This is a genomic window from Pseudomonas sp. DNDY-54 (assembly GCF_019880365.1).
GTDB lineage: Bacteria > Pseudomonadota > Gammaproteobacteria > Pseudomonadales > Pseudomonadaceae > Stutzerimonas > Stutzerimonas stutzeri_P.
On record NZ_CP082271.1, the window covers coordinates 1820003 to 1876810 of the forward strand.

Annotated in this window: 49 protein-coding genes, 3 tRNA genes and 3 rRNA genes (2 of these 55 only partly in view); 25 read left to right on the forward strand and 30 right to left on the reverse strand. The window is 56.9% G+C overall.

The window, feature by feature from the left end:
- From K4O48_RS08580 to K4O48_RS08595, 4 genes are all read left to right on the forward strand, one after another.
- Nucleotides 1-501: the 3' portion of a carbohydrate ABC transporter permease gene (locus K4O48_RS08580; RefSeq protein WP_222911598.1), read on the forward strand. The gene continues 345 nt to the left of window position 1, outside the view; the window shows 501 of its 846 coding nt (coding positions 346-846); the start codon falls outside the window, past its left edge; it ends in the stop codon at nt 499-501.
- A 9-nt stretch (nt 502-510) separates the two neighbouring features.
- Entirely contained in the window at nt 511-1668 is a 1158-nt protein-coding gene (locus K4O48_RS08585; RefSeq protein WP_222911599.1) for an ABC transporter ATP-binding protein, read from the forward strand.
- 226 nt (nt 1669-1894) lie between these two features.
- Nucleotides 1895-3118, forward strand: a complete 1224-nt coding sequence (locus K4O48_RS08590) for a maltoporin (protein WP_222911600.1) — start codon at nt 1895-1897, stop codon at nt 3116-3118.
- Nucleotides 3119-3205: 87 nt separating this feature from the next.
- Nucleotides 3206-3397, forward strand: a complete 192-nt coding sequence (locus tag K4O48_RS08595) for a DUF1289 domain-containing protein (RefSeq protein ID WP_222911601.1) — start codon at nt 3206-3208, stop codon at nt 3395-3397.
- Here K4O48_RS08595 and K4O48_RS08600 read toward each other — a convergent pair whose 3' ends face one another.
- A complete protein-coding gene (locus K4O48_RS08600) occupies nt 3398-4252 on the reverse strand; it encodes a MurR/RpiR family transcriptional regulator (RefSeq protein ID WP_222911602.1) in 855 nt (284 codons plus the stop codon).
- Nucleotides 4253-4413: 161 nt separating this feature from the next.
- Here K4O48_RS08600 and zwf point away from each other — a divergent pair, with 161 nt between their 5' ends.
- The 4 genes from zwf (at nt 4414) to rluB (ending at nt 8562) form a co-directional block, all read left to right on the forward strand.
- Nucleotides 4414-5883, forward strand: a complete 1470-nt coding sequence (gene zwf, locus K4O48_RS08605) for a glucose-6-phosphate dehydrogenase (RefSeq protein ID WP_222911603.1) — start codon at nt 4414-4416, stop codon at nt 5881-5883.
- Entirely contained in the window at nt 5870-6583 is a 714-nt protein-coding gene (gene pgl / locus K4O48_RS08610; RefSeq protein WP_222911604.1) for a 6-phosphogluconolactonase, read from the forward strand. Before zwf ends, pgl begins: the two co-directional genes overlap by 14 nt.
- Nucleotides 6584-6602: 19 nt before the next feature.
- Nucleotides 6603-7259 (forward strand): bifunctional 4-hydroxy-2-oxoglutarate aldolase/2-dehydro-3-deoxy-phosphogluconate aldolase, encoded by a 657-nt coding sequence (locus tag K4O48_RS08615; protein ID WP_222911605.1) that lies wholly within the window; start codon nt 6603-6605, stop codon nt 7257-7259.
- Between the two features lie 163 nt (nt 7260-7422).
- Nucleotides 7423-8562 carry a 23S rRNA pseudouridine(2605) synthase RluB gene (rluB, locus tag K4O48_RS08620; RefSeq protein ID WP_222911606.1) on the forward strand — a complete coding sequence of 380 codons (1140 nt, stop codon included), beginning with the start codon at nt 7423-7425 and terminating at the stop codon, nt 8560-8562.
- Nucleotides 8563-8636: 74 nt separating this feature from the next.
- Here the strand turns inward: rluB and K4O48_RS08625 are convergent, their stop codons facing one another.
- From K4O48_RS08625 to K4O48_RS08645, 5 genes are all read right to left on the reverse strand, one after another.
- Nucleotides 8637-9569: a GGDEF domain-containing protein gene (locus K4O48_RS08625; RefSeq protein ID WP_222911607.1), complete on the reverse strand. Its 933-nt coding sequence runs from the start codon at nt 9567-9569 to the stop codon at nt 8637-8639.
- Nucleotides 9570-9776: 207 nt separating this feature from the next.
- A complete protein-coding gene (locus K4O48_RS08630; protein WP_222911608.1) occupies nt 9777-10517 on the reverse strand; it encodes a YciK family oxidoreductase in 741 nt (246 codons plus the stop codon).
- A gap of 71 nt (nt 10518-10588) precedes the next feature.
- A complete protein-coding gene (gene mupP, locus K4O48_RS08635; RefSeq protein ID WP_222911609.1) occupies nt 10589-11260 on the reverse strand; it encodes an N-acetylmuramic acid 6-phosphate phosphatase MupP in 672 nt (223 codons plus the stop codon).
- Nucleotides 11260-11958 carry a bifunctional 2-polyprenyl-6-hydroxyphenol methylase/3-demethylubiquinol 3-O-methyltransferase UbiG gene (gene ubiG / locus K4O48_RS08640; protein WP_222911610.1) on the reverse strand — a complete coding sequence of 233 codons (699 nt, stop codon included), beginning with the start codon at nt 11956-11958 and terminating at the stop codon, nt 11260-11262. Before ubiG ends, mupP begins: the two co-directional genes overlap by 1 nt.
- 142 nt (nt 11959-12100) lie before the next feature.
- A complete protein-coding gene (locus K4O48_RS08645) occupies nt 12101-13432 on the reverse strand; it encodes a TRZ/ATZ family hydrolase (protein WP_222911611.1) in 1332 nt (443 codons plus the stop codon).
- Nucleotides 13433-14116: 684 nt separating this feature from the next.
- Here K4O48_RS08645 and K4O48_RS08650 point away from each other — a divergent pair.
- From K4O48_RS08650 to K4O48_RS08680, 7 genes are all read left to right on the forward strand, one after another.
- Nucleotides 14117-15653, forward strand: a 16S ribosomal RNA gene (locus tag K4O48_RS08650).
- A gap of 91 nt (nt 15654-15744) precedes the next feature.
- Nucleotides 15745-15821 (forward strand) — tRNA-Ile (locus tag K4O48_RS08655).
- 30 nt (nt 15822-15851) lie between these two features.
- A tRNA-Ala gene (locus tag K4O48_RS08660) sits at nt 15852-15927 on the forward strand.
- Between the two features lie 252 nt (nt 15928-16179).
- Nucleotides 16180-19070: ribosomal RNA gene (locus K4O48_RS08665) — 23S ribosomal RNA — on the forward strand.
- 154 nt (nt 19071-19224) lie between these two features.
- Nucleotides 19225-19340: ribosomal RNA gene (gene rrf, locus K4O48_RS08670) — 5S ribosomal RNA — on the forward strand.
- Together the 16S, 23S and 5S rRNA genes with 2 tRNA genes alongside form the textbook arrangement of a ribosomal RNA operon.
- A gap of 361 nt (nt 19341-19701) precedes the next feature.
- A complete protein-coding gene (locus K4O48_RS08675) occupies nt 19702-21018 on the forward strand; it encodes a Na+/H+ antiporter family protein (RefSeq protein WP_222911612.1) in 1317 nt (438 codons plus the stop codon).
- Between the two features lie 122 nt (nt 21019-21140).
- On the forward strand, nt 21141-22199 hold the full coding sequence (locus K4O48_RS08680) for an AI-2E family transporter (RefSeq protein WP_222912044.1): 1059 nt from the start codon (nt 21141-21143) through the stop codon (nt 22197-22199).
- A 33-nt stretch (nt 22200-22232) separates the two neighbouring features.
- On the opposite strand, the gene K4O48_RS08685 is transcribed toward K4O48_RS08680, so the two are convergent.
- From K4O48_RS08685 to K4O48_RS08735, 11 genes are all read right to left on the reverse strand, one after another.
- Nucleotides 22233-24218, reverse strand: a complete 1986-nt coding sequence (locus tag K4O48_RS08685; RefSeq protein WP_222911613.1) for a PhoX family protein — start codon at nt 24216-24218, stop codon at nt 22233-22235.
- A 180-nt stretch (nt 24219-24398) separates the two neighbouring features.
- Complete coding sequence (locus K4O48_RS08690; RefSeq protein ID WP_222911614.1) at nt 24399-25994, reverse strand: isocitrate lyase; 1596 nt, start codon at nt 25992-25994, stop codon at nt 24399-24401.
- Between the two features lie 501 nt (nt 25995-26495).
- Nucleotides 26496-27302: a secretin N-terminal domain-containing protein gene (locus tag K4O48_RS08695; RefSeq protein ID WP_222911615.1), complete on the reverse strand. Its 807-nt coding sequence runs from the start codon at nt 27300-27302 to the stop codon at nt 26496-26498.
- Complete coding sequence (locus K4O48_RS08700; protein WP_222911616.1) at nt 27299-27928, reverse strand: histone acetyltransferase HPA2; 630 nt, start codon at nt 27926-27928, stop codon at nt 27299-27301. The genes K4O48_RS08695 and K4O48_RS08700 overlap by 4 nt, the downstream gene beginning before the upstream one ends.
- 7 nt (nt 27929-27935) lie before the next feature.
- Nucleotides 27936-28364, reverse strand: coding sequence for a GNAT family N-acetyltransferase (locus tag K4O48_RS08705; protein ID WP_222911617.1), 429 nt, complete (start codon nt 28362-28364; stop codon nt 27936-27938).
- Nucleotides 28354-29523, reverse strand: a complete 1170-nt coding sequence (locus K4O48_RS08710; RefSeq protein ID WP_222911618.1) for a cupin domain-containing protein — start codon at nt 29521-29523, stop codon at nt 28354-28356. Before K4O48_RS08710 ends, K4O48_RS08705 begins: the two co-directional genes overlap by 11 nt.
- A gap of 76 nt (nt 29524-29599) precedes the next feature.
- Nucleotides 29600-30970 carry an adenylosuccinate lyase gene (purB, locus tag K4O48_RS08715; protein ID WP_222911619.1) on the reverse strand — a complete coding sequence of 457 codons (1371 nt, stop codon included), beginning with the start codon at nt 30968-30970 and terminating at the stop codon, nt 29600-29602.
- A gap of 112 nt (nt 30971-31082) precedes the next feature.
- On the reverse strand, nt 31083-31706 hold the full coding sequence (gene hflD / locus K4O48_RS08720) for a high frequency lysogenization protein HflD (protein WP_222911620.1): 624 nt from the start codon (nt 31704-31706) through the stop codon (nt 31083-31085).
- Entirely contained in the window at nt 31703-32833 is a 1131-nt protein-coding gene (gene mnmA, locus K4O48_RS08725) for a tRNA 2-thiouridine(34) synthase MnmA (protein ID WP_222911621.1), read from the reverse strand. The genes hflD and mnmA overlap by 4 nt, the downstream gene beginning before the upstream one ends.
- Nucleotides 32834-32903: 70 nt before the next feature.
- A complete protein-coding gene (locus K4O48_RS08730; RefSeq protein WP_222911622.1) occupies nt 32904-33344 on the reverse strand; it encodes an NUDIX hydrolase in 441 nt (146 codons plus the stop codon).
- 116 nt (nt 33345-33460) lie between these two features.
- Nucleotides 33461-35686, reverse strand: coding sequence for an NADP-dependent isocitrate dehydrogenase (locus tag K4O48_RS08735; RefSeq protein WP_222911623.1), 2226 nt, complete (start codon nt 35684-35686; stop codon nt 33461-33463).
- Nucleotides 35687-36054: 368 nt separating this feature from the next.
- Between K4O48_RS08735 and icd the strand changes: the two genes are divergently transcribed.
- Complete coding sequence (icd, locus tag K4O48_RS08740) at nt 36055-37311, forward strand: NADP-dependent isocitrate dehydrogenase (protein WP_222911624.1); 1257 nt, start codon at nt 36055-36057, stop codon at nt 37309-37311.
- 56 nt (nt 37312-37367) lie between these two features.
- Here icd and cspD read toward each other — a convergent pair whose 3' ends face one another.
- Nucleotides 37368-37625, reverse strand: a complete 258-nt coding sequence (cspD, locus tag K4O48_RS08745) for a cold shock domain-containing protein CspD (RefSeq protein ID WP_222911625.1) — start codon at nt 37623-37625, stop codon at nt 37368-37370.
- A 213-nt stretch (nt 37626-37838) separates the two neighbouring features.
- Between cspD and clpS the strand changes: the two genes are divergently transcribed.
- Together clpS and clpA are read left to right on the forward strand one after the other, a co-directional pair.
- Nucleotides 37839-38201: an ATP-dependent Clp protease adapter ClpS gene (clpS, locus tag K4O48_RS08750; protein ID WP_222911626.1), complete on the forward strand. Its 363-nt coding sequence runs from the start codon at nt 37839-37841 to the stop codon at nt 38199-38201.
- Nucleotides 38202-38230: 29 nt separating this feature from the next.
- The gene (clpA, locus tag K4O48_RS08755) at nt 38231-40498 is read left to right on the forward strand and encodes an ATP-dependent Clp protease ATP-binding subunit ClpA (RefSeq protein WP_222911627.1); all 2268 of its coding nucleotides are present in this window, start codon (nt 38231-38233) and stop codon (nt 40496-40498) included.
- 184 nt (nt 40499-40682) lie between these two features.
- Here clpA and infA read toward each other — a convergent pair whose 3' ends face one another.
- The 4 genes from infA to trxB all read right to left on the reverse strand — a co-directional run bounded on the left by infA (nt 40683) and on the right by trxB (nt 43432).
- Nucleotides 40683-40901 carry a translation initiation factor IF-1 gene (gene infA / locus K4O48_RS08760; protein ID WP_002553999.1) on the reverse strand — a complete coding sequence of 73 codons (219 nt, stop codon included), beginning with the start codon at nt 40899-40901 and terminating at the stop codon, nt 40683-40685.
- Between the two features lie 98 nt (nt 40902-40999).
- Entirely contained in the window at nt 41000-41707 is a 708-nt protein-coding gene (locus K4O48_RS08765; RefSeq protein ID WP_222911628.1) for an arginyltransferase, read from the reverse strand.
- 52 nt (nt 41708-41759) lie between these two features.
- Nucleotides 41760-42440 carry a leucyl/phenylalanyl-tRNA--protein transferase gene (aat, locus tag K4O48_RS08770; protein WP_222911629.1) on the reverse strand — a complete coding sequence of 227 codons (681 nt, stop codon included), beginning with the start codon at nt 42438-42440 and terminating at the stop codon, nt 41760-41762.
- A 44-nt stretch (nt 42441-42484) separates the two neighbouring features.
- Nucleotides 42485-43432, reverse strand: a complete 948-nt coding sequence (gene trxB, locus K4O48_RS08775; RefSeq protein ID WP_222911630.1) for a thioredoxin-disulfide reductase — start codon at nt 43430-43432, stop codon at nt 42485-42487.
- A 214-nt stretch (nt 43433-43646) separates the two neighbouring features.
- On the opposite strand from trxB, the gene ftsK reads away from it, so the two are divergent.
- From ftsK to cysG, 6 genes are all read left to right on the forward strand, one after another.
- Entirely contained in the window at nt 43647-46052 is a 2406-nt protein-coding gene (gene ftsK, locus K4O48_RS08780) for a DNA translocase FtsK (protein WP_222911631.1), read from the forward strand.
- A 15-nt stretch (nt 46053-46067) separates the two neighbouring features.
- Entirely contained in the window at nt 46068-46694 is a 627-nt protein-coding gene (gene lolA / locus K4O48_RS08785) for an outer membrane lipoprotein chaperone LolA (RefSeq protein ID WP_222911632.1), read from the forward strand.
- Between the two features lie 73 nt (nt 46695-46767).
- Nucleotides 46768-48093 carry a replication-associated recombination protein A gene (locus tag K4O48_RS08790; RefSeq protein WP_222911633.1) on the forward strand — a complete coding sequence of 442 codons (1326 nt, stop codon included), beginning with the start codon at nt 46768-46770 and terminating at the stop codon, nt 48091-48093.
- Nucleotides 48090-48464, forward strand: a complete 375-nt coding sequence (gene crcB, locus K4O48_RS08795) for a fluoride efflux transporter CrcB (RefSeq protein WP_222911634.1) — start codon at nt 48090-48092, stop codon at nt 48462-48464. Before K4O48_RS08790 ends, crcB begins: the two co-directional genes overlap by 4 nt.
- Before the next feature lie 72 nt (nt 48465-48536).
- The gene (gene serS / locus K4O48_RS08800) at nt 48537-49817 is read left to right on the forward strand and encodes a serine--tRNA ligase (RefSeq protein ID WP_222911635.1); all 1281 of its coding nucleotides are present in this window, start codon (nt 48537-48539) and stop codon (nt 49815-49817) included.
- Between the two features lie 160 nt (nt 49818-49977).
- Nucleotides 49978-51375 (forward strand): siroheme synthase CysG, encoded by a 1398-nt coding sequence (gene cysG, locus K4O48_RS08805; protein WP_222911636.1) that lies wholly within the window; start codon nt 49978-49980, stop codon nt 51373-51375.
- Between the two features lie 30 nt (nt 51376-51405).
- Here cysG and K4O48_RS08810 read toward each other — a convergent pair whose 3' ends face one another.
- The 7 genes from K4O48_RS08810 to K4O48_RS08840 all read right to left on the reverse strand — a co-directional run bounded on the left by K4O48_RS08810 (nt 51406) and on the right by K4O48_RS08840 (nt 55606).
- Nucleotides 51406-52404: a glutathione S-transferase family protein gene (locus K4O48_RS08810; RefSeq protein ID WP_222911637.1), complete on the reverse strand. Its 999-nt coding sequence runs from the start codon at nt 52402-52404 to the stop codon at nt 51406-51408.
- A gap of 83 nt (nt 52405-52487) precedes the next feature.
- Nucleotides 52488-53468: a glycosyl transferase family protein gene (locus tag K4O48_RS08815; RefSeq protein ID WP_222911638.1), complete on the reverse strand. Its 981-nt coding sequence runs from the start codon at nt 53466-53468 to the stop codon at nt 52488-52490.
- Nucleotides 53465-53800: a TusE/DsrC/DsvC family sulfur relay protein gene (locus K4O48_RS08820; protein WP_222911639.1), complete on the reverse strand. Its 336-nt coding sequence runs from the start codon at nt 53798-53800 to the stop codon at nt 53465-53467. Before K4O48_RS08820 ends, K4O48_RS08815 begins: the two co-directional genes overlap by 4 nt.
- Nucleotides 53797-54099 (reverse strand): sulfurtransferase complex subunit TusB, encoded by a 303-nt coding sequence (gene tusB / locus K4O48_RS08825; protein WP_222911640.1) that lies wholly within the window; start codon nt 54097-54099, stop codon nt 53797-53799. The genes K4O48_RS08820 and tusB overlap by 4 nt, the downstream gene beginning before the upstream one ends.
- Nucleotides 54099-54458 carry a sulfurtransferase complex subunit TusC gene (gene tusC / locus K4O48_RS08830; protein ID WP_222911641.1) on the reverse strand — a complete coding sequence of 120 codons (360 nt, stop codon included), beginning with the start codon at nt 54456-54458 and terminating at the stop codon, nt 54099-54101. The genes tusB and tusC overlap by 1 nt, the downstream gene beginning before the upstream one ends.
- A complete protein-coding gene (tusD, locus tag K4O48_RS08835) occupies nt 54458-54850 on the reverse strand; it encodes a sulfurtransferase complex subunit TusD (RefSeq protein WP_222911642.1) in 393 nt (130 codons plus the stop codon). The genes tusC and tusD overlap by 1 nt, the downstream gene beginning before the upstream one ends.
- Before the next feature lie 87 nt (nt 54851-54937).
- Nucleotides 54938-55606 (reverse strand): Bax inhibitor-1/YccA family protein, encoded by a 669-nt coding sequence (locus tag K4O48_RS08840; RefSeq protein WP_122163970.1) that lies wholly within the window; start codon nt 55604-55606, stop codon nt 54938-54940.
- A gap of 128 nt (nt 55607-55734) precedes the next feature.
- Here K4O48_RS08840 and K4O48_RS08845 point away from each other — a divergent pair.
- Nucleotides 55735-55824 (forward strand) — tRNA-Ser (locus K4O48_RS08845).
- A gap of 123 nt (nt 55825-55947) precedes the next feature.
- On the opposite strand, the gene K4O48_RS08850 is transcribed toward K4O48_RS08845, so the two are convergent.
- A protein-coding gene (locus K4O48_RS08850) for a peptide ABC transporter ATP-binding protein (RefSeq protein WP_222911643.1) crosses the window boundary here: on the reverse strand, nt 55948-56808 show its 3' portion. The gene runs 135 nt beyond the window's last position; the window shows 861 of its 996 coding nt (coding positions 136-996); the start codon falls outside the window, past its right edge — the gene reads right to left on this strand; it ends in the stop codon at nt 55948-55950.

The window sequence follows — 56808 nt, forward strand, 5'->3', positions numbered from 1 at the left end:
TTTGGCTGCTTTTTGCCGTTCCAAGTGATCCTGTTGCCTGCGTCCTTCACCCTCGGCCAATTGGGGCTGGCCAACACGACGCCAGGGCTGGTCCTGGTGCATCTGGTCTATGGGCTGGCCTTCACCACACTGTTTTTCCGCAACTTCTACGTCAGTGTGCCCGACGCGTTGATCAGGGCGGCGAGGCTGGACGGCGCAGGCTTTTTCACGATCTTCGGCCGAATCCTGCTGCCGATGTCGATCCCGACAATCATGGTCTGCCTGATCTGGCAGTTCACCCAGATATGGAACGACTTTCTTTTCGGTGTGGTGTTTGCCAGCGGCGATACACAGCCGATCACCGTGGCGCTGAACAATCTGGTCAACACCAGCACCGGGGCCAAGGAATACAACGTGGATATGGCAGCGGCGATGATCGCCGGGCTGCCAACGCTGGTGGTGTACATCCTCGCCGGCAAGTATTTCCTGCGCGGCCTCACGGCCGGCGCGGTCAAGGGTTAGGAGAACGACATGGCTGCACTTGAACTTTGTAATGTCCGCAAAAGCTACCCCGGTAGCACGTCTGAAACACTCAAGGATATCGATCTGAAGATCGACGACGGTGAGTTTCTGATCCTGGTTGGGCCGTCCGGCTGCGGCAAGTCCACGCTGATGAACTGCATCGCCGGGCTGGAGGAAATCACTGGCGGCGAGATCCGCGTCGACGGGGCGGATATCAGCGCTGCGAGTCCGAAGGACCGGGATATCGCAATGGTGTTTCAGTCCTATGCGTTGTACCCGACGATGACCGTGCAGGAAAACATTGCCTTTGGTTTGAAGATGCGCAAGGTGCCGGCGGCAAAAATTGAAGAGGAAGTGTCGCGGGTCGCGAAGCTGCTGCAAATCGAGCACCTACTGGGCCGAAAACCCTCCCAGCTTTCCGGTGGCCAGCAGCAGCGCGTGGCCATGGGCCGGGCATTGGCACGGCGGCCGAAGATTTACTTGTTCGACGAGCCGCTATCGAACCTCGATGCCAAGCTGCGGGTTGAGATGCGCACCGAAATCAAGCTGATGCACCAGCGACTGAAAACCACGACGGTGTACGTCACGCACGATCAAATCGAGGCGATGACGCTTGGCGACAAGGTGGCTGTGATGAAGGACGGCATCGTCCAGCAGTTTGGTACGCCAAAAGAGATCTACAACAACCCCGCCAACTTATTCGTCGCGAGCTTTATCGGCTCTCCACCGATGAATTTCATCCCGCTGCGGCTGAGCCGTGACGCCGCCGGCTGGCATGCGCTGCTGGAGAGCGGTCAGGACCGTTGCGAATTGCCGCTTGATCTCGTGAACGGTCAATCGTTGGAAGGCCGAGAGGTGATTCTGGGGATCCGTCCCGAGCAGATCAGTGTGGGTACCGAAGCCGGCCTGCCGTCGCTGCGAGCCGAAGTCCAAGTCATCGAGCCGACCGGTCCTGATACCATGATTTTCGTTAGCCTCAACCAGATAAAAGTGTGCTGCCGCTTGGCCCCGGATGCCGCACCGAATCCCGGTACGAGCCTGACGCTTCAGTTCGAGCCGGACAAGGTACTGCTGTTCGATGCGCAGACGGGTGAGCGTTTGGGTGTGGCGTCCGGTAATGGGTCGACCGGGCGTAACGGCACCATCACTCGGTTGGTCGCGCGCTGAATGTAATGAACTGAAGTGAAAAAAGGCTCGGTTCCGGTATGTCTGCGTACCGGCGCCGCGCCGCTCGGGATGGTATTGATATCCCGCCTTTACAGCAGCCGTGGCGAATACCCGGGCTGTTAAAAGTCGAACCGCAGCTGGCACGAAGCAGGGTTGCGGATCGGAGGAGAGCCATCGCGGCTCAATCCAAAAGCAGTAACAACAATAAGAGCTAATTGGAGCGGATATGAAGAAAACGACACGCTTGGGTCTAGCAGTCTCGCTGGCCAGCCTCGCCATGCCGTTTGCTGCCCAGGCCCTGGACTTCAACGGGTATGTGCGCAGCGGTATCGGTGAATCGAGCAGTAGCGAATCGCAGACCTGTTTTCAGCTGCCGGGCGCACCGTCCAAGTTTCGACTGGGGAACGAGTGCGAGCAATACGCTGAGCTGGGGTTACGTCAGGACCTGTTTACGCTGGCTGACGGCTCGGTGCTCAGCGTTGAAGGTATGGCGGCGCTGTACAACGAGTACGACCACACACCGAAGTTTACTGGCGACCACGGCTTTGCGCGGCTGGTGCAGGCGTATGCCGAATGGAGCAAGGTGCCGGCGTTGAACAACGGCTCGTTATGGGCGGGGCGACGTTTCTACAAGCGGAATGACATTCATATATCTGACTTCTACTACTGGAATCAGAGCGCTACCGGCGCCGGCATCGAGGACGTCGAAATCGGTGGGCTGAAATACAGCTATGCCTTCTCCCGCAAGGACAGCGTCTTCCAGGAGGACTACACCAATCGTCACGACTTCAACGTAGGCGGCATCGACACTAATCCCGGTGGCGAGCTGCTGTTAGGGGTCAGCTATATCGACGACCCAGACCGTGGCGACTCCAATAGCGGTTGGGCCGTTACCGCGCAGCATGAGCAGACGGGGTTCCTCGGTGGTAGTAACACTATCGCCATTCAATATGGCGAAGGCCCGGGAACAGGACTTGGCTATACGGGTGATGTGTCCCTTGATGACAGCGCCAAAAGCTGGCGGATCGTTGAGTTCTTTGATTGGCAGGTAACACCGCGTTTCGGCGGGCAATTCCAGGCCGTGTATCAGAAAGACAAGCGTCAAGATGGCGGCGATCAGGATTGGATTTCAGTAGGGGTGCGTCCGGTTTACGCATTTACCGAGCAGTTCAAGCTGGTCGCCGAACTTGGCCATGACCAGATCGACGCCGAAGCCGGTACGCGCAAACTGACCAAATTTACCGTTGCACCCACTTGGTCACCAGCCGGGCCGGAGTTCTGGACGCGCCCCGAGTTTCGCCTGTATTACACCTATGCCCAGTGGAACGACGCTGCTCAGGAAGCGGCCAACCTGATGGCGGCGGGCAGCGCGTTGTCGGAAACCGGCGCCTTTGGTAGCGCCCAGCATGGGTCCAACTTTGGCGTCCAGGTCGAGTACTGGTGGGACTGATCGAACCGATAGGCTAAATCGCTTAGAACCTCCCGGCAGCGAGGGCCTCTACTTAGCGGTAGAGTCCCAGCTGAACCGGAGGTGATTTTGGGCGACAAGGCGAAAAATCCATGCGTCAGTATCTGCAAGCTCAAGGACGACATCTGTATTGGCTGTGGTCGCAGCCGGGACGAAATGAAGGCTTGGAAGGGCCTGAAGAATAAGGAACGCAAGGCGGTCAACGAAGTGGCCGCCGAGCGGCTCAAGGCGCTTGGCAAGACGAAGAAGAAAAAGAAGTGATCAGTTCTCCTCGGCGGGGTACCGGGTCGCCATGAGGCTTTCTTTGATCTTGCGTAAGTGCGGCTGAAAATCAACGCCCCGTCTGAGGGTTACGCCTGCAGCGAGCACATCAAGCACGGTCAGCTGAATTATCCGGGATGTCATGGGCATGTAGATGTCGGTGTCTTCCGGCAAGGGGATGTCCAGGCTTAGCGTGCAAACCCTTGCCAGCGGTGAGTCAGCTGCTGTCAGGCCCAGTACCGAAGCCCCGTTATCCCGCGCCACCGTTGCCGCTTCCACCAACTCTCGCGTGCGTCCGGTGTAGGAAATGATGACGAATAGATCCCCGGTATGAGCAACGGATGCCAGCATTCGCTGCATTAGCACATCGCTATGAGCGGTAACCGGAAGATTGAAACGGAAGAATTTGTGTTGTGCATCCAGGGCGACTGATGCCGACGCACCGAGGCCGAAGAAGTGGATCTGGCGCGCCTGGATCATGAGGTCTACGGCATGACTGATCACATTCGGGTCGATTGCCTGACAGGCGCTGTCGAGCGAAGCAATGGCGCTGCCGAATATTTTCCGCGTGTAGGCCTCGGGGCCGTCATCGGCTTCTACCGCACGGCTGACATAAGCCGCGCCACTGGCGAGGCTCTGCGCCAGCTGAATCTTCAGTACCGGATAGCCTGCTGCGCCAAATGAGCGGCAGAAGCGATTGACCGTCGGCTCACTGACTTTCGCCGCCTGCGCCAGCGCAGCGATGCTATAGCGCGTCGCTTGCTGCGGATCGCTCAGTATCACTTCGGCGACTTTCTTTTCTGCTTTGTTCAGCTCGTCGAGCCGATTTTTAATCTGTTCCAAGAGATTTTTCATGCGATCCCTGTCTCTTCTTTCAAGGGCTGTGTCCGCGGTGGATGTTGAGCAGCCCACGTTGAGCGCAAAAAATCTACCGATGTTGTTTTAATAACAACATTATGTGCTTAAACTGCGGAAACCGATCTATAACGCAGCCTAATTTGGTTAGTACAAAAAATATGCCTGCTATAACCGTTGATGCGACAACCTTTGCTTTGTTCGGCGCCCTAGGCGATCTGGCGCTGCGCAAGCTGTTTCCCGCACTGTACCAGCTAGACCGAGCGGGGCTTCTCCATAGCGATACGCGAATAGTGGCGCTTTCGCGAGATAAAGGAGAGCCCTCCGCGCATCTTGACCGGATCGACCAAGCGTTGCGTCGGTATACCCCCGCTGCGCAGCTGGATGAAGCGGTGCTCGCCCGTTTTCAGGCGCGGTTGGATTATCTGACCATGGATTTTCGCAACGCGCAGGACTATGCGGCGTTGACCGCAATGGTGTCGCCTGACGTCCCGCTGATCGCGTATTTCGCCACGCCTGCTTCTGTTTACGGCTCCATTTGTGAGCATCTTGCGGCGGCTGGGCTGGCCGGTCAGACGCGCGTCGTCTTGGAAAAGCCGATCGGCCACGATCTGGAGTCTTCACGCCTCGTCAATGATGCGGTTGCGCAATTTTTCCCCGAGACGCGGATTTACCGGATCGATCATTACCTTGGCAAGGAAACGGTTCAGAACCTGATTGCACTGCGCTTCGCCAACAGTCTGTTCGAAACGCAATGGAATCAGCACCACATCTCACACGTTGAGATAACCGTTGCCGAAACCGTCGGTATCGAGGGCCGTTGGGGGTATTTCGATCAGGCCGGGCAGTTGCGCGACATGATCCAGAATCACCTGCTGCAGCTGTTGTGTCTGATTGCAATGGATCCCCCAAGTGATCTGACGGCCGATAGCATCCGTGACGAGAAGGTCAAGGTGCTCAAGGCATTGGCACCCATCACGCCAGAGCAATTGAGCCAGCGGGTAGTGCGCGGCCAGTATGTCTCCGGTTCGGTTGGCGGTAAGACGGTCCCGGGATACCTGGAAGAAGAGAATTCCAACGCACAGAGCAGCACCGAAACCTTCGTCGCGCTACGTGCCGACATCTGCAATTGGCGTTGGTCGGGCGTGCCGTTCTACCTACGGACCGGCAAACGAATGGGCGAAAAGGTTTCGCAGATTGTCATTCACTTCAAGGAACCACCGTTCTATATCTTTGCACCCGAGCAGCGATCGCTGATCAGCAATCGGCTGATCATCCGCTTGCAGCCGGACGAGGGCATCTCGCTGCAGGTGATGACCAAAGAACAGGGGCTCGATAAGGGCATGCATCTTCGCAGCGGGCCGCTGCAGCTTAACTTCTCGGAAACCTATAAGAGCTCACGCATTCCAGATGCTTATGAGCGGTTGCTACTTGAAGTCATGCAAGGCAATCAGAATCTGTTCGTACGCAAGGACGAGATTGAATACGCCTGGAAGTGGTGCGACCAGCTGATCGATGGCTGGTCACGGCTAGGCGACGCACCGAAAGCCTATCCCGCCGGTTCGTGGGGCCCAGTGGCATCCATCGCTTTGATTACACGTGACGGGAGGTCCTGGTATGGCGATCTCTGATGTACAGCTTCCGGCTGACGTCGAATCCCATGAATTTTCGCATGCTCGGCAAATGGCTCAGGCGCTAGCCGAGCGGGTGGCTCGTGCGCTTGAGGTTGCAATAACCGAACAAGGCGGGGCGAGTTTGGTGGTCTCTGGGGGGCGCAGCCCGATCGCTTTCTTCGAAGCGCTTTCGACGTGTGAGCTTGACTGGTCGCGCGTTCAGATCAGTCTGGCGGATGAACGCTGGGTGGACGTGAGCGATCCAGATAGTAACGAAGGACTGTTACGCCGCCACCTGCTACAGAACGCGGCGGCCGACGCACAGCTGATTGGGCTCTCAGTGCCGGCAGAATCGCTTGAGCAGGCCGCGCGGCTGGCGAGTCAAAAGCTCGCGAGCCTCGGACAACCTATCGATGTGCTGGTGCTCGGCATGGGGGGGGATGGTCATACCGCGTCGCTGTTTCCTGGCAGCCCGTTGCTTGCGCAAGGATTGGACCCGGACACAAGCGAGCGCTGCTTACCCATGCTGGCGCCAGTGAAACCGCAACAGCGCATCTCCATGACCTACCCGCTCCTGGCCTCCGCACGGCTCCAGCTGCTGGCCATTCAAGGCGCGGATAAGCTCAAGACCATGGAGCAGGCGCTGTCGGTAGAGCCGATGCAGATGCCCATTCGCGCATTTCTACATTCTCCTTTGGAAATCTATTGGTGCCCCTGAGGCTCGAGGATCTTTGACCATGAATATGGATCAGAAAAACGCGCAGATCGAAAAGATCTGCACTGAAGCGCGCATCCTTCCGGTAATCACCATTGGAAGCGAAGAGCAAATCCTGCCGCTGGCCGATGCGCTATCGGCAGGTGGGCTTAACGCGCTTGAAATTACTCTGCGTTCGGCTCACGGCCTGACTGCAATTCGTCGCCTTCGGCAGGAGCGACCGGACCTCTGCGTGGGCGCTGGGACAGTGCTGGATAAGCGGATGATGGATGAAGTCGAGGCGGCCGGGGCGCAGTTCATTGTTTCCCCTGGGGCAACCGACGAACTGCTGCAGGCCGGCGTGAACTGTTCTGTTCCGCTGCTGGCCGGCATCAGCAATGCGTCAGATATCATGCGCGGCTATGCGCTTGGCTATCGTCGCTTCAAGCTATTCCCAGCTGAAGTCTGCGGCGGTGTCGCTGCGATCAAGGCGCTCGGCGGCCCCTTTGCTGACGTGCGGTTCTGCCCAACCGGGGGCGTCAATGCCAGCAATGCGGCTCAGTATCTGGCGCTTCCCAATGTGATGTGTGTTGGTGGCACCTGGATGATAGACGGCACGGCGCTCAAAAGCGGTGATTGGGGCAGCATCCAGCAAGCGACAGCCGATGCACTCGCAGCGCTAAATCAGCGCGAACGATAGAACGTGCCGTGCACTACGGTTCGGGCTGCTACCCTGCAACAAAGTCGTTCTTGGTTGTTGCAGCACCTCGAATAAAACGGGAGCGGCGATAGTGCGTTGGTAGACCGGCCCGCGTATAGTGCGCGGCCTTTCAATCGGAACTGCCACACCGGGAGGTGCCCAGATGACCGAACACGAAGATTCAACCCCTCATGTCGCCCACGGCGAGAAGCTGCAGAAGGTTTTGGCCCGTATTGGCCTTGCTTCACGTCGCGACGTGGAAAATTGGATTGCTGCTGGCCGGGTCAAGGTAAATGGCGCCGTCGCAACCCTGGGCCAGCGCGTCGACTTGCACGATGCGATTGCGGTGGACGGGCGACTGTTAAAGCGCGAAGAAGCGGCTGAAGTGGTTCGTCGAGTCCTGATCTACAACAAGCCGGATGGTGAAATCTGTACCCGCGATGATCCTGAAGGTCGCCCGACTGTATTTGACCGTTTGCCGCGCCCGAAAGAGGGTCGCTGGATCAACATCGGTCGGCTTGATATCAATACCACCGGACTGTTGTTGTTCACTACGGATGGCGAGCTGGCCAACCGTCTGATGCATCCCTCATATGAGATGGACCGCGAATACGCCGTGCGTGTGCGCGGAGAAGTCGATGATGAAATGATCGAACGGCTTAAAACGGGCGTCATGCTCGAAGACGGTCCAGCACGTTTCACTGATATACAGCAAGCGCCTGGCGGTGAAGGCTTCAACCACTGGTATCACTGCGTAGTGATGGAAGGCCGTAACCGGGAAGTACGTCGTCTGTGGGAATCTCAGGGCTTGGTCGTCAGCCGGCTGAAGCGCGTGCGGTTCGGGCCGGTGTTCATGACATCGGATTTGCCGATGGGCCGCTGGCGTGAGATGTCCCAGAGCGAAGTCGACATCCTCAGTGAGGAGGTTGGTCTCAAGCCGGTAGCGCTGCCGGGCATGAAAGCTAAGGCCAAAGATAAGCTTGACCGCATGCAGCGCAAGGTCGCCAAGCCTATCGGGCGGGGTGAGCGTCGTCCGAGAGTGTTACGCTCCACTCGCGATGCTGATGTGCCTAGTAGCGGCAACAAAGGCGGGCGTTCCAAGGTCGATCAACCTTCGCGTAAGCCGCGTGAAGCGGATGAACGTAGCAAGCCAAGCCGTGGTACCCCGGTGGCTGAGAGACCTAGCTCGGTCGGCCGCAATCGCGGCAAGCCATCGTCATCACCTGCAAAGCGCGGTGGGCCGCCGGCATCCGAGGGGCAGCGTCCCGGCTTCGGTCGTGGTGACCGCTCCAAACGGCCCTGATGGACGGGCGTTAAAGAAAAGGGCGAGGCCGTAATGGCTTCGCCCTTTTTTATTGGCCAGTCAGTGGTTACGGCCTATACCGAGGCGGCTTGCATGCGGTTGCGGCCTTCGCGTTTAGCTTGGTATAGCGCCTGGTCTACGCGTCGTAAAAGATCCTCTTGGGATTCGCATTGTTTATAGGTCCCGTAACCAAGACTGGCCGACAATCGAACCTGCTTGTCCCCGACCAGGAGCCGTAAATTCTGGATGGCGGCCCTGATGCGCTCGGCCACGACTGCTGCCGCCTCTGTGCTGGTATTCGATAGGACCAGAATGAACTCTTCGCCGCCAAATCGAAAAACCATATCCACATTGCGCAGCTGCTCTTTAAGCAGCAAGGCGGTCGCTTTAAGAGCGGCATCGCCGGCCTGGTGTCCATGGGAGTCATTCAGATTCTTGAAATGGTCCATGTCCAGCATGACGATTGACATGGGCTGTCCGTGGCGCCTGGTTAGCTCGGTCTCACGCGCCAAACTCTGTTCAAGAGCCACCCGATTCCCTACGCCAGTTAACGGGTCTTTGAGTGAGGCTTGAACAGCGCGCCGGTAGAGAAGGGCATTCCTTACGGGGAACAGCAAACTACCGATAAGGTCTTCAAGCTGTCCGAAGGCGACATCAGAGAATCGGTCATGACTGAATAGGATAAGTTCGCCAAGGCAGTCAGCCTGGTGGGAGAGAGGATGGCTCAGAGCAAACCCCTCGGCTTCTCCTATCGTGAGCTGAAAGTCGGTATCGCTGTGGCGGTAGGTTAGGCCGCTCACGGGAACTAGGCCGCGGATTTCGTTCAAGAAGAAACCCAGTAGTCGATCGATCTCCAAGCTGGTTTGCAAACGCGCCGACAGATCGCGTTGCACCTCTGAAAGACTGCGCTGGAGGGCCGCCATTGGCTTGCCGGTCCCGGTTTCCATGCGCCGGAGGCGGGCGGTTTCGATATCGACTGTGGTGTTGTCCTGCTTGTCTGGCAGCATGGAGATAACCCTCTATACGCAATCTGCGCTGATAGGGGCTCTTAAGCGATTTTTATGCCAAACTAAAAAAACCTTAAGTATCAAGCTTTTATGAGACCTGGTTCCTTGCTCCGGCTTGGGTTTGCCAGCGAAACGGCAGTTTGATGCCATTTTGACATGCCTGGCGTGCTGCGGCCGCCAGGAAACAGTCACTTACGATGCGTCGATCTACTGGGCGTCCATTGCTTGTCCGTTGATCCCTTTGCTGTCTGGACCCATGAGGTAGAGGTAGATCGGCATAATCTCTGCGGGTAGCGGGTTGAGGGCAGGATTTTCACCAGGATAAGCCTTTGCGCGCATATCGGTACGCGTCGCGCCCGGATTGATACTGTTACTGCGTACGGACCCGCTACCATCAAGTTCGTCCGCCAACACCTGCATCAGTCCTTCGGTTGCAAACTTCGAGACTGCATACCCGCCCCAGTAGGCGCGTCCTTTTCGCCCAACGCTGCTCGATGTGAAGATGACCGAGGCGTCCTCCGACAACTTAAGTAGTGGCAGCAGCGTACTGGTGAGCATAAAAGCGGCGTTAACGTTCACTTGCATGACCCGCATGAAGTTGTCGCCAGAGAGTTGCTCGATAGGGGTTCGCGGACCCACGATGCTTGCGTTGTGTAGCAACCCATCCAGACGCCCGAATTCGCGTTCGATAGTTGCTGCGAGCTCATCGCACTGATGAGGTAATGCCGTCTCGAGGTTGAGCGGAATTACCACTGGTTGCGGCCAGCCGGCGGCTTCGACTTCGTCATACACTCTGTTGAGGTTGTCCTCATTCTTGCCCAGAAGCAGTACGGTTGCACCATGGGCCGCATACGCCTTAGCGGCGGCTTCGCCGATCCCTCGGCCTGCCCCAGTGACCATGATGACCCGATTTTTGAGCAGATCGGGGCTGGCTGAGTACTCGTACATCTGATGCCTCACATGCAAAGTGTGGGCGATTGCCCACCGATTGTTTCGAAAGAAGGTTCTGAGATGATCTGTCAGCTGTTCCAGATCGTGCGGTCAAGCACTGCGCGCAACTCAAGGGGGTGATTAACCACGACATCCGCGCCCCAAGTATCTGGGTCGTCATCAGGATGTATGTACCCATAACGCACAGCCGCCGTGCGGCTGCCTGCTGCCCGTCCGGACTCGATGTCGCGCAAGTCATCGCCGACAAACAGCACGCGCGACGGGTCTAAATCCAGTTGATTACACGCAAGCAACATTGGCTCGGGATCTGGTTTGCTTTTGCTGACGTGGTCGGGGCAGACCAGCACGGCCGAGCGTGACGATAGGCCAAGCTGATGCATGATGGGCTCGGCAAAGCGCAACGGCTTGTTAGTGACCACGCCCCAGATCAGGTTGGATTTTTCAATCTCGACCAAGAGCTCTGTCATACCGTCATATAACCGGCTTTCCACCGCGCAATGGTCCTGATAGCGGGCCAGAAACTCCAAGCGCAACGCTTCGAATTCGTCGGAGAGCGGATCGACATCGAAGGCGCTGAGTACCATCGCCCGAGCGCCTCCCGATACGACATCGCGGACTTGTTGGTCCGGAACGCGATCGAGGCGACGTGCGAGACGCATGGCCTGAGCCACGGCGATGAAATCCGGAGCGGTATCGAGAAGCGTACCGTCCATGTCAAATAGCACTGCGCGAAGGCGCATCAGGCCTCCCGAAGCGTCTGGATCATATAGTTCACGTCGACATCAGACGACAGCTTGTAATGTTTGGTTAGCGGATTGTAAGTCAGGCCGATGATGTTCTGGACCGCAAGCCCAACCTCGCGGCTCCAGGCGCCGAGCTCTGAAGGGCGGATAAACTTGCGATAGTCATGAGTGCCGCGCGGCAATAGTTGCAGCACATACTCAGCGCCAACGATGGCGAACGCGTAGGCCTTTGGGTTGCGGTTGATTGTCGAGAAGAAGACCTGGCCGCCTGGCTTTACCATCTTGTAGCAAGCGCGAATGACCGAGGCGGGATCGGGAACGTGTTCGAGCATCTCCAGACACGTGACCACATCGAACTGTTCTGGCATTTCTTCAGCCAGCGCCTCGGCGGTTATCTGCCGATAATCGACATATAGCCCCGACTCGAGCAAATGCAGGCGAGCGACTGCCAATGGGGCTTCGCCCATGTCAATGCCGGTAACCGTAGCGCCACGCTGAGCCATGGCCTCACTGAGAATTCCGCCGCCGCACCCTACGTCGAGCACCTTCTTGCCAGCGAGTGGAGCATGTTCGTCAATCCAGTTGACTCGGAGTGGATTGATCTCATGCAGGGGCTTGAATTCGCTCTCTCGGTCCCACCAGCGGTGGGCGAGGGCTTCGAATTTTGCGATTTCGGCGTGGTCGACGTTGCTCATGGTGTGTTCCGTTTGAAAGCTTGAGGGAGAAGCTCAACATGCACAACGCGCATGGTGCCAGCTTCCTTCAGGCGAGGGCGCTCCAGTGAAGCGCTTCGTATACGTCAGTTTGTCGCAGCGCGATGACTTAAGGACGCCCTGCTCATTGCTTATAGCCGATCTTATCTCCCCACTCCCTCGCGGTGACAACGAGCCGCTCTTCGTCCATGCGGGACAAGCGGCGATCATTGAGCAGCTGCTTGCCGCCCACCCACACATGCCGCACGCAGTCCCGGCCGCTCGAGTATATAAGCTGCGAGACAGGGTCGTAGATGGGCTGTTGCGCAAGGCGTGATAAATCAAACGCGACCATGTCGGCAAGTTTCCCGACCTCCAACGATCCCGTCTGATCCTCCAACCCTAAGGCGCGAGCGCCGTTGAGGGTAGCCATGCGTAGAGCGCGGTGGGCGCTGAGTGCGGTTGCCGAGCCGGCAACAGCTTTAGCAAGAAGGGCGGCAGTGCGAGTCTCGCCCAGCAGGTCGAGGTCGTTGTTGCTTGCTGCGCCGTCTGTCCCTATGGCGATGTTGACACCTGCCTCCCACAGACGCTCTACCGGGCAGAAACCGCTTGCGAGTTTCAGGTTGGATTCAGGGCAATGAATAACGCTGCAGTTGTGTTCTACCAGTAGGGAAATGTCTTCATCACTTACCTGTGTCATATGCACCGCTTGGAAGCGGGGGCCTAGCAGTTGCAGACGGGCCAGGCGAGCCAATGGACGTTCGCCATACTTGCTAAGCGCTTCCTCGACCTCGTGTGCTGTTTCATGGACGTGCATATGAATGCCGATATCCATCTCCGCGACGAGCGTACGAATGCTTTCCAGCTTGTCGTCTGCAACTGAATAGGGAGCGTGAGGGCCGAAGGCGATGCTAAGACGCGGGTGGTGTTTGAGGTCATCAAACAGCGCTACGCCTTTACGAAGCGCCTCATCGGCGTCGCGTGCTCCCGGGATCGGAAAATCCATCACCGGAATTGTTATCTGAGCCCGGATGCCATGCTTATGTACAAGCTGGCTAACGACCTCGGGAAAGAAGTACATGTCCGAGAAACAGGTGATTCCGCTTTGTAGCTGCTCTGCTATAGCCAGCTCGCTGCCAGCCTGCACGAAGGCTTCATCGACCCATCTGCTTTCCGCGGGCCATATGTGCTCACGTAACCACGTCGTCAGTGGCAAATCATCGGCTAATCCACGGAACAAGGTCATCGCGGCATGGCCATGTGCATTGACGAGGCCTGGAGCTAATAGCATCCCCGTTAGATCCAGTGTCTCCCGCGCATTGTATTGATCTGCTTCCGAGCGAGGAGCTATCAATACAATGCGCCCTGCGCGAACGCCTAATGCGTGATCGCGTAGAACGATACCGGCCGGCTCGATTGGGACGAGCCAGGTGGGAAGTAAGAGTAGGTCGAGTGGATCATTGATCGTCTGCGACATGTTAAGCATGGCCTAGGTGGAGAGGCGCAGTGTAAAGCCTGTTGAGCGGGGTTTGAAGAAAGCAAGAAGAAACGCTGAGATCAATACCTGGATAGGGCTGGCAAATTACTTCAAGAAAAACCGAAACCAACCATTGACGTGACGTTCTGAGCCCCTATAATGCGCACCTTCTCCGGCGCAGGCCTTTAGCGAAACCTCTTGTAAATCAAGAAGTTAGCGAAACTAAAGGCTTGCACGGGTGGCGAATTCGAGTAGAATGCGCCGGGCTGACAGGGTGGCGGTTTCGCGCTGTTGGTGGCTTCGGTCAGGTTGATCGGAGGTGGTTGACAGCGGTTTTGGACGCTGTATGATTCGCCTCCCGCTGACGAGAGACGCTAGGTTGATCGCAAGCGCAAGCGGTTGAGAAGAAAGAAAAACTTCTTCAAAAACAGCTTGACGAGACACAAGGCTGCTGTAGAATGCGCGGCCTCGGTTGAGACGAAAGACTTGATCGAAACGCTCTTTAACAACTGAATCAAGCAATTCGTGTGGGTGCTTGTGAGGTAAGACTGGTAGTCAGCAAGATTATCAGCATCACAATGTACTCAACGAGAAATCATTGAGTGCTCTTCTTGAGGGTGACCTTTGGAAGAGATTGCGATTGCTGAGCCAAGTTTAGGGTTTTGTCAAAACCCATGCAGTATTGAACTGAAGAGTTTGATCATGGCTCAGATTGAACGCTGGCGGCAGGCCTAACACATGCAAGTCGAGCGGATGAAGAGAGCTTGCTCTCTGATTCAGCGGCGGACGGGTGAGTAATGCCTAGGAATCTGCCTGATAGTGGGGGACAACGTTTCGAAAGGAACGCTAATACCGCATACGTCCTACGGGAGAAAGCAGGGGACCTTCGGGCCTTGCGCTATCAGATGAGCCTAGGTCGGATTAGCTAGTTGGTGAGGTAATGGCTCACCAAGGCGACGATCCGTAACTGGTCTGAGAGGATGATCAGTCACACTGGAACTGAGACACGGTCCAGACTCCTACGGGAGGCAGCAGTGGGGAATATTGGACAATGGGCGAAAGCCTGATCCAGCCATGCCGCGTGTGTGAAGAAGGTCTTCGGATTGTAAAGCACTTTAAGTTGGGAGGAAGGGCATTAACCTAATACGTTAGTGTTTTGACGTTACCGACAGAATAAGCACCGGCTAACTTCGTGCCAGCAGCCGCGGTAATACGAAGGGTGCAAGCGTTAATCGGAATTACTGGGCGTAAAGCGCGCGTAGGTGGTTTGTTAAGTTGGATGTGAAAGCCCCGGGCTCAACCTGGGAACTGCATCCAAAACTGGCAAGCTAGAGTATGGCAGAGGGTGGTGGAATTTCCTGTGTAGCGGTGAAATGCGTAGATATAGGAAGGAACACCAGTGGCGAAGGCGACCACCTGGGCTAATACTGACACTGAGGTGCGAAAGCGTGGGGAGCAAACAGGATTAGATACCCTGGTAGTCCACGCCGTAAACGATGTCGACTAGCCGTTGGGATCCTTGAGATCTTAGTGGCGCAGCTAACGCATTAAGTCGACCGCCTGGGGAGTACGGCCGCAAGGTTAAAACTCAAATGAATTGACGGGGGCCCGCACAAGCGGTGGAGCATGTGGTTTAATTCGAAGCAACGCGAAGAACCTTACCAGGCCTTGACATGCAGAGAACTTTCCAGAGATGGATTGGTGCCTTCGGGAACTCTGACACAGGTGCTGCATGGCTGTCGTCAGCTCGTGTCGTGAGATGTTGGGTTAAGTCCCGTAACGAGCGCAACCCTTGTCCTTAGTTACCAGCACGTTATGGTGGGCACTCTAAGGAGACTGCCGGTGACAAACCGGAGGAAGGTGGGGATGACGTCAAGTCATCATGGCCCTTACGGCCTGGGCTACACACGTGCTACAATGGTCGGTACAAAGGGTTGCCAAGCCGCGAGGTGGAGCTAATCCCATAAAACCGATCGTAGTCCGGATCGCAGTCTGCAACTCGACTGCGTGAAGTCGGAATCGCTAGTAATCGTGAATCAGAATGTCACGGTGAATACGTTCCCGGGCCTTGTACACACCGCCCGTCACACCATGGGAGTGGGTTGCTCCAGAAGTAGCTAGTCTAACCTTCGGGAGGACGGTTACCACGGAGTGATTCATGACTGGGGTGAAGTCGTAACAAGGTAGCCGTAGGGGAACCTGCGGCTGGATCACCTCCTTAATCGAAGACTTCAGCTTCTTCATAAGTTCCCACACGAATTGCTTGATTCACTAGCGAAAAGCGATTGGGTTTCGACCCGAGAGAGACGATTGGGTCTGTAGCTCAGTTGGTTAGAGCGCACCCCTGATAAGGGTGAGGTCGGCAGTTCGAATCTGCCCAGACCCACCAATTGTCATGGGATGTGGCCGATCTGTAGATGGGGCCATAGCTCAGCTGGGAGAGCGCCTGCTTTGCACGCAGGAGGTCAGCGGTTCGATCCCGCTTGGCTCCACCATTAACTCGATAATCGCTGAAAGCACAGAAATGAATGTATTCCTTAGGGAGTGTATTGATTTCTGGTCTTTGCGCCAGTAACTGTTCTTTAAAAATTTGGGTATGTGATAGAAGTAGATTTGAGTGGTCACTTTCACTGGTGATTATTCAAGTCAAGGTAAAATTTGCGAGATGCTCGAGAGAGCAAAATGCGGATTTTCGGCGAATGTCGTCTTCACGTTATAGACAGTAACCAGATTGCTTGGGGTTATATGGTCAAGTGAAGAAGCGCATACGGTGGATGCCTTGGCAGTCAGAGGCGATGAAAGACGTGGTAGCCTGCGAAAAGCTTCGGGGAGTCGGCAAACAGACTGTGATCCGGAGATGTCTGAATGGGGGAACCCAGCCATCATAAGATGGTTATCACACACTGAATACATAGGTGTGTGAGGCGAACCAGGGGAACTGAAACATCTAAGTACCCTGAGGAAAAGAAATCAACCGAGATTCCCTTAGTAGTGGCGAGCGAACGGGGACTAGCCCTTAAGCTTCTTTGATTTTAGCGGAACGCTCTGGAAAGTGCGGCCATAGTGGGTGATAGCCCTGTACGCGAAAAGGTCTTAGAAGTGAAATCGAGTAGGACGGAGCACGAGAAACTTTGTCTGAATATGGGGGGACCATCCTCCAAGGCTAAATACTACTGACTGACCGATAGTGAACTAGTACCGTGAGGGAAAGGCGAAAAGAACCCCGGAGAGGGGAGTGAAATAGATCCTGAAACCGTATGCGTACAAGCAGTGGGAGCCTACTTTGTTAGGTGACTGCGTACCTTTTGTATAATGGGTCAGCGACTTATTTTCAGTGGCGAGCTTAACCGAATAGGGGAGGCGTAGCGAAAGCGAGTCTTAATAGGGCGTCTAGTCGCTGGGAATAGACCCGAAACCGGGCGATCTATCCATGGGCAGGTTGAAGGTTGGGTAACACTAACTGGAGGACCGAACCGACTACCGTTGAAAAGTTAGCGGATGACCTGTGGATCGGAGTGAAAGGCTAATCAAGCTCGGAGATAGCTGGTTCTCCTCGAAAGCTATTTAGGTAGCGCCTCGTGTATCACTGCTGGGGGTAGAGCACTGTTTCGGCTAGGGGGTCATCCCGACTTACCAAACCGATGCAAACTCCGAATACCAGCAAGTGTCAGCACGGGAGACACACGGCGGGTGCTAACGTCCGTCGTGAAAAGGGAAACAACCCAGACCGTCAGCTAAGGTCCCAAAATCCTGGTTAAGTGGGAAACGATGTGGGAAGGCTCAGACAGCTAGGAGGTTGGCTTAGAAGCAGCCACCCTTTAAAGAAAGCGTAATAGCTCACTAGTCGAGTCGGCCTGCGCGGAAGATGTAACGGGGCTCAAACCAGGTACCGAAGCTACGGGTTCATCGTAAGATGAGCGGTAGAGGAGCGTTCTGTAAGCCTGTGAAGGTGAGTTGAGAAGCTTGCTGGAGGTATCAGAAGTGCGAATGCTGACATGAGTAACGACAATGGGAGTGAAAAACTCCCACGCCGAAAGACCAAGGGTTCCTGCGCAACGTTAATCGACGCAGGGTGAGTCGGTCCCTAAGGCGAGGCTGAAGAGCGTAGTCGATGGGAAACGGGTTAATATTCCCGTACTTCTAGTTACTGCGATGGGGGGACGGAGAAGGCTAGGCCAGCTTGGCGTTGGTTGTCCAAGTTTAAGGTGGTAGGCAGAGATCTTAGGTAAATCCGGGATCTTAATGCCGAGAACTGATGACGATCCTTCTTTTAGAAGGAGAAGTGGTTGATGCCATGCTTCCAGGAAAAGCCTCTAAGCTTCAGGTAACTAGGAACCGTACCCCAAACCGACACAGGTGGTTGGGTAGAGAATACCAAGGCGCTTGAGAGAACTCGGGTGAAGGAACTAGGCAAAATGGCACCGTAACTTCGGGAGAAGGTGCGCCGGTGAGGGTGAAGGGTTTACCCCGTAAGCTCATGCCGGTCGAAGATACCAGGCCGCTGCGACTGTTTATTAAAAACACAGCACTCTGCAAACACGAAAGTGGACGTATAGGGTGTGACGCCTGCCCGGTGCCGGAAGGTTAATTGATGGGGTTAGCGCAAGCGAAGCTCTTGATCGAAGCCCCGGTAAACGGCGGCCGTAACTATAACGGTCCTAAGGTAGCGAAATTCCTTGTCGGGTAAGTTCCGACCTGCACGAATGGCGTAACGATGGCGGCGCTGTCTCCACCCGAGACTCAGTGAAATTGAAATCGCTGTGAAGATGCAGTGTATCCGCGGCTAGACGGAAAGACCCCGTGAACCTTTACTATAGCTTTGCACTGGACTTTGAATTTGCTTGTGTAGGATAGGTGGGAGGCTTTGAAGCGTGGACGCCAGTTCGCGTGGAGCCAACCTTGAAATACCACCCTGGCAACTTTGAGGTTCTAACTCTGGTCCGTTATCCGGATCGAGGACAGTGTATGGTGGGTAGTTTGACTGGGGCGGTCTCCTCCTAAAGAGTAACGGAGGAGTACGAAGGTGCGCTCAGACCGGTCGGAAATCGGTCGTAGAGTATAAAGGCAAAAGCGCGCTTGACTGCGAGACAGACACGTCGAGCAGGTACGAAAGTAGGTCTTAGTGATCCGGTGGTTCTGTATGGAAGGGCCATCGCTCAACGGATAAAAGGTACTCCGGGGATAACAGGCTGATACCGCCCAAGAGTTCATATCGACGGCGGTGTTTGGCACCTCGATGTCGGCTCATCACATCCTGGGGCTGAAGCCGGTCCCAAGGGTATGGCTGTTCGCCATTTAAAGTGGTACGCGAGCTGGGTTTAGAACGTCGTGAGACAGTTCGGTCCCTATCTGCCGTGGACGTTTGAGATTTGAGAGGGGCTGCTCCTAGTACGAGAGGACCGGAGTGGACGAACCTCTGGTGTTCCGGTTGTCACGCCAGTGGCATTGCCGGGTAGCTATGTTCGGAAGAGATAACCGCTGAAAGCATCTAAGCGGGAAACTTGCCTCAAGATGAGATCTCACTGGAGCCTTGAGCTCCCTGAAGGGCCGTCGAAGACTACGACGTTGATAGGTTGGGTGTGTAAGCGCTGTGAGGCGTTGAGCTAACCAATACTAATTGCCCGTGAGGCTTGACCATATAACACCCAAACAATTTGATGTTTGTGTGTCAGACGGTTGAAGTCGACAAACAAACCGAAAAGACGCATCGCTCGCAAGCGACAGCAATACCGAAACACCATCACATACCCAATTAGGGGAAGCGACTCAACACCGACTCCCCAACCGAATTGCTTGACGACCATAGAGCGTTGGAACCACCTGATCCCATCCCGAACTCAGTAGTGAAACGACACATCGCCGATGGTAGTGTGGGGTCTCCCCATGTGAGAGTAGGTCATCGTCAAGCTTCTACACCAAACCCCCGATACTCGTAAGAGTACCGGGGGTTTGTCTTTGCGCAGCGGAAAAGACACTGCCAACGGGCTGAATTGGTACTGACTGCGTAGTTAATCTAGGTCAGCCCATTGCGCTGCAGTTTTGGCAGTCTGCAGATGACGCAACGCAATGAAGGCTCTATCAGTACGTGCTTTTTGGATTAGCGCAACGGTCTTGCTTACATAATCCACCGCTCTACGAAGCACTGCCTATCAGTAAGTTCTCTCCGAGCGTTATGACGAGATTGCCATACCTATGTCTTTGACACTCCATGAAGCTTGGGGCAAAGTACCCGGCTTTTTATCGGCAATCGCCGCTTCGGGGAGTTGAAAATGAATGCAGTAGTGGCGGCAGTTGGCATCATGTTGATTCTCAGCCTTTGCAGGGTCCATGTCGTTGTGGCATTGATTGCCGGAGCAATAGCCGGAGGTGCCATAGGTGGATTGGGGCTGGAAGGAAGCCTTGCCGCCTTCAACAAAGGGCTTGGCGGCGGCGCAACGGTTGCGCTTTCCTACGCGTTGCTAGGTGCCTTCGCGGTCGCGATCGGAAAGAGTGGGTTGGCCCATGCGCTGGCAGACCGTGCGCTAGCCATGGTAGGTAGGCAAGAATCCCAGGCTGGCGGTTCTGTAAAGTGGCTGATGATCGGGCTACTCCTTGCAGTAGCTGTGTCGTCACAAAATATCCTTCCAATCCATATCGCATTTATCCCACTCCTTGTTCCGCCCCTGTTGTACGTGCTGAGCAGGTTGCAAATCGACCGGCGATTGATTGCCTGTGTGTTGGCATTCGGTTTAGTGACCCCTTACATGTTCCTACCTGTCGGCTTTGGCAGCATTTTTTTGAAGGAAATCCTTTTGGCTAACGTTGCCAAAAGCGGCGCTGATATTGCGGGGATCAATGTAAGCCAAGCCATGTTGATCCCGGCCCTTGGAATGGCTGTGGGTTTGCTAGTCGCTATCTTTACCTATCGCAAACCTCGCACTTACGATCTTGAGAAGCTAGATCAATCGCAAACGACAAATATCAGTTACAGCCCGCTTACTTTGCTGGTCGCGGCGTTGGCAGTGGCTGCCGCGTTTGTTGTGCAGCTCTGGCTGGACTCGATGATCATCGGCGCGCTGGTAGGTTTTGTCATTTTTTCGGTCTCTGGGGTGGTGCGTTGGAAGGAAGCCGACGACTTGTTCACCGAAGGCATGAAGATGATGGCGATGATCGGCTTCATCATGATTGCGGCCGCAGGGTTCGCAGAAGTCATGCGTGAAACTGGCGAAGTCAAATCTCTCGTTGATGCATCTGCTGCCTTCATCGGAAACAGCAAAGCTATCGGCGCTTTGATGATGCTGTTGGTTGGGTTGTTGGTCACCATTGGCATTGGATCATCGTTCTCCACAGTTCCAATCATCGCCGCAATTTTCGTCCCACTCGGGCTAGAGCTCGGATTCAGTCCATTGGCTATTGTCAGTCTTGTGGGCACGGCAGGTGCGTTGGGCGATGCGGGCTCGCCCGCGTCGGATTCGACCCTAGGCCCGACTGCCGGGTTGAATGCCGATGGTCAGCACAACCACATCTGGGATACCGTGGTTCCGACCTTTCTGCATTACAACCTGCCTCTTTTGGTGTTTGGCTGGGTTGCGGCGATGACGCTGTAGAGCCCAGGGGGGCGCCGTCCCAATGCCGGCGCCTCGATTTTGCTATCCCCGTAAATGGCTCCACCCAGCACTCCTAACGACAATCGCTGACTAATAGATACAACCGCAGCGATAGGATGCAGATTGTGAATTCAACTCTCGAGCAGAAAGTTTTCCTTGCTCTGCTGCTTGTCGTGACGATAGCTTTCGGCTGGATATTGTTTCCCTTCTACGGCGCCGTTTTCTGGGCCGTCATACTTGCGATTATTTTTGCCCCGCTTCAGCGCCGCCTTTTCACCCGTCTTGGTAACAGGCGAAATCTGACCGCATTAATCACGTTATTAGTCTGCCTTGTTGTTGCCGTACTGCCCGTTATCCTGATTGCAGGTCTGTTAGTTCAAGAGGGCACTTCGCTCTATAAACAGATCGAAAGCGGTGAGCTAGATGTGGGTAGCTTTGTTGGAAACACGAAGGACCTGTTGCCTGCCTCCTTGCAGCTGCAGTTACAGCGATTCGGTCTCGGCGACGCTGATCAGATACGCGAGCGGCTTGCGGGAGGGGCGTTAGAGGGCAGCCAGTTTCTAGCAACGAAAGCGTTCAGCTTCGGCCAGGGTACTTTTCAATTTCTGGTCAGCTTTTTTGTCATGCTTTATCTGCTGTTCTTCCTCATTCGCGACGGGCGAGACTTGGTTGTTCGAATCAGGCGTGCACTGCCGCTCAGCGACAACCAGAAGAGGAGACTGTTCAGCAAATTCACCCGTGTCGTCCGTGCCACGGTTAAAGGCAATATCGTGGTGGCTGCGACTCAAGGTTTTCTAGGCGGGGTAATATTTGCCGTTTTGGGTATTCCTGCGGCGTTGCTCTGGGGCGTGCTCATGGCGTTCTTGTCACTGCTCCCGGCCATTGGCGCAGGGCTGATATGGACGCCGGTGGCGATCTATTTTCTTTTGAAAGGAATGATTGTTCAGAGCGTTATTCTTACGCTCTACGGGGTCTTGGTTATTGGGTTGGTCGATAATGTCTTGCGGCCCATCCTCGTCGGCAAAGATACAAAAATGCCGGATTATCTCGTATTGATCTCGACATTGGGTGGACTTGCCCTGTTTGGGTTGAATGGGTTTGTAATTGGTCCGCTCATCGCCGCGTTATTCATATCGACCTGGGGCCTATTTACTGCACCTGAGGGCAAATCGCCAATCTAGGTGCGCCCGGGTTTTACCGGGCGCACCTTACCTTTATAGGACCCGTCCGCCGTCGTCACGGCTGATAATCACCGTTGCTGAGCGCGGCCTACGGCCGGGGCCGTCAGGCCATACGCTGGTGTAGTCTGTCGGTGTTGATCCCTCGCCAGGGTGCTGAATATTGACGAACAGCGTTCGAAAGTCAGGGGTCGCGGTGATTCCCGTCACTTCTGCCCCTCGCGGGCCAACCAAAAATCGCTTGGTTTCTCCGGTTCTGGGGTCCGATACCAACATTTGGTTATTGCCGAACGGGCCGGTGCTCAGTTGACTTCCGCTCATGTCTGTCTGTATCCAAAGCCGTCCTTCAGGGTCGAACCAGAGGCCATCCGGGCTAGCCAGGATATTCTCTTCTTTCAACTGAGCGCCTTTTGGGTCTCGGCTATCGGTCTGTGGCCCGGCAAGCAGGTAGAGATCCCATAGGAATGTGTTGCCGATGTTGTTACGTCCAGCTTCACGCCAGCGGATGATATGCCCGTAAGGATTCGGCCCGCGGGGATTCGCTGCATCTGAGTTCTGGCGTGCGCTGTTGTTGGTCAGCGTGAAATACACTTCTCCGGTATCGGGATGCACTGCGCCCCATTCTGGGCGATCCATCTTGGTTGCTCCGACGATATCTGCCGCAAGACGAGTGTTGATCAGTACGTCGCCCTGGTTTGCGAACGTAATGTTCGCGGCGGCGCAAGCCCGCTGGAAGCCAGCATCGTCAATATCCAGTGGTAACCAGTCTCCACTGCCATCTGGATTGAAGCGAGCAACATAAAGAATGCCCTCATCAAGTAAACTGGCGTCGCTGCGTTGGGGGCGATACTTGTCTCGACTGACGTACTTATAGATGTACTCGTTCTGTGAGTCATCGCCCGAATAGCAGACAACTGGCCAACCGGGCTTGGTGGGAGCGAATACCAAACCTTCATGGGCGAAGCGACCCAGCGCGGTGCGCTTCACTGGGGTTGAGTCAGGGTCGAACGGATCGATCTCAACAATCCAGCCGAAGGTATTAGGTTCGTTACGATAGTCGGCCCGGGCATCTTCTGCTGTTGCAGTCGCATCGAAACGCTGGAATTCATCTCCCTGGATCGTTTCCCAGCCATAGCGGCTCGTTGAGCGAAGGCCGTAGCGCTCCAAGTGGCGAGGAAGTTCTGCGTCGCGGGTCGCGAAATAGCCAGCCCAGTTTTCCTCGCAGGTCAGATAGGTTCCCCACGGGGTATAGCCATTCGAGCAGTTGTTCAGAGTCCCTCGAGCAGAAGTACCGCTAGGGCTATACCGAGTCTTCATCAGATCATGCCCCCGGGCCGGACCTGCGATCTGCATGGGTGTTGCTCCGGTAATCCGCCGGTTGCGGGCTGAAGGCAATACAGCCCAATCTCCGCGGACATTGCGGCGGATCTCTACAATCGAGACGCCATGCGCATTAATTTCTTTGCGCACCTCATCCGCGTCGCTACGTTTGCCGTCCATTACCGAAGGCCCGTGTCGATGCAAAAGAGGTGCATCAATATATTCGTGATTTACCGCGAGCAGACCATGGTCACTCTTTCGCGCCTTGAACTTAGCGTCCATGGGGAAGAAGTGCATGCCATCGTGATGCATGCCGGTTTGCTGGGCCTGGTCTTCCGCGCTATTGCTCGCATCTTCGAGATACGCGGGGTAGCTTCCGGAGATTGGCGTGCCCCAAGGGATGAACGTTTTTGCTGAATAACCGGGCGGGACGGTGACGGCGTCTGCTCTAGTTACACTCACTGCTCCGAATGGCAGGCGGTTGCGAAGCGTGTAGGCAGGGCCACTACTCGCGCTAGCAGTTTCGGCAGCGCCAACGGAAGGTATACCGCCAAGGAATGCAAGCGCCCCAAGCGCCGCCCCGCCAGCCAGCACCTTGCGCCGACCGACACTGATCACTTCGTCTATATGAGGGTTGGCGGAATGATTGCTTCGCAGTTCATCGCCATTGCCGAACAGTATGTTCTGGTTATCGTCATTCACGACGCAGCTCCATGAGGTAATCGACGGGACTGTGACGCTAAGCTGGGGTTGCGACAGCTTAATGACAATCTTGTAATACGTGACAGGCGGTTCGTTTGTTTTTTGGCAAAAAGAAACCCCGGGCTATGCCGAGGTTTCTTCTACACCAACCGTCCGGGTCGAAGCCTGGACAACCGCTTCTTAGTGGAATTGGTTCATGGTGTTGTCTTTGCCGCTTGCCTTCAGAGCTGCTTCGCCAGCGAAGTACTCTTTATGGTTGTCACCGATGTCGGAGCCAGCCATGTTCTGGTGCTTGACGCAGGCGATACCCTGACGCAGTTCTTCACGCTGCACGCCTTTCACGTAGGCAAGCATGCCCTGGTCTGCGAAGTAACCCTTGGCCAGGTTGTCGGTGGACAGCGCGGCGGTGTGGTAGGTAGGCAGAGTGATCAGGTGGTGGAAGATGCCAGCGTGAGCGGAGCCGTCCCTCTGGAAGGTGCGGATCTTCTCGTCGGCCACCTGGGCCAGTTCGGTTTCGTCGTACTCGACGCTCATCAGCTTGGCGCGGTCGTAGGCGGAAACATCCTTGCCTTCGGCAACGAATGCGTCGAACACTTGCTGACGGAAGTTAAGGGTCCAGTTGAACGACGGGCTGTTGTTGTAGACCAGCTTAGCGTTCGGGATGACCTTGCGGATTTCGTCAACCATGGCAGCGATCTGGCCAACGTGCGGCTTTTCGGTTTCGATCCACAGCAGGTCGGCACCGTTCTGCAGGCTGGTGATGCAGTCCAGTACGCAGCGAGCTTCGCCAGTACCTTTGCGGAACTGGAAAAGATTGCTAGGTAGACGCTTAGGACGCAGTAGCTTGCCTTCGCGGTTCAGAACCACGTCACCGTTGTTAAGGTCTGCGGCGGAAACTTCTTCACAGTCCAGGAAAGAGTTGTACTGGTCGCCAAGGTCGCCTGGCTCTTTGGTGACGGCGATCTGCTTGGTCAGACCCGCACCCAGGGAGTCGGTGCGCGCCACGATGACGCCATTGTCGATACCCAGCTCAAGGAACGCGTAGCGGACGGCAGCGATCTTGGCAAGGAAGTCGGCATGAGGAACGGTCACTTTACCGTCCTGGTGGCCGCACTGCTTCTCATCGGAAACCTGGTTCTCGATCTGGATGCAGCAAGCACCCGCTTCGATCATGCGCTTTGCCAGCAGGTAGGTAGCTTCCGGGTTACCGAAGCCCGCGTCGATGTCGGCGATGATCGGGACGATATGGGTCTCGTAGTTGTCGATCTGGTTCTGGATCTCAGCAGCCTTGGCAGTGTCGCCAGCTTCACGAGCGGCATCCAGGGCGGTAAACAGCAGGTCCAGTTCGCGGGAGTCGGCCTGACGCAGGAAGGTGTAGAGCTCTTCGATTAGGTCAGAAACGGCAGTCTTCTCGTGCATCGACTGGTCAGGCAGCGGGCCGAACTCGGAGCGGAGAGCAGCAACCATCCAGCCGGACAGGTAGAGGTAGCGCTTGTTGGTGGTCTTCAGGTGCTTCTTGATGGAGATCAGCTTCTGCTGACCGATGAAGCCGTGCCAGCAACCCAGCGACTGAGTGTAGAGCGACGTATCAGCGTCGTACTCAGCCATGTCCTTACGCATGATGTCTGCGGTGTATTGAGCAATTTCCAGACCGGTCTTGAAGCGGTTCTGGGCACGCATACGAGCAACGGATTCAGGGTTGATAGCGCTCCAGCTGCTTCCAGCTGCTTCTTTCAGAGCGGCAACGGCCTTGATGTCGTTTTGATAAGCGGACATGGTCAATCCTTCAAAAAATTCGTGTTTGGTTGAGCACCGACTGTTCCCACCGAACCTGCGTGCTTACGCTGATCATGCGGGCAGCACGTGGCAGAGCGTCGAAATACGAACTGGGACGAGGATTGAACCAAGGAGAGGGGGTGTGCAGTTACGACCGCAAGGGCGCCAACAGCTGCAGAATGATCGTGGCATTCCGGCACCAGCGGCACGGGGCCGTGATGACTCAGCGGTAGTGACGACTCGAGCTGATACGTTAATCGCTTCCCCGTCCCTCAGGACGACTCGTTCCAGTCGCAACCTCGTCAGTCCGCCTTGTGGGCAGTACAGTCACGGATCGCCTCTGCTGGTTGGCCGAGAGCGGTCCGGAGACCCTTGCCAGGGCCCCTGGTTAGCGGGAGCGGGGCCATAATGCGCTGGCGAAAAAGGTTCGTCAAATGTTTTGTAGTGCTTTTTTATTCGCACTACATTTTCCAAGAGGCGGAGTGGAGCGTTCAACCGTTTCTAATTCAGCGTCTCTACTTTCAGTCGCAGTGCGTGGTCATGCCGCCCTTGGGTGGAGTAGCGACGCAGCGTACCGCTCTGATCGGAGCTATCACTCTCACTGAACCCTCCGAGTGATATCCACTCTCCGAGCCGTCCGTTTACACGGGTATCGGTTGCCTGGACATCGATAGCACCTGGCTGGGATGAGCTGACCCGATCCTGATGACTGCTGATCGTCACCTGCACGCGATCGCCATGCACCGTTGCGGTGGCATAAAAGCCGCGAGTGACGTCGCGATATTGAGTCTGCTGGTAAATCTGCCCATAGCTGTCCGTGCCACTGGATATCATAGGAACGCTTTGACCGACCTGAATAAGCGCAGGGTATCCTTCGGTTGCTTGGACTTGCTGAATTCCGCCGCCCTGGCTGGCAGTGCTGTGCCGGATGATACGCACCTGATCGCGTCCATGCTTCTCGCCTCGTCCCGTCTGAACGTCGACTTCGCCTATACCAACCGACCCGTCTACGCGATATCCGTTGTCGCGGCCCGCTGACGAGTTCTGTGTGTCAACGCTAATGAGCAATCTACGGGGCTCGCTGTCGAGCTGTGACAGTACATCCCGTAGCTCCCTGATCACGGCGGCCGGTGCGCTAACAATGAGTTGGTTACCGTAGGCGTCCACTTTGCCCTGATCGCCGACAACCGACTGGGCGATAGGCAGAACATCCTGCGCCATCCGATAGCTGAGTGGAATGACCTCTGTCGCAGCGTATAGCGAGCAGCTGGCCAGAAGCGAAAGAACGGCGACAAGGTAGCGAGTCATAGCAGAAAGCTCCGCAAATCAGGATCGGTCAAGCTGTGGTCCCACGCCGTATCGAACTGTCGTTGAAGTTGGCGTGCGCGGCCAGGATCACGGTAAAGCGCATAACCAACATGTTGATCCGGCTCAGGACGAACCAGCACGCCGCAGCTGTCGGCTACGAGAAACGTACTCGTTTGCGCAGGGTAATCGGTATGAAGCCTGCGAATCTGCATGTTACTGCTCAATCGCCGGGCCAGGCTGAGCAGGCGGTGCCCCTCTTTGACAGCGCGGGAACAGTCTTGGAGCAACACGCGAATGCGATTGCGGGGATGCGCCAGGAGAAGCCGTACGCACGCCTGCTCGATGCTGCTGTGGTTGTAGAGCCAGGGATCGAAATCGAGACTGTACAGACTCAAGCTGCGTTGCGTTTGGTTGAGCAAAGCGAGCGCATGCCGGCGAGCATCGGCGGAGCATTCAAATCGCTGTAGTGGGGCGGTCACCCCGAGTACACAAGGCGCAGGCGACCACTCATCGCGCGGGGCCTGCACCGGAAGCGGGTTCTTCACCGGGAAGCGTCCCGGTGAAATGAACTCTATGGCTGCCAGTTCAGGAGCGGCTTTCGAAATCTCCGGGTCATCAGCACTCATGGTGGGACTAGCTGCTCCTTCGGAGCATATCCACATGGGGTAGGCCGGCCTCAAGAAATTCTTCGCTGATGACCTCGAAGCCCAGCCGCTCGTAAAACGCGGTAGCGTGAACTTGGGCTGTGAGCCGCTGCTCGCTGAGGCCCCGGCGTTCGGCTTCTTTAATAGCAGCTTTCATTAGGGCGCCGCCGACATTCATGCCGCGCCAATCACGAAGTACCGATACTCGCCCGATGTGCCCATCGCTGAGCAGCCGCGCGGTACCAATGGGGTAGCCGCTCTCGAGCGCCAGGAAGTGGATCGCATCAGCGTCATCCGCATCCCACTCAAGCTCTGGAGGGACCGACTGCTCTGCAATAAAAACGGTTTCGCGAATCCGACGCAGGTCGGCGTTATCGTGTTGCCAGTCGGCGAGGCGCACCTCAATGTCACTGCTCATCAGCAAACTCCAGACTTCCCTGTTTGACCAATTGCCATATCAGATTACGCCCATCCTCGTCGTCCAGCCAGGCCGCGAGATTCTCCTCGTGCAATGCCTCAGCTGAGCACACTAGCTTCAGCAGTTCACGGAGATGGGCTGGAAGCAGGCGGCTCTGACCGCTCGCAAAAAGAAGCAGACCGATGTCCACTTCGCTCCAGGCCAGGCGGGCGCTAAGGTTACGTATGAGTATCGCCCCATCGTTCAGCGCGGCGACTAAATCTTGCTCTTCAATCTCCGGTCCCTGTACGCGTTCTGGGTAGCGAGGCTCCGTCATGAACTGGCCAAACCAGGTGAGCAACAGTCGCTCATCGCCCATATGCTCGGCGAGCATGGCGCGCAGCCGATCAAGGGCGTCACTCTGAATCTGGTGAGGATCTTCAACCGGAACCAGGTCAGCATCGCTGTAGCGCTCTTCGTCGGGAAGGAACTGCGCGAGGAAATCGGTGAAGTGGGTCAGCACTTCCGCTGCGCTCGGTGCCCGGAAACCTAGGGAGTACGTCATGCAGGCATTTTCAGCCGTACCGAAATGTGCCAGCCGTGGTGGCAGATAGAGCATGTCGCCGGGCTCGAGTACCCATTCATCAGTGGCCTCGAAGTCTGCGAGGATGCGCAGGTCGGCGTGCTGAAGCATCGGGCTGTCGCGATCACACATTTGCCCGACCCGCCAGCGGCGCTGACCATGGGCCTGTAGCAAGAACACGTCGTAGTTATCGAAATGAGGCCCGACACCGCCACCCGGCGCGGCAAAACTGACCATTACATCGTCGATTCGCCAGTTGGGCAGAAAGCGAAAGTGCTCGACAAGTTCGGCCACCTCGGGAACCAGCTGATCGACCGCCTGAACCAGCAGCGTCCAGTCGCGCTCCGGCAGGTTCTGGTAGGTGTCTTCACCGAACGGCCCGCGGCGCAGCTCCCAAGGGCTTTCACCCTGCTCGATGACCAGACGCGACTCGACTTCCTCTTCCAGGGAAAGTCCAGCTAACTCATCTGGGGAAACCGGACTCTCGAACGAGGGAATCGCCTGGCGGATAAGGAGGGGCTTTTTTTGCCAGTAGTCACGCAGGAACTCGCGCGCGCTGATGCCGCCGAGGATGTGCAAAGGAATATCGGAAGTCATGCCAGTTACCTTGCTCTGCTATAGAGCTGCAAATAAAAACGCCCGGCGCAGCCGGGCGTGCAAAGAGGAGTTTTACTCAGATCCGTTTGGCCTGTTCAGCAGCGTTGCCGATGTAGCTAGCTGGCGTGAGCTTACGCAGCGCCGCCTTGGCTTCGGCCGGTATTTCCAGACTATCGATGAAGGCCTGCAGCGCGTCCGGGCTGATGCCCTTGCCGCGGGTAAGCTCTTTGAGCTTCTCGTACGGGTTCTCGATCGCGTAGCGGCGCATCACGGTCTGTATCGGCTCAGCCAACACTTCCCAGCAGGTATCGAGGTCTTCAGCGATACGTGCTTCGTTGAGTTCCAACTTGCCGATACCCTTGAGGCTGGCCTCGTACGCGATAACGCTGTGGGCAAAGCCGACACCCAGATTGCGGAGCACGGTGGAGTCGGTCAGGTCACGTTGCCAACGGGAGATCGGCAGTTTGCTCGCAAGGTGTTGCAGTAACGCGTTGGCAATCCCGAGATTGCCTTCAGAGTTTTCGAAATCGATCGGATTGACCTTATGCGGCATGGTCGATGAGCCAATCTCGCCGGCGACTGTGCGCTGCTTGAAATAGCCAAGCGAGATGTAGCCCCAGATATCACGATCGAAGTCGATAAGAATCGTATTGAAGCGCGCGACTGCGTCAAATAGCTCTGCTATGTAGTCGTGTGGCTCGATCTGGGTGGTGTAAGGGTTCCAGGAAAGGCCTAGATCGCCTTCGATGAATTCCCGCGCGTTGGCTTCCCAGTCAACATCCGGGTAGGCAGACAGATGGGCGTTGTAGTTGCCGACGGCACCGTTGATTTTGCCCAGCAGCGGTACAGCCTCGACCTGCGCGATTTGGCGCTCAAGCCGGTAGACAACGTTGGCCAACTCCTTGCCGAGGGTAGTGGGAGAGGCGGGCTGACCGTGTGTGCGCGACAGCATTGGCACGTCGGCATGTGCTAGAGCGAGCGCGCGAACTGCTTCCGCGAGTTGGCGCATCAGCGGCAGCAGTACTGTGTCGCGTCCCTCGCGCAGCATCAATGCATGGGACAGATTGTTAATGTCTTCACTGGTGCAGGCGAAGTGAATGAACTCGTTTACCTTGGCCAGCTCGGGCAGTTGCTTGACTTGCTCTTTGATTAGGTATTCGACCGCCTTCACATCATGGTTGGTGGTGCGCTCGAATTCCTTGACTCGCTCGGCCTGCTCTACCTGAAACGTCTCGGCAAGCTGATTAAGCAGTGCATTCGCTTCGGCTGAAAAGGGCGCGACTTCGGGTACGCCCGGATGCGCGGCCAGGCGCTGCAACCAGCGAACTTCAACCTGAACGCGGCAACGAATCAATCCAAACTCGCTGAAAATTGGGCGCAAAGCGCTGGTTTTGCCGGCGTAGCGGCCATCGACAGGGGAAACCGCGGTGAGCGAGGAAAGCTGCATAGAAGGCATTCTCGGACAGTCGAGCGACGAAAAGAGGGCGCAGATTATACATGAATGCGGGCAGATTACGGTCGCTGCGGCTAGATCGGTTGTCGCTTTTCACCGCCCGGGGTTATTCCGTACGGAGCATGGGATAAAGCGCGTCGAGCATTTTGCGTCGACTGAAAACCATCTGCCAGCGATGACCGCCGAGCTGACGCCAGAGCCGCGCGGAACGAATCCCGGCAAACAAAAGCGCGCGGATCTTTGCCGCGTTGTCGGTCTGTTGAAGGTGGCGCATGTCGCCTTGCACCTGGATGCGCTGGCGAAAAGTGCTGAGCGTGTCCTGATACAGGCCGCCAAAGGAGGCGACCACGTTTTCGTGAGTCAGCCCGAAGTGCTCGACTTGTTGCTGAATTTGATCGAGGCGGGTGCCGATGACCTGTAACAAATCGCTGCGTTTATCCAGCTGCCGCTCCAGGCCAATCATGGCGAGTGAGTAGCGCAACGGTTCGCGTTGCAGGCTGCTTGTGTCCCGCTCGAGTGCGCCGACCAGGGCTCGATAACCTTCGCGGAGGTTGAGATCATCGCCTCCGTAGATTTCCAGGGCAGGCTTGTTTTCGCGTACGAGCAGGCTGCCGAGCAGGCTGGCGAGCGCCGCGTTAGGCACCTGGCCGGTTCGGGCAATTCTGTCGACCAGCGCTGCGGCTTCAAAAACAGCGCCTAGTGCCACCAGTTGCTCTTGCATTGGCGTCATGGGCGGGCTCCGGAGAACCACGGCTCAGCCGTTTCTATCACGCCACCGCCAAGACACACGTCGCCGTCGTAAAACACAACGGATTGGCCAGGAGTAACGGCGCGTTGAGGTTCGTCGAACACGGCTCGGTAGCCGTGGCAGGTGCGCTCCAACGTGCAAGATTGATCGGCCTGGCGATAACGCACTTTAGCGGTGAGCCGTAACGCTGCGGGGAGCTCAATCGGGTTGACCCAGTAGATTTCGGAGGCCTGCAAGGCCCGAGAGAATAACCATGGATGGTCGTTACCTTGCCCGACAACCAGCACGTTGCGTTCGAGGTCCTTGTTCAATACGTACCACGGCTCATCGCCGGCATCCTTTAGGCCGCCGATGCCCAAGCCTTGGCGCTGGCCGATGGTGTGGTACATCAAACCGTGGTGTCGACCGATAATATCGCCGTCGATCGTCTCGATGTTTCCAGGCTGAGCAGGTAGATACTGTTTGAGAAAATCACTGAAGCGGCGCTCACCAATGAAGCAGATACCCGTGGAGTCCTTCTTTTTAGCGGTCGCGAGCCCATGCTTTTCAGCCAGCGCACGCACGGCCGGCTTCTCCAGTTCTCCCACCGGAAATAGTGTCTTGCTCAGCTGTTCGCCGCCGACGGCGTGAAGGAAATAGCTCTGGTCCTTGTTTGGGTCAAGGCCCTTGAGCAGCTCGCTGCGCCCCTCAGCGTCATGACGACGAACGTAGTGCCCTGTTGCGATCAGGTCAGCACCTAGCGCCAGAGCGTAGTCGAGAAACGCTTTGAACTTGATTTCACGATTACACAGGATGTCCGGGTTCGGCGTTCGTCCGGCTTTGTATTCGGCAAGAAAATGCTCAAATACGTTGTCCCAGTATTCGGCGGCGAAATTGGCTGTGTGCAGCTTTATGCCGATTCGGTCGCAGACGGCCTGAGCATCGGCTAGATCCTCGCGCGCGGTACAGTATTCGGTGCCATCATCCTCTTCCCAGTTCTTCATGAAGAGGCCTTCGACCTGATAGCCCTGTTCAATGAGAAGGAGGGCGGAAACCGAAGAGTCGACGCCGCCCGACATGCCGACGATGACGCGCAGGTTTTCAGGGGCAACGGAGATTGAATCGAGCATAGACACTCAGAGGTTGACTACAAAAAAGGAGCGATTCTAACAGGCTGACCCCGCCTGTAGTTAATACCGGTCAGTCGCGGACGACGTTGAGGTCGTAGACTGGCCCGGCCAGGTAATCGTCGATGCAGCGCAGAATCAGTTCGCTGCGCCAACGCTCCGGTTGGCCGGCCAGCTCTTCGCGTGTCATCCACCGCGCGCCGACGATACCGCTGTCGAGCTCTCGTTGTGGGTCATGCCGAACAGGGCTCGCCGAAAAGCACACGCGTTGGTAGGTGACGCCGTTGCTCGGCGCCGTATAAAGATAGATACCAACGACACCGCTTAATGCTACGTCCCATCCCGTCTCCTCAAGCGTTTCGCGTACTGCGGCCTGCCGCAACGTTTCGTTGGCTTCAAGGTGCCCGGCGGGTTGATTCAACACCAGCCGGCCCCCTTTTGATTCCTCGACCATCAGAAAGCGGCCGCCTGATTCGACGATGGTAGCTACGGTGATATGGGGATGCCAGGTCATGTTCGGGCTCGTCCTCGGGTTAGCTTTTATGCGGGCGACGTGCTGAAACTATAAATAGAAAACCCCGGCACCGGGCCGGGGTTTCGTTACAACGGCGCTAGCTAGCGCCAGCAGACTCAGGCCAGTGAGGCAAGTGCTGCGTTAAACGTCGCGCTGGGACGCATGACCTGGCTAGTTAGCTCAGGGTTGGAGCGGTAGTAGCCACCAATGCTCACGGGCTTGCCCTGAACCGCAGCAAGCTCTGCGACGATAGCCTCCTCGTTTTCGCTCAGCTGTTTCGCCAGTGATGCGAAGTGAGACTGCAGCTCACGGTCTTCCGTCTGCGCTGCCAGCTCCTGGGCCCAGTACAATGCCAGGTAGAAATGGCTACCGCGATTGTCCAGCTCGCCCGTGCGGCGCGAAGGAGATTTGTTGTTGTCGAGAAGCTTGCCGGTAGCGGCATCAAGGGCTTTACCGAGCAGCTTGGCCTTCAGGTTGTCGGTCTTGATCCCGGTTTCTTCCAACGATACGGCCAGCGCCAGGAACTCACCTAGCGAATCCCAGCGCAGGTGGTTTTCTTCGATCAGCTGCTGCACGTGTTTCGGGGCCGAGCCGCCGGCACCGGTTTCGTACATGCCTCCGCCAGCCATCAGCGGGACGATAGACAGCATTTTCGCCGACGTACCGAGCTCCATGATAGGGAACAGGTCAGTCAGGTAGTCCCGCAGTACGTTGCCCGTCACCGAGATAGTGTCCTGGCCGCGAATGAGCCGCTCCATGCTGACGCGAATGGCTTCGTTGTAGCCCATCATGCGGATGTCTAGCCCGGTCAGGTCGTGGTCCTGCAGGTAGGTTTCGACTTTCTTCTGAAGCTCACGATCGTGCGCACGCTCGGGGTCCAGCCAGAAAATAGCCGGGGTGTCGGATTGGCGAGCACGCGTAACGGCCAGTTTGACCCAGTCCCGAATCGGGGCGTCCTTGGTTTGGCATGCACGCCAGATGTCGCCCTTTTCGACTTCGTGTTGCATCAGCACGCTGCCGTCGGCCAATACGACGCGCATGGTGCCGTCAGCCTGCATCTCGAAGGTCTTGTCATGCGAGCCGTACTCTTCGGCTTTCTGCGCCATCAGACCAACGTTCGGTACGCTGCCCATGGTGGTGGGGTCGAACGCACCGTTGGTTTTGCAGAAATTGATCATCTCCTGATAGATGCGAGCATAGGTGCTTTCCGGCATCACCGCTTTGGTGTCTTTTTGCTTGCCGTCCTTGCCCCACATTTGGCCGGAGTTGCGGATCATCGCCGGCATGGAAGCGTCAACGATCACGTCGCTCGGAATGTGCAGGTTGGTAATGCCTTTGACGGAATCGACCATCGCCATTTCTGGGCGCTCGGCATAGCACGCATGGATGTCGTGAAGGATCTCTTCCTGTTGTGAGTCGGGCAGCGACTTGATCTTGTCGTAGACGCTGCTGATGCCGTTGTTCGGGTTGACGCCCAGCTCCTTGAAAAGCTCGCCGTACTTGTCGAAGACATCTTTGTAATAGACGCTGACGGCGTGTCCGAACACGATCGGATGAGAGATCTTCATCATGGTGGCCTTGACATGCAGGGACCACATGACACCGGTGTTCTTGCAATCCTGCAGTGTCTCTTCAAAGAACGCGCGCAGCTTGTTGCAGCTCATGAACATGCCGTCGAGCACTTCGCCTTCTTGCAGGGTGAGCTGTTTTTTTACCTGAACTTGACCGTCCTTGCCGACAAACTCAATGCGTACATCACCCGCATTCTGCATGGTGACGGACTGCTCACTGGAGAAAAAATCGCCGCCGCGCATGTAGTCGGCGTGGGACTGCGACGCCTTGCTCCACTTGCCCATGGAATGTGGGTGCTTCCGTGCAAAAGCTTTAACGGCGGCAGGAGCGCGGCGATCGGAGTTGCCTTCCCGCAAAACCGGGTTCACGGCACTGCCCAGGACCTTGCCATAACGCGCTCGGGCTTCTTTTTCCGCGTCGGTCTGTGGGTCTTCTGGGAAGTTCGGAATGTTGTAGCCGAGGGCTTGCAGTTCAGCGATAGCGGCTTTGAGCTGAGGAATGGATGCGCTGATATTCGGCAGCTTGACGATATTGGCGTCAGGTTGATTAGTCAGCTCAGCGAGCTTGGCCAGGTCATCCTCGACTACCTTTTCAGCGGGCAGTTGATCCGCAAAACTTGCAAGAATGCGCCCTGCAAGAGAGATGTCGCGTGTTTCGACGGCTATGTCGGCGGAAGCTGCAAAGGCTTCGACAATAGGTAGGAGCGAGTAAGTGGCCAGCGCAGGGGCTTCGTCGGTGAAGGTGTAGATGATCTTCGAACGGGTGGACATGTAGTGTTGACTCTCTCTTGCTGGGCGTACACAGAATCTCGGAATGCGCAGATAGACGCTCTGGCTGCCTTTATCAAGCCAGTACCGGGAATCGCCGCGATGATGTTGGTTGCAGCACCACTGGAGTGTTGAGCGTTTTGATTCCTCCGGCTGCGGTTGGCAGACTGGCGGATTCAGGACGATGAGCTTGGGGGAGGTCGGTCGTCCCTCATGACTCGTTAGTCACCTAAGCAGTATATCACCGCGGTCTGTTGTCAAAGAATGCCCAACCCATAAGACCAATGCACATATGGTTTCGGTTGAATCAACTGGGGTACTCTTGAGAGATGACCACTGTTTAATGTTTAACCACAAAAACGGAGTCCAGCATGGGATACCAAAAGATCCAGGTGCCTGCCAACGGTGACAAAATCACTGTAAATGCCGATAACACCCTGACCGTTCCGAACAACCCGATCATTCCCTATATTGAAGGTGACGGGATCGGCGTCGATATCAGCCCGGTGATGATCAAGGTTGTAGACGCCGCCGTGGAAAAAGCCTACGGGGGCCAGCGCAAGATCTCCTGGATGGAGATTTACGCTGGAGAAAAGGCCACTCAGGTCTACGATCAGGATACTTGGTTACCGAAGGAAACCCTGGAGGCCGTTCGTGACTACGTGGTGTCAATCAAAGGTCCACTGACCACCCCTGTCGGCGGAGGTATCCGATCGCTGAACGTTGCGCTGCGCCAGGAATTGGACCTTTACGTTTGCCAGCGCCCTGTTCGCTGGTTTACCGGCGTGCCGAGCCCGGTGAAGAAGCCGGCTGATGTTGATATGGTGATCTTCCGCGAGAACTCCGAGGATATATACGCCGGGGTGGAGTGGAAGGCCGGCTCTCCGGAAGCGATCAAAGTCATCAAGTTCCTCACCGAGGAAATGGGGGTCAAAAAGATTCGCTTCACTGAAAATTGCGGCATCGGCGTCAAGCCGGTTTCGCTGGAAGGCACCAAGCGCCTGGTTCGCAAGGCGCTGCAGTATGCTGTGGATAATGATCGCAGCTCCGTCACGCTGGTGCACAAGGGCAACATCATGAAGTTCACCGAAGGAGCCTTCAAGGAATGGGGCTACGAGGTGGCGCGCGATGAATTTGGCGCCGAACTGCTTGATGGCGGTCCGTGGATGCAGTTCAAGAATCCTGTGACTGGCAAGAACATCGTGGTCAAGGACGCAATCGCCGATGCCATGCTGCAACAGATATTGTTGCGTCCGGCCGAGTACGACGTTATCGCCACGCTTAACCTGAACGGTGATTACCTGTCCGATGCGTTGGCGGCAGAAGTGGGCGGCATCGGCATTGCGCCGGGTGCCAATCTGTCCGACACCGTGGCCATGTTTGAGGCAACCCATGGTACGGCGCCGAAATACGCTGGCCAGGACAAGGTGAATCCAGGTTCTCTGATCCTTTCGGCGGAAATGATGTTGCGCCATATGGGCTGGCTGGAAGCGGCTGATCTGATCATCAAGTCGACGGAAAGCGCGATCGCAGCAAAGACCGTGACCTATGACTTCGAGCGCTTGCTAGAAGGCGCTACGCTGCTTTCCTGCTCGGAATTTGGCGACGCGATGATCTCCCACATGTAATTTGCGGGCGGAACACAAAAAGGCCGATCAGTGATCGGCCTTTTTGGTTGCCTGGGTTAGGCGTCTACAGTCGAGCCCTGTGACACCGGCGCCACTGCTTCCGCAGTGGACTGCAGCGACCGTATGTTGGTTGCGTGCAGGCCCTTGGGACCTTGCAGAATATCGAACATGACTGCTTGCCCAGCTTTGAGAGTTCTGTACCCTTCCATTTGAATGGCTGAGTAGTGGGCGAACAGGTCCTCATCGCCGCCGTCTGCTACGATAAATCCATAGCCCTTAGCGTTGTTGAACCACTTGACCTTACCGCTTAGCATGCTGTTATCCCTCTGCAAAGGAGTCCATCACTGGAGTAACATCCATTTCATTCCGCGCTGATGGAGCTCATGGCCCATACGCGCAGCCCGTTGCCGTTGTGGCACTTACTGTTTGTATCATCGTTTTGCCGATAGTCAAGGCGACTCGTCAGGTGGCTGTGAAGCCCTTCCATTTACCCGGCCTCGGCGCCCCGATCTAGAACAGTTATACGCATGCGTGCATCTTCAAAGACTCGACTAATATTCAACCAGGATCGTCCTAAACCGTTGGACGATGACTCTTCCGGCTTGGCAGTCGAAGAAGCCAAGCCGCAGCTGAAGGCACCACCGATGTTCAAAGTTGTCATGTTTAATGATGACTACACGCCGATGGATTTCGTCGTGGAGGTGCTCGAAGGAATTTTTAATCACAACCGGGAGCTCGCCACCAAGATAATGCTGGCGGTTCATACCGAGGGGCGGGCCGTCTGTGGCGTCTACACACGGGACGTCGCTGAAACCAAAGCAATGCAGGTCAATCAATATGCAAGGGAATGCCAGCATCCGTTGCTTTGTGAGATCGAGAAGGACGGTTAACCCCGACTGCTGGGTAAGAGGTGAAAGCTATGTTGAACCGTGAGCTCGAAGTCACTCTGAATTTGGCTTTCAAGGAGGCTCGTACTAAGCGTCATGAATTCATGACGGTCGAGCATCTTCTGTTAGCCCTGCTGGACAATGAAGCGGCCGCAACCGTGCTGCGCGCTTGCGGAGCCAGCCTCGATAAATTGCGTCATGATCTCCAAGAGTTCATTGACTCCACCACGCCTCTAATCCCTCAACACGACGAAGAGCGAGAAACTCAGCCAACGCTGGGCTTTCAGCGTGTGCTGCAACGCGCCGTCTTCCATGTGCAGAGCTCCGGGAAACGCGAAGTGACCGGTGCGAACGTTCTGGTCGCGATCTTCAGTGAACAGGAAAGCCAGGCTGTATTTTTGCTCAAACAGCAAAATGTAGCCCGTATCGATGTCGTCAATTACATCGCTCATGGCATTTCCAAAGTGCCAGGCAATAGTAATCCTGAGGCTGACTCGGACATGCAGGACGAGGAGGGCGGTGATTCTGCCGCCTCTGGCAATCCGCTCGATGCCTATGCGAGCAATCTGAATGATCTGGCCCGCCAAGGCCGCATAGACCCGCTGGTCGGACGCGAGCACGAAGTTGAGCGAGTCGCGCAGATTCTAGCGAGACGTCGGAAGAATAATCCCTTGCTGGTTGGCGAAGCGGGGGTTGGTAAAACAGCCATCGCTGAAGGCCTTGCCAAGCGCATTGTCGATAACCAGGTGCCGGATCTGCTCGCTAATAGCGTTGTCTATTCGCTTGATCTTGGCGCTTTGCTCGCCGGAACGAAATATAGGGGCGATTTCGAGAAGCGCTTCAAAGCATTGCTGAATGAGCTTCGTAAACGCCCACAGGCAGTGCTTTTCATTGACGAAATTCACACCATTATTGGAGCCGGCGCAGCCTCTGGCGGCGTGATGGATGCGTCCAATCTGCTCAAGCCACTGCTCTCTTCGGGGGAGATTCGCTGTATTGGCTCTACCACCTTTCAGGAGTTCCGTGGGATCTTCGAAAAGGATCGGGCCTTGGCTCGTCGCTTCCAGAAGGTTGATGTCTCCGAGCCTTCTGTCGAAGACACGATCGGCATTCTGCGAGGCCTTAAGGGTCGTTTCGAGCAACATCACAGCATCGAGTACAGCGATGAGTCGCTTCGTGCAGCTGCAGAGCTCGCGTCGCGCTATATCAATGACCGACACATGCCGGACAAGGCGATTGATGTCATCGACGAGGCGGGTGCGTACCAGCGTCTCCAGCCTGAAGACAAGCGAGTCGCGCGTATCGATGTCGAGCAGGTCGAAGATATCGTCGCAAAGATCGCGAGAATACCGCCTAAACATGTCAGCACATCCGACAAGGAGCTGCTGCGCAATCTTCAGCGCGATCTGAAGCTCACGGTTTTCGGTCAGGACGACGCAATCGACTCGCTAGCTACCGCGATCAAGCTATCCCGGGCTGGGCTCAAAGCACCCGACAAACCGGTGGGTTCGTTCCTGTTCGCAGGCCCGACGGGTGTCGGCAAGACCGAGGCCGCCCGCCAGCTGGCGCGGGCGTTAGGTATTGAGCTGGTGCGCTTCGATATGTCCGAGTACATGGAGCGCCATACGGTGTCACGCCTGATTGGCGCGCCTCCTGGCTACGTTGGTTTCGATCAGGGCGGCCTGCTCACCGAGGCGATTACCAAACAGCCGCATTGCGTGCTGCTACTCGACGAAATTGAGAAGGCGCATCCTGAAGTCTTCAACTTGTTGCTGCAGGTAATGGATCACGGGACGCTGACGGACAATAACGGTCGTAAGGCTGATTTCCGAAACGTCATACTCATCATGACCACCAACGCTGGGGCTGAGACTGCGGCGCGCGCGTCGATTGGCTTCACTCACCAGGATCATGCCTCGGATGCGATGGAGGTCATCAAGAAGAGCTTCACGCCAGAGTTCCGTAACCGTCTCGACACGATCATTCAGTTTGGCCGCTTGAGCCATGAGGTGATCAAGAGCATCGTCGACAAGTTTCTCATTGAGCTGCAAACGCAGCTTGAGGATAAGCACGTCACGCTTGAAGTATCGGATGCTGCGCGTGGCTGGTTGGCCGAGCGTGGTTATGATGTGCAAATGGGAGCGCGTCCAATGGCTCGTTTGATCCAGGATAAGATCAAGCGACCGCTAGCCGAAGAGATCCTCTTCGGTGAGTTAGCTGAGCATGGGGGTGTGGTGCATATCGATATTCGAGACGGAGAGCCGTTCTTCGATTTCGAAACGTCAGCCGAGCTGGCTTAACGCTATTTGCTGCTTCGACGAAAAACGCCCGGCATGCCCGGGCGTTTTTGTGCGCGCTTAGGTCCTGACGACGCGACGCTAAGACCGCTATCCAGACTTAGCGTACGGGCCGCGAAGTGCGCCAATCCATTTTAGTCCACAAACAAAAAGCCCGGTCATAACCGGGCATTCGTCTCGCGTCCTATCAGCGGGCGCGGTAAGTGATGCGACCCTTGCTCAAGTCATAAGGCGTCAGTTCTACACGAACCTTGTCACCGGTAAGAATCCGGATGTAGTTCTTGCGCATCTTTCCGGAGATGTGCGCAGTAACGACGTGCCCATTTTCCAACTCCACGCGAAACATGGTGTTGGGCAGGGTGTCGACGACAGTACCTTCCATTTCGAAGCTGTCTTCTTTCGACATTCAGTAAAACCCTCGGTATCCAATGATGACCCGGTGCGAAGAATGCCCGGGTAAAAGCGGCAAGTATTGTGCCTGAAAGGGTCCCGAGAGCCAAGGGTTCAGCTCAGAGTAATCCAGCGTTGATTGACCAGGAGCTCAATTGGGCGGTATTCGGTTTTGTAATTCATCTTGCGGCAGTTTTTGATCCAGTACCCCAAGTAGATCGCTTTAAGACCGAGTCGTGCTGCCTCGCTGACTTGCCAGAGAATCGCAAAACGTCCGAGGCTGCGGCGCTCTTCGGTTGGATCGTAGAAGGTATAAACGGCCGACAGCCCATTGGGGAGTACGTCGGTTACCGCCAGTGCGAGCAGGCGACCATCAAGGCGAAACTCATAGAAGCGGCAGAACGGTAGATCTCGGACGAGGAAGGTGTGGAACTGATCCCTGCTTGGCGGGTACATGTCTCCGTCAGCGTGGCGCTGTTCGATGTAGTTGGCGTACAGGGAGTAGTACTCTTCCGTAAAGGATGGACGGACGTTTGTGACGGTGAGATCAGCGTTGCGCTTGAGGATACGTTTCTGTTGCCGATTCAGCTGTAGCCCCTCGGCCGGTATCCGAGCGGCGATGCAGGCGGTGCAGCGTTGGCAATGTGGGCGGTAGAGATGATCGCCACTGCGGCGAAAGCCCATCTCAGACAGCTCCGCGTACACCTGAACGTCCATTGGCTGGCTGGGATCGAGAAAGAGCGTCGTGGCCTGCTCGTCGGGCAGATAACTGCACGCGTGGGGCTGGGTCGCATAAAACTTGAGACGAGCCAAAGAAGTCATGGTCAGCTCTCGAAAATCTTGAAATCAGTGTAGGTCAGCTTGACTTCGTCGACTAGGACTCCCATCGGGCTGAGCTGGGTTCATCCAGATACCTTGCAAGGGTGTCGGCGAAGACCTGTCGGGGGATGGCCCGCGCGCCGAAACTGGCCAAGTGTTGCGTTGGCATCTGGCAGTCAATGAGTTGGAATCCCCAGTCGCGGAGACGTTCCACTAGTGTTACGAATGCCACTTTGGACGCATCGGTCATACGACTGAACATCGACTCGCCAAAGAATAGTCGACCCATTGCGAGACCATAGAGACCTCCGACCAATTGTTCGTCTTGCCAGACCTCAACAGAGTGGGCAATGCCAAGCTGATGCAGCTTCAGATAAGCGTCCCGCATCGGCGTGGTAATCCATGTGCCGTCGGTATAGGCGCGAGGTCCTGCGCAGCCTGCAATTACGTCTTGAAAAGCCTGGTCGAAGGTAATGATGAATAATCGCTGGCGCAGCTTCTTTTGCAGGCTCCGCGAAACGTGCAGCTCATCCGGGTAAAGCACTGTCCGCGGGTCCGGTGACCACCAAAGTAACGGCTGCCCATCCTGATACCAGGGAAAGCAGCCATGGCGGTACGCCGCCAATAGGCGCTCGGGGGACAAGTCGCCTCCCGCGGCCAGTAGCCCGTTGGGTTCGCGCATTGCCTTTTCCAGCGGGGGAAAAGACAGTTCGTCGCGCTGTAGCCAGGTCAGCATATTGATCGGTCTAAAAAGGGGCGTTAGCTCGCCCCGAAGTGGATTTACTGATCCAGATACTTTTCTGCGTCGAGTGCAGCCATGCAGCCTGCGCCGGCAGATGTGATGGCTTGGCGATACACGTGATCGGCCACGTCGCCGGCTGCAAATACGCCAGGGATTGTGGTGCAGGTGGCGTCTCCCTCGCTGCCGCCCTTGATCTTGAGGTAGCCGTCTTTCATTTCAAGCTGCCCCTGGAACAAGTCAGTATTGGGCTTGTGGCCGATGGCGATGAAGACGCCCGATAGCTCCAGCTTCTGTTGTTCGCCCGACAGCGTGCTCTTCAGGCGTACGCCGGTGACGCCGCTTGCGTCGCCCAGCACTTCTTCCAAGGTGTGGTTCCAGTGCAGCCTAATGTTGCCGTTGGCCGCCTTCTCCATGATCTTGTCTTGCAGGATCTTCTCGGAGCGCAGCTTGTCGCGGCGATGGATCAGGTGCACTTCTTTGGCGATGTTCGACAGATAGAGCGCTTCCTCAACGGCTGTATTGCCGCCCCCGATCACCGCAACCACTTGGTTACGATAGAAGAAGCCGTCACAGGTGGCGCAGGCGGAAACGCCGCGCCCGGCAAACGCCTCTTCCGATGGCAGCCCGAGGTACTGCGCCGAGGCTCCCGTTGCGATAATCAGTGCGTCGCAGCTGTAAGTAGCACTGTCACCCTTAAGGACGAACGGGCGCTGCTGCAGTTCCGCGGTATGGATGTGGTCGAACACGACCTCGGTATCGAAGCGCTCAGCATGCTTCTGCATACGCTCCATCAGCGCTGGGCCGGTCAGCCCTTCAACGTCGCCTGGCCAATTGTCCACTTCCGTGGTCGTGGTGAGCTGGCCGCCCGGCTGGATGCCAGTGATCATCAGTGGTTTGAGGTTGGCGCGGGCAGCGTATACCGCGGCGGTATAGCCGGCCGGGCCCGAGCCGAGGATGATCAGACGTGAATGCTTGACTTCATTCATAAAAAGCCCTCATAAGCCTTTGTTGCGAATAGAGAAGCGTGCTCCAGTCGAGCCGCATAGAAAAAACTGGCGTTTATGCTACACCGAAGCCTCGGGAAAAGCCCAAGCCGGCGCGGAACCGGCATGGCATCAAATCGACAAACCCGTACAATGTCTAATTTTCTAGTTGAATACGGTTAATAGAGCGCGCCTACGGCGCAGGAAATAAAGCGTTTTGAAGAATACTTCCTCTACCGCGCCAGCTTCCGTCTGGCGACAGCAATTGCACTACCGTCTCAAAGAGGGCGCATTAATTGCGCTAGGCGCGCTGTGCGCTTACCTCTGGATGGCATTGCTCACCTATGATCCGGCTGATCCTGGCTGGACTCATACCAGTAACGTTCAGCAGGTCCAGAACGCCGCCGGCCGCGCCGGTGCCTGGTTCGCTGATGTGTTGTTCATGGCGCTTGGGTATTTTGCCTACCTGTTTCCATTGCTGCTGGGCATCAAAACGTGGCAAGTATTCCGTGCGAGGCATCAGCCTTGGACCTGGAACGGTTGGCTGTTTTCGTGGCGGTTGATCGGGCTCGTTTTTCTCATTCTGTCCGGCTCTGCACTGGCGTATATACACTTTCAGTTCGCCAATAACTTGCCTGCTTCGGCGGGCGGTGCGCTGGGGGAAAGCCTTGGTCAACTCGCCGAGGCGGCGCTTAATGTCCAGGGCAGCACGTTGCTGCTGCTGGCCTTCTTCCTGTTCGGTCTGACCGTGTTCACTGATCTGTCCTGGTTCAAGGTGATGGACCTGACGGGCAAAATTACCCTTGATCTGATCGAGCTGATTCAGAGTCTCTTCAGTCGCTGGTGGTCCGCCCGCAACGAGCGTAAGCAAATTGTCGCGCAGTTGCGTGAAGCGGATGACGTGGTCAACGACGTCGCGGGCTCGCTATCGGATCGCCGTGAGCGTGTGAAGGTGAGGGAGCGACTTCTTGAGCGTGAAGAGTCGTTAAGCAAACACATGAGCGAACGTGAGAGGCGTCCTGCCCCGGTTATACCTCCGGCTGCACCGCCGAAGCCGATCGAGCAGAGCAAGCGTGCCCTAAAGGAAAAGCAGGCCAATCTGTTCGTCGACCCGCTGATCGAAGGCAGTGTTCCGCCCTTGTCCCTGTTGGACGTTGCAGAAAAACAGCAGAAGCAGTACTCGCCCGAATCCCTGGAAGCCATGTCACGGCTGCTGGAAATCAAGCTGAAGGAATTTGGCGTCGAGGTCATCGTCGAGTCTGTCCATCCTGGCCCAGTCATCACCCGCTTCGAGATCCAGCCTGCTGCCGGCGTCAAGGTTAGCCGTATCTCTAATCTGGCTAAGGACCTGGCTCGTTCGCTGGCTGTCATAAGCGTCCGTGTGGTGGAGGTAATCCCTGGCAAGACCACGGTCGGCATTGAGATTCCCAACGAGGATCGTCAAATCGTACGGTTCTCGGAGGTGTTGTCGTCTGCGCCCTATGACGATGCCAAATCACCCGTCACCATTGCGCTCGGCCATGATATCGGCGGCAAGCCGGTGATCGCCGACCTGGCGAAGATGCCTCACCTGCTGGTTGCCGGTACGACCGGCTCAGGTAAGTCTGTCGGTGTTAACGCGATGATTTTGTCGATCTTGTTCAAGTCCACGCCGGAAGATGCGCGGCTGATCATGATCGACCCGAAAATGCTGGAGCTGTCGATCTACGAAGGCATTCCGCATCTGCTGTGCCCGGTCGTGACCGACATGAAGGAAGCGGCCAACGCGTTGCGTTGGAGCGTTGCCGAGATGGAGCGTCGCTACAAGCTAATGGCGGCCATGGGCGTGCGTAACCTTGCGGGCTTCAATCGCAAGGTGAAGGAAGCGGAGGAGGCCGGTACGCCACTCACTGACCCGCTGTACCGCCGTGAAAGCATGGATGACGAAGCACCGTTGCTGAAGAAGCTGCCGACCATCGTAGTCGTGGTCGACGAGTTCGCTGACATGATGATGATTGTCGGCAAAAAGGTCGAAGAGCTGATTGCCCGAATCGCCCAGAAAGCACGGGCCGCGGGCATCCACCTGATTCTCGCCACCCAGCGGCCATCGGTGGACGTGATCACCGGCTTGATCAAGGCCAACATTCCGACTCGTATGGCCTTTCAGGTTTCAAGCAAGATCGATTCACGCACCATCCTAGATCAGGGCGGCGCCGAGCAATTGCTTGGCCACGGTGACATGCTGTATCTCCCGCCGGGTACTGGCCTGCCGATTCGCGTACACGGCGCCTTTGTGTCCGACGAAGAGGTGCATCGCGTCGTGGAGGCCTGGAAAGCCCGGGGGGCGCCGGACTACATCGAAGAAATTCTAGTGGGGGTAGAGGAGTCCGGCAGCGGCTTCGATGGTGGTAGTGGTGGCGGTGACAGCGGTGAAGACAGCGAGGATGATCCGCTTTACGACGAAGCCGTACGCTTTGTCACTGAAAGCCGCCGCGCATCGATCTCGGCGGTTCAGCGCAAGCTAAAGATTGGTTACAACCGCGCCGCGCGGATGATCGAATCCATGGAGATGGCCGGCGTTGTCACTTCAATGAATACCAACGGCTCGCGGGAAGTACTCGCGCCGCCTCCTACCCGCGACTAAGTCGCCGAGGGCTCCATGCAGTTGATTCGTGCGTTGTTTGCATCCGCTCTGTTATTCGCTTTGGTGCCGGCTCACGCCGATCAGGCCGCTTCTGTAAAGCGTCTGACCGGCTTACTGCAGAAGGCTGAAACACTGACCGGTCGTTTTTCTCAGCTTTCACTTGACGGTACTGGCACCCAGCTACAGGAGACGTCCGGTGAGATGGCTCTGAAACGCCCGGGTCAGTTCCGCTGGCATACCGACGAACCAATGGAGCAGCTGCTAATTTCCAATGGCAAAAAGGTCTGGCTGTACGATCCGGATCTCGAGCAGGTGACCATCCAGACGCTCGACCAGCGGCTGACCCACACGCCGGCTCTTTTGCTCTCGGGTGACGTCTCGGCTATTAGCGAGAACTTCAATGTCTCGCATCAGCAAGCGGGCGAGGTCGTCGATTTCACCTTGACGCCTAAGGCTAAGGACACCTTGTTCGATACCCTGCGCTTATCCTTCCGTGGCGACATCATCAACGACATGCAGATGGTTGATGGTGTCGGCCAGCGCACCAATATCCTGTTCCAGGGCGTCCGACTGAACGAGCCACTCAAGGCCGATCTGTTCACGTTTGAAATTCCAGAGGGAACCGACGTCATTTCCGAGTGATCGGCGTCTTTACTCACGTCACTGATACGGCCTGCTTTCCTGCAGGCCGTTTGCATAAGAGGTCCGGTCCGCGATGGATCTGTTCAGTCGCGATCCTGTCGCCCAGCCGTTAGCGGCGCGTCTGCGTGCTGCCAGCCTCGACGAGTATGTCGGGCAGGAGCACCTGCTGGCGCGCGGTAAGCCACTGCGCGAGGCGTTGGAACAGGGCGCGTTGCATTCGATGGTGTTCTGGGGGCCGCCTGGCGTCGGCAAAACCACGTTGGCACGGCTACTGGCAAAAGTCTCCGACGCTCATTTCGAGACGGTGTCGGCTGTGCTTGCCGGCGTTAAAGAGATCCGTCAGGCGGTTGAGATTGCAAAGCAGCAGGCCGCCCAGTACGGGCGTCGCACGATCCTCTTTGTCGATGAGGTTCACCGATTCAACAAGTCCCAACAGGATGCATTTCTTCCGTACGTTGAAGACGGCACGTTGATCTTTATCGGCGCCACCACTGAAAACCCCTCGTTCGAACTGAACAATGCCTTGCTTTCGCGAGCCCGCGTCTACGTGCTCAAGAGCCTCGACGAGACCGCGCTGCGCAAGCTGGTCAACCGTGCGTTGACTGAATCAAAGGGACTTGGAGATCTGCACCTGAGCCTGCCCGACGAGAGCTTTCAAATGCTGATGGCAGCTGCCGATGGTGACGGCCGACGGTTACTCAATCTCCTGGAGAACGCGTCGGACTTGGCGGAAGAGGGCGGCGAGATCAGTATCGAGCTGCTGCAGGATTTGTTGGGTGATAGCCGTAGACGTTTCGATAAGGGTGGTGAAGCCTTCTACGATCAGATATCCGCGCTGCATAAGTCTGTTCGAGGCTCTAATCCTGATGCCGCGCTGTACTGGTTTGCACGGATGATCGACGGTGGTTGCGATCCACTCTACATCGCACGCCGTGTTGTGCGGATGGCCAGTGAGGAGGTGGGTAACGCCGACCCTCGTGCAATGGGGTTGTGTCTGTCTGCTTGGGATGTTCAGGAGCGGCTCGGCAGCCCTGAAGGTGAGCTGGCAGTCGCGCAAGCTATTGTCTATCTCGCGTGCGCGCCCAAGAGCAACGCCGTTTATAGTGCGTTCAATGAAGCGATGCGCGATGTGCGAGAGAGTGGCTCGGAGGAGGTCCCGCTGCACCTGCGAAACGCACCGACCCGGCTGATGAAAGAGCTGGGTTATGGCAACGAGTACCGCTACGCCCATGACGAGCCCGATGCCTATGCAGCGGGGGAAGATTACTTCCCGGAGGCGATGGCACCACGAAAATACTATCAGCCGGTGCCTCGCGGACTGGAAAGCAAGATTCGCGACAAGCTGGATCATCTGGCACGGCTCGACCGGGAAAGCCCTCGGAAAAGGAGAAAGCCTTGATCCGGATGATATTGGCGGTCGCTGCGGGTGGCTTGGCCGGTACGCTGATTCGCTTCGGCGTCGCTAGCTGGGTATCGGCGAACTGGCCAAAGCACTTTTACCTGGCCACGATGGGCGTCAATCTGCTGGGTTGTCTCCTAATCGGCTATTTGTATGCGACTTTCCTGGTGCGCCCAGATATATCGCCTGAATGGCGTGGGGGGCTGATCATCGGTTTCCTGGGTGCCTTGACCACCTTCTCGAGTTTTTCGCTTGATGGGTTGCGGCTTCTCGAAAGTGGGCAGCTCGCGACAACCTTCGGCTATATCAGCATAAGCGTGCTCGGCGGGCTGTTGGCGGCCTGGGCCGGGCTAGCACTAGGCAGGTTATGAACCTGGCCGCGATCACAGTAAACTCCGCTACCTCTTGGCCATTCCTCAAAGCTTTCACAGACGAGACCCACCATGCTTGATTCGAAACTGGTACGCACACAGCTGCAAGACGTCGCCGACCGCTTGGCTACTCGCGGCTACCAGCTGGACGTCGCGCGTATCGAAGCGTTGGAAGCTCAGCGCAAATCCGTGCAGACGCGTACCGAGCAGCTGCAAGCCGAGCGCAACGCTCGCTCGAAGTCCATCGGTCAGGCCAAGCAACGAGGCGAAAACATCGCGCCGTTGCTCGCTGACGTGGACCGTATGGCGTCCGAACTGGATGCTGGCAAAGTCGAGCTGGAAGGTATCCAGGCTGAGCTGGACGAGCTGATGCTCAGCCTGCCTAACCTGCCGGACGAATCTGTTCCTGTAGGTAAAAGCGAAGACGACAACGTCGAAGTGCGTCGCTGGGGTACACCGAAGGCGTTTGATTTCGACATTAAGGATCATGTGGCGCTTGGCGAGCAGCATGGCTGGCTGGATTTTGAAACGGCCGCCAAGTTGTCTGGTGCACGTTTCGCGCTGATGCGTGGGCCGATTGCTCGTCTGCATCGTGCGCTGGCGCAATTCATGCTCGATTTGCATACCCGTGAGCATGGCTATGAGGAGGCATATACGCCGTACCTGGTTCAGGCGCCGGCGCTACAAGGTACGGGCCAGCTGCCCAAGTTCGAGGAAGATCTGTTCAAGATCAGCCGTGAGAACGAAGCTGACCTCTACCTGATCCCGACTGCCGAGGTATCGCTGACCAACATCGTCGCCGGCGAGATCCTCGATGCCAAGCAGCTTCCACTGAAGTTCGTCGCACATACACCATGCTTTCGCAGCGAAGCGGGCGCTTCTGGGCGCGACACACGCGGCATGATCCGCCAGCATCAGTTCGACAAGGTCGAGATGGTGCAGATCGTCGAGCCGAGCCAGTCATTCGAGGCGCTTGAAGGGCTTACAGCGAACGCCGAGAAGGTCCTGCAGTTGTTGGGCTTGCCCTATCGCGTGCTGGCACTCTGCACGGGTGACATGGGTTTTGGTGCAACCAAGACCTACGACCTCGAGGTCTGGGTGCCGAGCCAGGATAAGTACCGAGAAATCTCCTCTTGCTCCAACTGTGGCGATTTCCAGGCACGTCGCATGCAGGCGCGCTTCCGTAACCCGGAAACCGGAAAACCAGAGCTGGTGCATACGCTCAACGGTTCTGGCCTGGCGGTCGGGCGGACCTTGGTAGCCGTTCTGGAAAACTATCAGCAGCCGGACGGCAGCATTCAGGTGCCGGACGTATTGAAACCCTATATGGGCGGGATCGAGATCATCGGTTGAGGTCACGCGAGGTTAACGGGTAGAGCGGGAAACCGTTGTGGTGGTGGCCGCTATGTCGAGCTCTTGCCAGTACTCTCTCGACTCCTTGATCACCGACAAGGGCCCGCTCTCGCGTAATGGGTGAGATGACACAATCTTTCTTGGTCACCAGGGTCTGCTGATGGATTTTCTGCCTCTGTTCCATAATCTCAAAGGCCGCACGGTGCTGGTTGTCGGCGGCGGTGAGATCGCCCTACGCAAGGCGCGCCTGCTTTCTGAAGCCGGCGCGGTGCTACGAGTCGTGGCGCCTGAGATCGAGCCGCAGCTCGTCGAACTGGTGAAGCGGGGCGGAGGACGGTCGGTGGTACGCGGCTATGTTCGCGACGACCTGGTCGGTTGTGTGCTGGCGATCGCCGCTACCGATGATGAGCCACTGAATGCCCAAGTGTCTGAGGATGCCAAAGCACTTGGCATGCCGGTGAACGTGGTGGACTCCCCTGAGCTATGCACCGTCATTTTTCCCGCAATCGTAGATCGCTCGCCGCTGATGATTGCCGTGTCCAGCGGTGGCGATGCGCCGGTTCTGGCGCGTCTGATGCGCGCTCGTATCGAAACGTGGGTTCCGGCTGTATATGGCCAACTGGCAGGGCTTGCCAAAAAATTTCGAAGTCAGGTCAAGGCTAAGCTGCCGAACGTGCAGCAACGTCGAGTGTTCTGGGAAGAGGTTTTTCAGGGCGATGTCGCCGAGCGCGCCTTGGCAGGCCAGCAGCAAGAGGCCGAGCGGCTGCTGGTGGAAAAACTGTCCGGTGCAGAGCCTAAAAGCCTCGGTGAGGTGTATCTGGTCGGTGCCGGGCCGGGTGACCCTGATCTATTGACCTTTCGCGCGCTGCGCCTGATGCAGCAGGCCGATGTCGTGCTCTACGACCGTCTGGTGGCGCCTGCCATCCTCGACCTGTGCCGACGTGATGCCGATCGAATCTATGTGGGTAAACAGCGCGCGGCTCACGCAGTTCCGCAGGAGCAGATCAACCAATTACTGGTGACGCTGGCCAAGGAAGGTAAGCGCGTGCTGCGACTCAAGGGCGGCGATCCTTTCATCTTCGGGCGCGGTGGGGAGGAAATCGAAGAGCTGGCGGCGAACGACGTCCCGTTTCAGGTCGTGCCGGGCATTACCGCTGCCAGTGGTTGCGCGGCCTATGCAGGCATCCCCCTGACGCATCGAGACCATGCCCAGTCGGTGCGTTTCGTAACCGGCCATCTTAAAGACGGCAGCTGCGACCTGCCCTGGTCAGAACTGGTCGCGCCCAGCCAGACGCTGGTTTTCTACATGGGGTTGGTGGGCTTACCGGTAATCTGCCAACAGCTGATTGCACACGGCCGATCCGCTGATACGCCCGCCGCGCTGGTCCAGCAAGGCACGACGACAAATCAACGGGTGTTCACTGGAACGCTTGATAATCTGGCCGAGCGCGTGGCCAGTGAGCAGGTACAGGCTCCGACCTTGGTTATCGTTGGCGAGGTGGTGAAGTTGCGGGAGAAGCTCGCCTGGTTTGAAGGCGCCCAGAATCGCGACAGGTGATCTAGGGTCTGCCAGGCTGGTCGCACTCTGTCACCTCGACCAGATGCCTTTACCGGGCAGTCGCTCGCGATCATGTTCACGGCTCAGTAGCAGCTCCGGCCCCTTGGGGACGATGCCATTGGCATTGATGTGGCGATGGCTGGCGTAGTAGTGGTGCTTGATATGAGTGAAGTCGACCGTCTCGGCGATCCCCGTCCACTGATAGAGTTCGCGCAGCCAATTCGATAGGTTGGGAAAGTCTTCGATTCGCCGCAGGTTGCACTTGAAGTGCCCGTGATAGACGGCATCGAAGCGAATGATCGTGGTGAATAGCCGCCAGTCCGCCTCGGTCAGGTATTCGCCTGCCAGATAGCGATGGTCACTCAGTCGCTGCTCCAGCCAGTCCAGCTCACCGAACAGTTCGTCAAACGCCGACTCATAGGCTTTCTGCGTCGAGGCGAACCCGGCACGGTATACCCCGTTGTTCACCTTCGGGTAGATGCGCTCGTTGAGGCTGTCGATTTCTGCCCTCAGCGGCTTCGGATACAGGTCGAGGGTTGACCCAGTCAGTTCATCGAATGCGCTGTTGAAAATGCGGATCAGCTCGGCCGATTCGTTGTTGACGATGCGGCGTTCCTGTTTGTCCCATAGCACCGGAACCGTCACGCGACCGGTGTATGCAGAGTCGTCGGCGGTGTAGCGCTCGTGTAGATAGCCCAGACCATCCAGCGCATCGCCAGTCGATCCGGTCGATTGATCGAATGTCCAGCCATGTTCAGCCATCAACCAGCTGACGACTGAAACATCGATCAACGGCTCGAGCTTTTTGAGCTTGCGATAGATCAGGGTCCGGTGTGCCCAGGGGCAGGCCAGCGAGACGTACAGGTGATAGCGTCCCGCTTCGGCTTTGACGGCTCGGCGACCTTCGGGTCCAGGTGACCCGTCAGCTGTGACCCAGTCACGCCGCTGCGCCTGTTCTCGCTGAAACTCACCGTCGTTGCTGTTTTCATACCAGCGATCTTGCCACTGCCCGTCGACCAGAAGTCCCATACCCACCTCCACTATTTCGATTGGAGAGAGTGTAGGTGCCTCGGTTCGATGAATCAGTCATAAAGGCCGGTCAAACCAATCACTCATATCGATACATTGCGTTGGGCCCAGTAGGTTTGCGCTTGCGCGAACGCTGCGTCGCGTGACTGCCCAAGCCCTTTAAGAGCGAGCGCCATGGTCGCAACTACTGCCAGTTCGCCGTACGCATCGTCAGCGCCTCGCCAGACCGCCAACAGGTGTTGCGGGTCGAGTTGTGAAGGCTTGACGTGACGATGTGGCGAGAGGGCAGGCCAGTCCTCGTCCCATGATTCGCCGCCCTGGGTGCCGTAGAGATGCGCGACGCCATCGGGATTGACTTCGACTTCACCACCTTCGCCTTTGATGACAATCGACGTATCACCGAGCAGCCGGCTGGCTTCCCGATGATTGGCCTGGTATCCCGGATGGAAAATACTCTGCAGGCCGCAGCGCGCGCCCAAGGGGTTGAGAATGCGTGCCAGCGAATGAATGGGAGAGCGCAAGCCGAGTACATTGCGCTGGTCGATCATCCGCTGTAGCCCCGGCATCCAGGCACCGAGAGGCATGAAAGCGAGTTGATCCCTGTCCAAAGCGCTGGCTGTTTCAGTCCAATCGCTACAACGCGCGATACCTAATAGCTCAAGCTGCTGCTCGGTGTACATGCGCCCAGCGGTGTGCGCCCCACCGCCATGCATGAGGATACGAATGCCGTTTTGCGCCAAGCATTTCGCAGCAAGCAGATACCAGGGCAAGTGACGCTTTTTGCCGGCGTAGGTTGGCCAGTCAATATCCACCGCTATGGATGGTGGCTTCAGGCGTTCACGCACGGCTTCGGTGAAACCTGCCAGTTCTTCGGCACTTTCTTCCTTATGCCGCAGCAGCATGAGAAAGGCGCCGAGCTGTGTATCTTCCGCTTTGCCGTCGAGGAGCATGCCCATGGCTTCGCGCGCTTCTTCACGGGTAAGGTCACGGGCGCCGCGTTTACCCTTGCCCAGGATGCGGACGAAGACGGCGAACGGGTGTTCAGCAGGTGTCACGACGCTCATATGCAATTGCTCGGTTTGGGCAGCCCCGCCAGCTTTGCTGCAAGCTTGGCCGGGGTGCCTTTGAATAGGCGGTTCAGGTGCATGCTGTTGCCCTTTTCCGGGCCGAGTTTCAGCGCCGTGTACTTGATTAGCGGGCGTGTAGCTGGAGACAGCTGAAACTCTTGATAGAACTCGCGCAACACCCTCAGGACTTCCCAGTGTTCGGCCTGGAGTGTCAAGCCTTCCGCGTCAGCCAAAGCCTCGGCAACGGGTTCGCTCCAATCGTTGAGATCAACCAGGAACCCTTCCTGATCCACAGCAACGCTCGTGCCATCGACATGCAACATATTCATAGCCAGGAATTGGTCCGGTCGTAACGGCAGCAGAGTTCGACGAAGCCCGTGTAGTCGACTTGCTGCAGGCGCGGCGGCAGAGGATTTATATTTCGCGTAGCAACGTCTTCTTCCAGCGCGAACAGTGCGATGCTCTCCGGCATCAGCTCCAGCGCGTGCCGCTGTGCAGTGCCGTCCTGCAGCGCATAGACCGCATCGCCAGAGAGCAACAGGGCATCGTCTGTAGTTAGCAGGCGCAGGCAGCTAGACAGACGGCTATCCGAAAACGGGGAGTGGGAAAGAAGGTGCAGGGTTGCCATCAGAGCGTGATCACATGGTTGTAGCGGTTGATGAGAGCGCTGACATCGAGATCGTCCAACAGCTCCACTGGAAGAGAAAGCTCGGCTCCGTCCAGTCCGCGCTCGTTGAGGCTGCGTTTGGCGGCAAACAGAGAGTCGACGCCGAACATGGGCAGCGCTTGCAGGTTCGCGGTCAGGTCTTTCTGCTGCAAGCGAGTGGCATGCTGCTCAGGGACCAGCTGAAACACGCCGTCATCGAGGAACAACAGCCCGAGCGGCAGTTCGAAAGCGCCTCCGGCCAGAGCGATGTCCAGCGCCTCACGTGCCGATGGGCCGGACCAGGGCGACTGCCGCGTGATGATGAGCATCGAGTGCGCCATCAGTGACCTCCGAAGCAGACCAAGCGATCCGCTTGCTGGCTGGCTTCATGCAACTGCCCGAGGCCGGATAGCTCCCAACCCGTAGCAAGGTTCGCAGCAGGGCGCTGGTAGCGTTTGGCTTCCTGCTCATCCAGTACGCCACGGCGTAGGCCAGCGGCGATGCAGACCACACCATCGAGCTGGTGACGACTGACGAGCTGACGCCACTGCTCGGCAATGTCCTGTTCATCCTGCGCCGCCACGGTATTCGCCGAGGCGCTATGCACGCCGTCCTGATAGAGGAACAGCCGGACGATTTCGTGCCCCCCGGCAAGCACTGCCTCGCAGAAGCGCAACGCGCGGCGTGAAGCAGGGGAGTGGGCGGGCGAGAACAGAGCGATTGCGAACTTCATGGGTCACCGTGTCGTAACTGCCGACATGATACGCCAGCTTCAGAAACGAAAAAGCCCGCCGAAGCGGGCTTGATAGCAGAGCAGCTATCAGTCGTCGCCGCCCATGATGCCCATCAGCTGCAGCAGGCTGATGAACAGGTTGTAGATCGATACATACAGGCCGATGGTGGCCATGATGTAGTTACGCTCGCCACCGTGAATGATCGCGCTGGTCTGGTAGAGGATGCAGACCGACGAGAAGAGCACGAAGCCGGCACTGATTGCCAGTTGCAAACCGCTGATCTGAAAGAAGAAGCTCGCAACCATGGCGCCCAGCAGGACGAAGAACCCGGCGGTGATGAAGCCGCTGAGGAAGCTCATGTCCTTGCGGGTGATCAGCACGAACGCGGACAAACCGAAGAACACCAGAGCGGTCATCGACAGCGCCGAGGCGATCAGCTGCCCGCCATTAGCGGTGCCCAGGTACATGTTCAGGATCGGCCCGAGCGTATAGCCCATGAAGCCGGTCAGGGCGAAGGTGGAAAGCAGGCCCCACGCCGAGTTGCGCAGCTTGACGGTCAGGAAGAACAGACCGTAAAAGCCGACCAGCACCACGAAGATGTTGGGGTAGGCTGCGTTGGCCTGCATCGCCATGTAGGCGACAAAGGCACTGAAGCCCAAGGTGATGGCCAACAGGCCGTAGGTGTTACGCAGAACACGGCTGACTTCCTTTTGTTCAACCTGCGTATGCGTAGGTGCGTACTGTTGCTTGAGCATGGCGACACTCCTGTAAATGTATTCAGCCTAAGGTGAATTGCCCCGGATCATAACAGGACTTTTGTTTCGTCCTAACAACAGAGTTTGACAGTGTGTTTCGTTCGGGTACTATGGCGCCCGCTCTCTGCGGAGGAGTGGCAGAGCGGTTGAATGCAACGGTCTTGAAAACCGTCGAAGGGGAAACTCTTCCGTGAGTTCGAATCTCACCTCCTCCGCCATATCGCATACTGAAGGCCCCGTATTCCGGGGCCTTTTGCGTTTCTGCCGGGCCAGAAAGAAGCTGGCCTGTGCTGCTTGCCTTTCCTCGGCCATGCATCTGGCTGAAATGAGCCCCGCTCAGTTCAGTTTCGATCGCCTACGGTTTCAGCGTAATGACAGGAAACCAGCCGCCCGTCCAGCGGCCGGAACACCGGGACTTCTGCGCTGCAGCGTTCTGTGGCGTGCGGACACCGGGTGTGAAAGACACAGCCAGTCGGCGGGTCGAGTGGGTTGGGCAGTTCGCCGCTGACCTTGATCTTCGGCTTAGACGAGTCAGGTCGGATGCTTGGCGTGGCGGCCAGCAGCACCTGGGTGTAAGGGTGTAGCGGTCGGGTGTAGATCAGTTCAGCCGGGCCCATTTCCATTGGGCTGCCGAAATACATCACCAATACCTTGTCCGCGACGTGACGAACCACGGCTAGATCGTGGGAGATGAACACATAGCCAGCGTTGAACTGCTCCTGCAGATCCATGAACAGGTTCAGAACCTGTGCCTGAATCGACACGTCCAGCGCCGATGTCGGCTCATCCGCGATTAGGACTTTGGGATTGAGCATCATCGCGCGAGCCAGGGCGATCCGCTGCCGTTGGCCTCCTGAGAACATGTGTGGGTAGCGCTGGTAGTGCTCAGGGCGCAGCCCGACCTGTTGCATCATCGCCTGCACGCGCTCACGCCGTTCGCTGCGCGACAGCCCGGTGTTGATTACCAAAGGCTCGGCCAACTGGTCGCCGATCTTCTGCCGCGGGTTCAATGAAGCGTAGGGGTTCTGGAACACCATCTGCACATCGCGGCGCAGCTGTTTACGCTGGGCCTTGTTGGCGCCGGCGACTTCCTGCCCTGCTATCTGCAGCGAGCCGGACGTCGGCTCTTCGATCAGCGTCAGTGCACGGGCCAGGGTCGACTTGCCGCAGCCAGACTCACCGACGACCGCGAGCGTTTCGCC

What these genes read in the sequence shown, in the direction of transcription:
- K4O48_RS08735 (WP_222911623.1), bottom strand. Translation starts at nt 35,686, where the DNA reads ATGTCCACCCGTTCGAAGATCATCTACACCTTCACCGACGAAGCCCCT.
- K4O48_RS08630 (WP_222911608.1), bottom strand. Translation starts at nt 10,517, where the DNA reads ATGTACGAGTACTCAGCCAGCCCCGATCTGCTCAAAAATCGGGTCATC.
- K4O48_RS08585 (WP_222911599.1), top strand. Translation starts at nt 511, where the DNA reads ATGGCTGCACTTGAACTTTGTAATGTCCGCAAAAGCTACCCCGGTAGC.
- tusC (WP_222911641.1), bottom strand. Translation starts at nt 54,458, where the DNA reads ATGGCGCACTCGATGCTCATCATCACGCGGCAGTCGCCCTGGTCCGGC.
- tusB (WP_222911640.1), bottom strand. Translation starts at nt 54,099, where the DNA reads ATGGCAACCCTGCACCTTCTTTCCCACTCCCCGTTTTCGGATAGCCGT.
- purB (WP_222911619.1), bottom strand. Translation starts at nt 30,970, where the DNA reads ATGCAGCTTTCCTCGCTCACCGCGGTTTCCCCTGTCGATGGCCGCTAC.
- rluB (WP_222911606.1), top strand. Translation starts at nt 7,423, where the DNA reads ATGACCGAACACGAAGATTCAACCCCTCATGTCGCCCACGGCGAGAAG.
- cysG (WP_222911636.1), top strand. Translation starts at nt 49,978, where the DNA reads ATGGATTTTCTGCCTCTGTTCCATAATCTCAAAGGCCGCACGGTGCTG.
- lolA (WP_222911632.1), top strand. Translation starts at nt 46,068, where the DNA reads ATGCAGTTGATTCGTGCGTTGTTTGCATCCGCTCTGTTATTCGCTTTG.
- K4O48_RS08765 (WP_222911628.1), bottom strand. Translation starts at nt 41,707, where the DNA reads ATGACTTCTTTGGCTCGTCTCAAGTTTTATGCGACCCAGCCCCACGCG.
- mnmA (WP_222911621.1), bottom strand. Translation starts at nt 32,833, where the DNA reads ATGCTCGATTCAATCTCCGTTGCCCCTGAAAACCTGCGCGTCATCGTC.
- K4O48_RS08675 (WP_222911612.1), top strand. Translation starts at nt 19,702, where the DNA reads ATGAATGCAGTAGTGGCGGCAGTTGGCATCATGTTGATTCTCAGCCTT.
- K4O48_RS08815 (WP_222911638.1), bottom strand. Translation starts at nt 53,468, where the DNA reads ATGAGCGTCGTGACACCTGCTGAACACCCGTTCGCCGTCTTCGTCCGC.
- K4O48_RS08700 (WP_222911616.1), bottom strand. Translation starts at nt 27,928, where the DNA reads ATGAGTGCTGATGACCCGGAGATTTCGAAAGCCGCTCCTGAACTGGCA.
- K4O48_RS08710 (WP_222911618.1), bottom strand. Translation starts at nt 29,523, where the DNA reads ATGACTTCCGATATTCCTTTGCACATCCTCGGCGGCATCAGCGCGCGC.
- serS (WP_222911635.1), top strand. Translation starts at nt 48,537, where the DNA reads ATGCTTGATTCGAAACTGGTACGCACACAGCTGCAAGACGTCGCCGAC.
- aat (WP_222911629.1), bottom strand. Translation starts at nt 42,440, where the DNA reads ATGCTGACCTGGCTACAGCGCGACGAACTGTCTTTTCCCCCGCTGGAA.
- K4O48_RS08645 (WP_222911611.1), bottom strand. Translation starts at nt 13,432, where the DNA reads ATGTCGCAGACGATCAATGATCCACTCGACCTACTCTTACTTCCCACC.
- zwf (WP_222911603.1), top strand. Translation starts at nt 4,414, where the DNA reads ATGCCTGCTATAACCGTTGATGCGACAACCTTTGCTTTGTTCGGCGCC.
- K4O48_RS08810 (WP_222911637.1), bottom strand. Translation starts at nt 52,404, where the DNA reads ATGGGACTTCTGGTCGACGGGCAGTGGCAAGATCGCTGGTATGAAAAC.
- K4O48_RS08840 (WP_122163970.1), bottom strand. Translation starts at nt 55,606, where the DNA reads ATGCTCAAGCAACAGTACGCACCTACGCATACGCAGGTTGAACAAAAG.
- trxB (WP_222911630.1), bottom strand. Translation starts at nt 43,432, where the DNA reads ATGAATGAAGTCAAGCATTCACGTCTGATCATCCTCGGCTCGGGCCCG.
- hflD (WP_222911620.1), bottom strand. Translation starts at nt 31,706, where the DNA reads ATGACGCCAATGCAAGAGCAACTGGTGGCACTAGGCGCTGTTTTTGAA.
- K4O48_RS08590 (WP_222911600.1), top strand. Translation starts at nt 1,895, where the DNA reads ATGAAGAAAACGACACGCTTGGGTCTAGCAGTCTCGCTGGCCAGCCTC.
- icd (WP_222911624.1), top strand. Translation starts at nt 36,055, where the DNA reads ATGGGATACCAAAAGATCCAGGTGCCTGCCAACGGTGACAAAATCACT.
- K4O48_RS08600 (WP_222911602.1), bottom strand. Translation starts at nt 4,252, where the DNA reads ATGAAAAATCTCTTGGAACAGATTAAAAATCGGCTCGACGAGCTGAAC.
- tusD (WP_222911642.1), bottom strand. Translation starts at nt 54,850, where the DNA reads ATGAAGTTCGCAATCGCTCTGTTCTCGCCCGCCCACTCCCCTGCTTCA.
- cspD (WP_222911625.1), bottom strand. Translation starts at nt 37,625, where the DNA reads ATGCTAAGCGGTAAGGTCAAGTGGTTCAACAACGCTAAGGGCTATGGA.
- K4O48_RS08705 (WP_222911617.1), bottom strand. Translation starts at nt 28,364, where the DNA reads ATGAGCAGTGACATTGAGGTGCGCCTCGCCGACTGGCAACACGATAAC.
- K4O48_RS08695 (WP_222911615.1), bottom strand. Translation starts at nt 27,302, where the DNA reads ATGACTCGCTACCTTGTCGCCGTTCTTTCGCTTCTGGCCAGCTGCTCG.
- infA (WP_002553999.1), bottom strand. Translation starts at nt 40,901, where the DNA reads ATGTCGAAAGAAGACAGCTTCGAAATGGAAGGTACTGTCGTCGACACC.
- mupP (WP_222911609.1), bottom strand. Translation starts at nt 11,260, where the DNA reads ATGCGCCTTCGCGCAGTGCTATTTGACATGGACGGTACGCTTCTCGAT.
- K4O48_RS08730 (WP_222911622.1), bottom strand. Translation starts at nt 33,344, where the DNA reads ATGACCTGGCATCCCCATATCACCGTAGCTACCATCGTCGAATCAGGC.
- ubiG (WP_222911610.1), bottom strand. Translation starts at nt 11,958, where the DNA reads ATGAGCAACGTCGACCACGCCGAAATCGCAAAATTCGAAGCCCTCGCC.
- pgl (WP_222911604.1), top strand. Translation starts at nt 5,870, where the DNA reads ATGGCGATCTCTGATGTACAGCTTCCGGCTGACGTCGAATCCCATGAA.
- K4O48_RS08625 (WP_222911607.1), bottom strand. Translation starts at nt 9,569, where the DNA reads ATGCTGCCAGACAAGCAGGACAACACCACAGTCGATATCGAAACCGCC.
- K4O48_RS08820 (WP_222911639.1), bottom strand. Translation starts at nt 53,800, where the DNA reads ATGAATATGTTGCATGTCGATGGCACGAGCGTTGCTGTGGATCAGGAA.
- K4O48_RS08615 (WP_222911605.1), top strand. Translation starts at nt 6,603, where the DNA reads ATGAATATGGATCAGAAAAACGCGCAGATCGAAAAGATCTGCACTGAA.
- clpS (WP_222911626.1), top strand. Translation starts at nt 37,839, where the DNA reads ATGCGTGCATCTTCAAAGACTCGACTAATATTCAACCAGGATCGTCCT.
- K4O48_RS08690 (WP_222911614.1), bottom strand. Translation starts at nt 25,994, where the DNA reads ATGTCCGCTTATCAAAACGACATCAAGGCCGTTGCCGCTCTGAAAGAA.
- clpA (WP_222911627.1), top strand. Translation starts at nt 38,231, where the DNA reads ATGTTGAACCGTGAGCTCGAAGTCACTCTGAATTTGGCTTTCAAGGAG.
- K4O48_RS08790 (WP_222911633.1), top strand. Translation starts at nt 46,768, where the DNA reads ATGGATCTGTTCAGTCGCGATCCTGTCGCCCAGCCGTTAGCGGCGCGT.